At 74.2% G+C, this 55,187-nt stretch carries 53 protein-coding genes and 1 tRNA gene (1 of these 54 running past the window's edge); 17 read left to right on the plus strand and 37 right to left on the minus strand.

What is annotated here, in order from left to right; translation table 11 throughout:
* Positions 1–235 precede the first annotated feature (235 nt).
* The gene (locus tag FB454_RS00005; RefSeq protein ID WP_013286518.1) at positions 236–883 is read left to right on the plus strand and encodes a GNAT family N-acetyltransferase; all 648 of its coding nucleotides are present in this window, start codon (positions 236–238) and stop codon (positions 881–883) included.
* Positions 884–952: 69 nt separating this feature from the next.
* Here FB454_RS00005 and FB454_RS00010 read toward each other — a convergent pair whose 3' ends face one another.
* Positions 953–6,763, minus strand: coding sequence for a WD40 domain-containing protein (locus FB454_RS00010; RefSeq protein ID WP_145822293.1), 5,811 nt, complete (start codon positions 6,761–6,763; stop codon positions 953–955).
* Between the two features lie 107 nt (positions 6,764–6,870).
* On the opposite strand from FB454_RS00010, the gene FB454_RS00015 reads away from it, so the two are divergent.
* Both FB454_RS00015 and FB454_RS00020 read left to right on the plus strand, forming a co-directional pair.
* Positions 6,871–8,103 (plus strand): SLC13 family permease, encoded by a 1,233-nt coding sequence (locus FB454_RS00015; protein ID WP_013286520.1) that lies wholly within the window; start codon positions 6,871–6,873, stop codon positions 8,101–8,103.
* Between the two features lie 75 nt (positions 8,104–8,178).
* Positions 8,179–9,078 carry a GNAT family N-acetyltransferase gene (locus tag FB454_RS00020; RefSeq protein ID WP_145822294.1) on the plus strand — a complete coding sequence of 300 codons (900 nt, stop codon included), beginning with the start codon at positions 8,179–8,181 and terminating at the stop codon, positions 9,076–9,078.
* Positions 9,079–9,095: 17 nt separating this feature from the next.
* On the opposite strand, the gene sigJ is transcribed toward FB454_RS00020, so the two are convergent.
* Entirely contained in the window at positions 9,096–9,956 is an 861-nt protein-coding gene (sigJ, locus tag FB454_RS00025) for an RNA polymerase sigma factor SigJ (RefSeq protein WP_145822460.1), read from the minus strand.
* A 138-nt stretch (positions 9,957–10,094) separates the two neighbouring features.
* Between sigJ and FB454_RS00030 the strand changes: the two genes are divergently transcribed.
* Positions 10,095–10,871 (plus strand): SDR family oxidoreductase, encoded by a 777-nt coding sequence (locus FB454_RS00030; protein ID WP_013286523.1) that lies wholly within the window; start codon positions 10,095–10,097, stop codon positions 10,869–10,871.
* Positions 10,872–10,887: 16 nt separating this feature from the next.
* Here the strand turns inward: FB454_RS00030 and FB454_RS00035 are convergent, their stop codons facing one another.
* The 9 genes from FB454_RS00035 to FB454_RS00075 all read right to left on the minus strand — a co-directional run bounded on the left by FB454_RS00035 (position 10,888) and on the right by FB454_RS00075 (position 17,762).
* Positions 10,888–11,271, minus strand: a complete 384-nt coding sequence (locus FB454_RS00035; RefSeq protein ID WP_013286524.1) for a hypothetical protein — start codon at positions 11,269–11,271, stop codon at positions 10,888–10,890.
* Positions 11,271–11,714 (minus strand): hypothetical protein, encoded by a 444-nt coding sequence (locus FB454_RS00040; RefSeq protein ID WP_013286525.1) that lies wholly within the window; start codon positions 11,712–11,714, stop codon positions 11,271–11,273. The genes FB454_RS00035 and FB454_RS00040 overlap by 1 nt, the downstream gene beginning before the upstream one ends.
* A complete protein-coding gene (locus FB454_RS00045) occupies positions 11,698–12,741 on the minus strand; it encodes a hypothetical protein (protein ID WP_013286526.1) in 1,044 nt (347 codons plus the stop codon). Before FB454_RS00045 ends, FB454_RS00040 begins: the two co-directional genes overlap by 17 nt.
* 127 nt (positions 12,742–12,868) lie before the next feature.
* The gene (locus tag FB454_RS00050; RefSeq protein ID WP_013286527.1) at positions 12,869–13,270 is read right to left on the minus strand and encodes a VOC family protein; all 402 of its coding nucleotides are present in this window, start codon (positions 13,268–13,270) and stop codon (positions 12,869–12,871) included.
* Between the two features lie 24 nt (positions 13,271–13,294).
* Complete coding sequence (locus FB454_RS00055; RefSeq protein WP_013286528.1) at positions 13,295–14,197, minus strand: inositol monophosphatase family protein; 903 nt, start codon at positions 14,195–14,197, stop codon at positions 13,295–13,297.
* Between the two features lie 15 nt (positions 14,198–14,212).
* Positions 14,213–14,866 carry a sulfurtransferase TusA family protein gene (locus FB454_RS00060; protein WP_013286529.1) on the minus strand — a complete coding sequence of 218 codons (654 nt, stop codon included), beginning with the start codon at positions 14,864–14,866 and terminating at the stop codon, positions 14,213–14,215.
* Positions 14,863–15,864 carry a hypothetical protein gene (locus tag FB454_RS00065; RefSeq protein ID WP_013286530.1) on the minus strand — a complete coding sequence of 334 codons (1,002 nt, stop codon included), beginning with the start codon at positions 15,862–15,864 and terminating at the stop codon, positions 14,863–14,865. Before FB454_RS00065 ends, FB454_RS00060 begins: the two co-directional genes overlap by 4 nt.
* A gap of 55 nt (positions 15,865–15,919) precedes the next feature.
* Positions 15,920–16,696, minus strand: a complete 777-nt coding sequence (locus tag FB454_RS00070) for a methyltransferase domain-containing protein (protein ID WP_013286531.1) — start codon at positions 16,694–16,696, stop codon at positions 15,920–15,922.
* A 112-nt stretch (positions 16,697–16,808) separates the two neighbouring features.
* A complete protein-coding gene (locus FB454_RS00075) occupies positions 16,809–17,762 on the minus strand; it encodes a TolB family protein (RefSeq protein ID WP_230649811.1) in 954 nt (317 codons plus the stop codon).
* 148 nt (positions 17,763–17,910) lie between these two features.
* Between FB454_RS00075 and FB454_RS00080 the strand changes: the two genes are divergently transcribed.
* From FB454_RS00080 to FB454_RS34735, 5 genes are all read left to right on the plus strand, one after another.
* Positions 17,911–18,504 carry an HD domain-containing protein gene (locus tag FB454_RS00080; RefSeq protein ID WP_013286533.1) on the plus strand — a complete coding sequence of 198 codons (594 nt, stop codon included), beginning with the start codon at positions 17,911–17,913 and terminating at the stop codon, positions 18,502–18,504.
* Positions 18,505–18,586: 82 nt separating this feature from the next.
* On the plus strand, positions 18,587–19,228 hold the full coding sequence (locus FB454_RS00085; RefSeq protein WP_013286534.1) for a dihydrofolate reductase family protein: 642 nt from the start codon (positions 18,587–18,589) through the stop codon (positions 19,226–19,228).
* Between the two features lie 31 nt (positions 19,229–19,259).
* Entirely contained in the window at positions 19,260–19,739 is a 480-nt protein-coding gene (locus tag FB454_RS00090; RefSeq protein ID WP_013286535.1) for a DUF2975 domain-containing protein, read from the plus strand.
* Entirely contained in the window at positions 19,739–19,957 is a 219-nt protein-coding gene (locus FB454_RS00095; protein WP_013286536.1) for a helix-turn-helix domain-containing protein, read from the plus strand. Before FB454_RS00090 ends, FB454_RS00095 begins: the two co-directional genes overlap by 1 nt.
* Positions 19,954–20,118 (plus strand): hypothetical protein, encoded by a 165-nt coding sequence (locus tag FB454_RS34735; RefSeq protein ID WP_013286537.1) that lies wholly within the window; start codon positions 19,954–19,956, stop codon positions 20,116–20,118. The genes FB454_RS00095 and FB454_RS34735 overlap by 4 nt, the downstream gene beginning before the upstream one ends.
* Positions 20,119–20,150: 32 nt before the next feature.
* Here FB454_RS34735 and FB454_RS00100 read toward each other — a convergent pair whose 3' ends face one another.
* The 4 genes from FB454_RS00100 to FB454_RS00115 all read right to left on the minus strand — a co-directional run bounded on the left by FB454_RS00100 (position 20,151) and on the right by FB454_RS00115 (position 22,971).
* Positions 20,151–21,350 (minus strand): RtcB family protein, encoded by a 1,200-nt coding sequence (locus tag FB454_RS00100; RefSeq protein ID WP_013286538.1) that lies wholly within the window; start codon positions 21,348–21,350, stop codon positions 20,151–20,153.
* 30 nt (positions 21,351–21,380) lie between these two features.
* A tRNA-Glu gene (locus FB454_RS00105) sits at positions 21,381–21,453 on the minus strand.
* 479 nt (positions 21,454–21,932) lie between these two features.
* Positions 21,933–22,502, minus strand: a complete 570-nt coding sequence (locus FB454_RS00110; protein ID WP_013286539.1) for an HAD family hydrolase — start codon at positions 22,500–22,502, stop codon at positions 21,933–21,935.
* A gap of 76 nt (positions 22,503–22,578) precedes the next feature.
* Positions 22,579–22,971, minus strand: coding sequence for a hypothetical protein (locus FB454_RS00115; protein ID WP_013286540.1), 393 nt, complete (start codon positions 22,969–22,971; stop codon positions 22,579–22,581).
* A 147-nt stretch (positions 22,972–23,118) separates the two neighbouring features.
* On the opposite strand from FB454_RS00115, the gene FB454_RS00120 reads away from it, so the two are divergent.
* Entirely contained in the window at positions 23,119–23,892 is a 774-nt protein-coding gene (locus FB454_RS00120) for an alpha/beta hydrolase (RefSeq protein ID WP_013476636.1), read from the plus strand.
* A gap of 24 nt (positions 23,893–23,916) precedes the next feature.
* Here FB454_RS00120 and FB454_RS00125 read toward each other — a convergent pair whose 3' ends face one another.
* From FB454_RS00125 to FB454_RS00135, 3 genes are read right to left on the minus strand one after another with little or no spacing between them, the layout of a single operon-like run.
* A complete protein-coding gene (locus FB454_RS00125) occupies positions 23,917–24,423 on the minus strand; it encodes a DinB family protein (protein WP_145822295.1) in 507 nt (168 codons plus the stop codon).
* Between the two features lie 44 nt (positions 24,424–24,467).
* Positions 24,468–25,277, minus strand: a complete 810-nt coding sequence (locus tag FB454_RS00130; protein WP_145822461.1) for a M15 family metallopeptidase — start codon at positions 25,275–25,277, stop codon at positions 24,468–24,470.
* Between the two features lie 60 nt (positions 25,278–25,337).
* Positions 25,338–26,303, minus strand: coding sequence for an acetylxylan esterase (locus FB454_RS00135; RefSeq protein WP_145822296.1), 966 nt, complete (start codon positions 26,301–26,303; stop codon positions 25,338–25,340).
* 199 nt (positions 26,304–26,502) lie between these two features.
* Between FB454_RS00135 and FB454_RS00140 the strand changes: the two genes are divergently transcribed.
* Positions 26,503–27,528, plus strand: coding sequence for a LacI family DNA-binding transcriptional regulator (locus FB454_RS00140; RefSeq protein ID WP_013286545.1), 1,026 nt, complete (start codon positions 26,503–26,505; stop codon positions 27,526–27,528).
* 15 nt (positions 27,529–27,543) lie between these two features.
* Here FB454_RS00140 and FB454_RS00145 read toward each other — a convergent pair whose 3' ends face one another.
* From FB454_RS00145 to FB454_RS00180, 8 genes are all read right to left on the minus strand, one after another.
* A complete protein-coding gene (locus FB454_RS00145; protein WP_145822297.1) occupies positions 27,544–28,824 on the minus strand; it encodes a D-alanyl-D-alanine carboxypeptidase family protein in 1,281 nt (426 codons plus the stop codon).
* Positions 28,825–28,924: 100 nt separating this feature from the next.
* Positions 28,925–29,647: a polysaccharide deacetylase family protein gene (locus FB454_RS00150; protein ID WP_145822298.1), complete on the minus strand. Its 723-nt coding sequence runs from the start codon at positions 29,645–29,647 to the stop codon at positions 28,925–28,927.
* Positions 29,644–30,807: an MGDG synthase family glycosyltransferase gene (locus FB454_RS00155; RefSeq protein ID WP_145822299.1), complete on the minus strand. Its 1,164-nt coding sequence runs from the start codon at positions 30,805–30,807 to the stop codon at positions 29,644–29,646. The genes FB454_RS00150 and FB454_RS00155 overlap by 4 nt, the downstream gene beginning before the upstream one ends.
* 62 nt (positions 30,808–30,869) lie before the next feature.
* Positions 30,870–32,144, minus strand: a complete 1,275-nt coding sequence (locus tag FB454_RS00160) for a serine hydrolase (RefSeq protein ID WP_145822300.1) — start codon at positions 32,142–32,144, stop codon at positions 30,870–30,872.
* A 101-nt stretch (positions 32,145–32,245) separates the two neighbouring features.
* Positions 32,246–32,662, minus strand: a complete 417-nt coding sequence (locus FB454_RS00165; RefSeq protein ID WP_013286550.1) for a protein-tyrosine phosphatase family protein — start codon at positions 32,660–32,662, stop codon at positions 32,246–32,248.
* 98 nt (positions 32,663–32,760) lie between these two features.
* Positions 32,761–33,381, minus strand: a complete 621-nt coding sequence (locus tag FB454_RS00170; protein ID WP_013286551.1) for a hypothetical protein — start codon at positions 33,379–33,381, stop codon at positions 32,761–32,763.
* A gap of 13 nt (positions 33,382–33,394) precedes the next feature.
* Entirely contained in the window at positions 33,395–35,179 is a 1,785-nt protein-coding gene (locus FB454_RS00175; protein ID WP_013286552.1) for a DUF4012 domain-containing protein, read from the minus strand.
* Between the two features lie 103 nt (positions 35,180–35,282).
* Complete coding sequence (locus FB454_RS00180) at positions 35,283–36,524, minus strand: glycosyltransferase family 4 protein (RefSeq protein ID WP_030272517.1); 1,242 nt, start codon at positions 36,522–36,524, stop codon at positions 35,283–35,285.
* 123 nt (positions 36,525–36,647) lie between these two features.
* Here FB454_RS00180 and FB454_RS00185 point away from each other — a divergent pair, with 123 nt between their 5' ends.
* Positions 36,648–37,223, plus strand: a complete 576-nt coding sequence (locus tag FB454_RS00185; RefSeq protein ID WP_486485384.1) for an arsenate reductase/protein-tyrosine-phosphatase family protein — start codon at positions 36,648–36,650, stop codon at positions 37,221–37,223.
* On the opposite strand, the gene FB454_RS00190 is transcribed toward FB454_RS00185, so the two are convergent.
* A complete protein-coding gene (locus FB454_RS00190; protein ID WP_145822301.1) occupies positions 37,204–38,652 on the minus strand; it encodes a tyrosine-protein kinase domain-containing protein in 1,449 nt (482 codons plus the stop codon). The genes FB454_RS00185 and FB454_RS00190 overlap by 20 nt on opposite strands.
* Before the next feature lie 185 nt (positions 38,653–38,837).
* Here FB454_RS00190 and FB454_RS00195 point away from each other — a divergent pair, with 185 nt between their 5' ends.
* Positions 38,838–40,685: a nucleoside-diphosphate sugar epimerase/dehydratase gene (locus FB454_RS00195; RefSeq protein ID WP_013286556.1), complete on the plus strand. Its 1,848-nt coding sequence runs from the start codon at positions 38,838–38,840 to the stop codon at positions 40,683–40,685.
* A 161-nt stretch (positions 40,686–40,846) separates the two neighbouring features.
* Complete coding sequence (gene nhaA, locus FB454_RS00200; RefSeq protein WP_013286557.1) at positions 40,847–42,148, plus strand: Na+/H+ antiporter NhaA; 1,302 nt, start codon at positions 40,847–40,849, stop codon at positions 42,146–42,148.
* 60 nt (positions 42,149–42,208) lie between these two features.
* On the opposite strand, the gene FB454_RS00205 is transcribed toward nhaA, so the two are convergent.
* The 8 genes from FB454_RS00205 to FB454_RS00240 form a co-directional block, all read right to left on the minus strand.
* Positions 42,209–42,412 (minus strand): hypothetical protein, encoded by a 204-nt coding sequence (locus tag FB454_RS00205; RefSeq protein WP_013286558.1) that lies wholly within the window; start codon positions 42,410–42,412, stop codon positions 42,209–42,211.
* Between the two features lie 132 nt (positions 42,413–42,544).
* Complete coding sequence (locus FB454_RS00210) at positions 42,545–43,132, minus strand: TMEM165/GDT1 family protein (RefSeq protein WP_013286559.1); 588 nt, start codon at positions 43,130–43,132, stop codon at positions 42,545–42,547.
* A gap of 227 nt (positions 43,133–43,359) precedes the next feature.
* The gene (gene egtD, locus FB454_RS00215; protein WP_013286560.1) at positions 43,360–44,325 is read right to left on the minus strand and encodes an L-histidine N(alpha)-methyltransferase; all 966 of its coding nucleotides are present in this window, start codon (positions 44,323–44,325) and stop codon (positions 43,360–43,362) included.
* Positions 44,322–45,104: an ergothioneine biosynthesis protein EgtC gene (gene egtC / locus FB454_RS00220; RefSeq protein ID WP_013286561.1), complete on the minus strand. Its 783-nt coding sequence runs from the start codon at positions 45,102–45,104 to the stop codon at positions 44,322–44,324. The genes egtD and egtC overlap by 4 nt, the downstream gene beginning before the upstream one ends.
* 9 nt (positions 45,105–45,113) lie before the next feature.
* Positions 45,114–46,421, minus strand: a complete 1,308-nt coding sequence (gene egtB / locus FB454_RS00225) for an ergothioneine biosynthesis protein EgtB (protein ID WP_013286562.1) — start codon at positions 46,419–46,421, stop codon at positions 45,114–45,116.
* Entirely contained in the window at positions 46,418–47,653 is a 1,236-nt protein-coding gene (gene egtA / locus FB454_RS00230; protein ID WP_013286563.1) for an ergothioneine biosynthesis glutamate--cysteine ligase EgtA, read from the minus strand. Before egtA ends, egtB begins: the two co-directional genes overlap by 4 nt.
* 156 nt (positions 47,654–47,809) lie before the next feature.
* Positions 47,810–48,604 carry a hypothetical protein gene (locus FB454_RS00235; RefSeq protein ID WP_145755141.1) on the minus strand — a complete coding sequence of 265 codons (795 nt, stop codon included), beginning with the start codon at positions 48,602–48,604 and terminating at the stop codon, positions 47,810–47,812.
* A 19-nt stretch (positions 48,605–48,623) separates the two neighbouring features.
* On the minus strand, positions 48,624–49,259 hold the full coding sequence (locus FB454_RS00240) for an RNA polymerase sigma factor (protein WP_013286565.1): 636 nt from the start codon (positions 49,257–49,259) through the stop codon (positions 48,624–48,626).
* A gap of 501 nt (positions 49,260–49,760) precedes the next feature.
* Between FB454_RS00240 and FB454_RS00245 the strand changes: the two genes are divergently transcribed.
* A complete protein-coding gene (locus tag FB454_RS00245; protein WP_013286566.1) occupies positions 49,761–51,149 on the plus strand; it encodes a serine/threonine-protein kinase in 1,389 nt (462 codons plus the stop codon).
* A 243-nt stretch (positions 51,150–51,392) separates the two neighbouring features.
* On the opposite strand, the gene FB454_RS00250 is transcribed toward FB454_RS00245, so the two are convergent.
* Positions 51,393–52,088, minus strand: a complete 696-nt coding sequence (locus FB454_RS00250) for a DUF305 domain-containing protein (protein ID WP_013286567.1) — start codon at positions 52,086–52,088, stop codon at positions 51,393–51,395.
* A gap of 138 nt (positions 52,089–52,226) precedes the next feature.
* Between FB454_RS00250 and FB454_RS00255 the strand changes: the two genes are divergently transcribed.
* Together FB454_RS00255 and FB454_RS00260 are read left to right on the plus strand one after the other, a co-directional pair.
* Entirely contained in the window at positions 52,227–53,678 is a 1,452-nt protein-coding gene (locus FB454_RS00255) for an LVIVD repeat-containing protein (protein ID WP_013286568.1), read from the plus strand.
* Positions 53,679–53,757: 79 nt separating this feature from the next.
* On the plus strand, positions 53,758–54,378 hold the full coding sequence (locus FB454_RS00260) for an HD domain-containing protein (protein ID WP_013286569.1): 621 nt from the start codon (positions 53,758–53,760) through the stop codon (positions 54,376–54,378).
* A gap of 24 nt (positions 54,379–54,402) precedes the next feature.
* Here the strand turns inward: FB454_RS00260 and FB454_RS00265 are convergent, their stop codons facing one another.
* Positions 54,403–55,187 carry the 3' portion of a carcinine hydrolase/isopenicillin-N N-acyltransferase family protein gene (locus FB454_RS00265; protein ID WP_013286570.1) on the minus strand. It continues 211 nt past the right edge of the window, so only the last 785 of its 996 coding nucleotides appear in the window; its start codon lies off the right edge, out of view; its stop codon occupies positions 54,403–54,405.

Below are 55,187 nucleotides of genomic sequence, written 5' to 3' on the forward strand. Positions count from 1 at the left end.
AAATCACCCGCTGCCTCAAGCGCTACATCGCCCGACAGCTCTACCGCACCATCACCACCCACCACCAAACCCCTTGACAACCCCACTCACAGATCAGCGAGGGCTGCCGGCCCGGGGCTGCCCGCCCTGAGGGGGCGGGCGCGGACGGCGTTGCGTTTCTCTGGGCGGTCTGGGATACCGTGAGGTCCGTTTCGCTCCCGCGAGACCAGGTCATCGCTCTACTGGAAGCGCGATCATGGATGAGTCGACCGGCGCGCTGACGTCGATGAGCGGGTTCACGCCGGAACCGATCCCCACCGCCCGGCTGGTCCTGCTGCCGCTGGGCGTCGAGCATGCCGAGGAGATGGCAGCCGTCCTCGCCGACCCGGCGCTGCACACCTTCATCGGCGGCGAACCCGCCACCCCGGCGGCGTTGCGGGCCCGCTACGAACGGCTTGTCGCCGGCTCGCCCGACCCGGCCGAGTCGTGGTGCAACTGGGTCATCCGGCTCCGGGACGGCGGCCGGCTGACCGGCTTCGTCCAGGCCACAGTCACCGAGGCACACGGGACGGTGACGGACGCCGCCACGGCGGGCGCGCGGGCGGTAGGACACCGGCACCTCGACGAGGCGACACCGGCCACCGCGGGACCGGTCGCGGAGATCGCCTGGGTGGTGGGAACACGGTGGCAGGGGCGCGGGATCGCCACCGAGGCCGCCCGTGGCATGGTCGGCTGGATGGGGCGGCGCGGTGTGCGTACCCTCGTGGCCCACATCCATCCCGACCACCGCGCGTCGGCCGCGGTGGCCACGGCCTGCGGCCTGGCCCCGACCGACGTGTGGCAAGACGGCGAGGTCCGCTGGACCGGACCTGCCGCCCTGTCTCCCCCGCCTGCCCGGAGTTGACCAAGGAGTTCGTGTCGGAGACGACGTCCGAGCCGGACACGAACTCCTTGATCACCGGGGCCGGGGGGGTCAGAAGGGGGCGTCTACTGAGAGGCGGCGGACCTGGGTCAGGTAGGGGTCCAGCTCGCCCACCTCGAAGCGGCACGTGCCGATGACGTGCCAGAACTGGCCGCCCGGGTCGCCGTCCAGCTTGTACCGGCCGTCCGGGCTGACCGCCGCCCACCCGTCCGGCAGGCCGATGAGCGTGGTCCGCAACTGGGCGTGCTCGGGGTCGGCCACGTCCCACAGCCGTACCGTGCCGTCGTCACCGGCGCTGGCGAGCAGGCTGCTGTCCGGGCTGAAGTGCACCGACCAGACGCGCCGGGTGTGCGCCGCAAGGGTGCCGTGCAGCCGGCCGGTGACCGGATCCCACAGCCGGATCACCAGGTCGTCGCCGGCGGTGGCGAGCAGGTTGCCGTCCGGGCTGAACGCGCAGGACCAGAGCCGGCCGTCGTGCTCGGTGAGCACCAGGCGCCGCTCGCCGGTGACCGCGTCCCAGACCACCGCCGTGCCGTCGTTACCGGCGCTGGCGAGCAGCGTGCCCTCGCTGTTGAAGCCGACCGAGTAGACCCGGTCGGTGTGGTGTTCGAGCGTGAGCCGGCAGGTGGCGGTGGCGGCGTCCCAGAGCCGTACCGCCTGGTCGTCGCAGCCGGTGGCGATGGTCTCGCCGTCGGGGCTGAACGCGACGGTGCGCACGCGCCCCCGGTGCGGGGTGAGCGTGGCGAAGTGCCGGCCGGTACGGCGGTACCACAGGCGTACCGTGTCGTCGTCGTTGGCGGTGGCGAGTGCGTCGCCGTCGGGGCTGAACGCGACCGCCCAGACGTGGTCGGTGTCCACGTTGAGTTCACGCTCGTCGGCGCCCGTGTCGGTGTTCCACAGGTGCACGCCGCCGTCGCCGCTGGGCGTGGCCACCAGCGGTTCCTCCGGGCAGAACACCACGGACAGCAGCCGGTCGGCCGGGCTGGCGAGCTGCCGCACCAGGCGGCCGGTGCGCGGCTCCCAGAGCCGGATCACGCCGTCGTTGCCGCAGGCGGCGAGCACCTCGCCGTCGTCGCGGAAGGACAGCGCGGTGACCTTGCGGCCGTGCCCGCGCAGCGTGTGCTGGAGCTGCCCGCTGCGGACGTCCCACAGCCGGGTGGTGCCGTCGTTGCTGCTGGTCGCCACCTGGTTCTGGTCCGGCCGCCAGACCACCGGCCACACCGAGCCGCGGTGCCGGGTCAGCTCGTGCCGCACCTGCCCGTCGTCGGTGTCCCAGAGCTGGATCGCGCCGTCGCTGGCGGCGGTGGCGAGCAGGCTGCCGTCGCCGTTGAACCGGACGCTGTAGATCGCGCCGCGCTGCCGGCCGAGCACCCGGACCGGCCGGCCCGTCTCGGTCTCCCACAGCCGCAGCGCGCCGTGCGTGTCGCCGGTGGCCATCAGCGTGCCGTCGGGGTGGATGTCGAGGGCGTACACGTCGGCCTCGTGGCCGCGCGGCGCGCGCAGCAGCTCGCCGTCGGTGGCCCGGCGGATCCAGATGCGGCCGTGCTGCCCGACGGCGGCCAGCAGCCGGCCGTCCGGTGAGTGCACGACCCGGTAGACCACCTCGGGCTCCTGCACCTCGAACGCCAGCTTGCCGGTGGGGATGTCCCAGCCGCGGACCGTGCCGGCGCTGTCGGCCACCACCACGCGCCGCCCGTCCGGGCTGAACGAGGTGCCCCAGATCGGCGCGGAGTGGCCGGGCCACTCCGTGCCCCAGATCGGCGCGGAGTGGCCGGGCCACTCGTGACGCAGCCGGGCGCCACGGGTGTCGTAGAGCCGCACCACGCCGGCCGCGTCGCCGACCACCAGGCGGCCGCGGCGGCCGTCGGTGAGCATCGGCCACACCCAGCCGGTGAAGACGTCCTCGATGACGTGCCGCACGTCGCCGTGGTCGGCGTCCCACAGCCGTACGGTGAGGTCGGCCGAGCCGGTGACGAGCTGGTGGGACGCGGCGTCGTAGCGGACCGCGTACACCCGGGACCGGTGTCCCTGGAGCGTGCGCACCGGCAGCCCGGTGGCGGTGTCGCAGAGCAGCACACCGCCGTCGTCGCTGCCGACGGCGAGCACCGCGCCGTCCGGGCTGTACGCCACCGGCACCGGCAGCCGGCCCACCTCGAAGCCGTATCCGACGCCCACGGCGGGCGGGGCCAGGCCCGGCGCGACCGGACGGCCCGGCGCGACGACGGCGCCGCGCAGTTCCGGGGCGCGCAGCAGCGCCGGGTCGGCGCTGACGTCGATCAGCGCGGTGCGGTGCCAGCTGCTGCCGGCCACGCGCGCACCCCGCAGGTCGGTACGGAACAGGCGGGCGCCGGCCATCTCCGCGTCGCGCAGGTCGGCCCCGGCGAGGCGGGCCTGGTCCAGGCGGGCGCCGCGCAGCCGGGCGTGCTCCAGCCGCGCCTCGGTCAGGTTCGTGGCGACCAGCCGCGCGTCGGTCAGGTCGGCCCCGGTCAGGTCGGCCCCGGCGAGCTCGCGGTGCGACAGGTCCTCGCCGCGCAGCACCGCGCCGCGCAGATCGGCCCGGTCGGGCAGGCGCAGCCGGGCGGACAGCCGCAGCGCGTTGGCGCGCAGCGTCTCGCCCGCCGACTCGTCACCGAGCACCCGGGCGGTCCACGCGGTGCAGCGGGCCGGGTCGGCGAGGTCGCCGAGGAACTCCACCGCGAGCGCGGACAGCGACCGGACCGCCAGCGCGCCCGGCTCCTCGCCCCGGTTGATCTGCTCGGCCACCCCCTCGGCCACGAGCCACTCCATCACCGAGGTGTGGATGAACCCGAACAACCCGTCGTCGGTACGGACCAGCAGGCTGCCCGCGCCGACCGCGTGCGCAGCCTGCGGGCCGGACAGCCGCGAGTCGGCCCGCCCGGCGAGCTGACCGGTGGACTCGGCCAGCTCGGCCAGGCGCAGGTATGCCTCGCCGCTCTCCCAGAGCTGGAACGCCAGCCGGCTCACCGCCTGCCACAGCTCGGGCCGGCGCAGGCTGACCGGTGCGCCCGGGATGCCCTGGGTGCGGCGCTCCTCGAAGTCCAGCCAGGACTCCAGGATCTCCCGATACAGCGCGGCGGCGCTGAACGTGCCGCCCGCCCCGGCCACGGCGGCGAGCCGCCCCTCGTCCAGGTTGGCGATGAAGCCGAGCATGCGCGGGTTACGGGAGAGCCCCAGCAGGTCCTTGACGCCGGCGAGCAGGTCCATCCGCTCGCGGGCGGCCCGCTCGTCGCCGCCGTACCGGTTGCGCAGGAACGCCTCGATCTGCCCGGGGGTGAAGTCCTCCACGGCCAGCACGCGCCGGTGCGGCAGCAGGCCGACCCGCTCGCCGAGCGCGGTCAGCACCTGCGAGTTGGTCTTGAAGTGCTGGGTACGGCTGCTCACCACGATCTTCGCGTTGCCCTCGGCGGCCTGGAGCAGCGTCTCCAGGTGGTCGGCCGCCCGGTCGTACGTCACCCGGGCGACCAGCTCGTCGAACCCGTCGAACAGCAGCACGATGCGACCCTGGCGCAGCATGTAGCGGAACGCCTTGAGGTCGATCACCTGCTCGCCGTGGTTGGCCAGATGCGCGGCGACCAGGCCGTCCACGGAGTGCGCCTTGTCGAGCGCCCGCAGCTCCACCAGGATCGGGATCAGGTCGGGCGCGGCGGTGGGCAGCCGCCGGGCCACCTCCCGCAACGCGAACGTCTTGCCCCGGCCGAAGTCGCCGAGCACCAGCACGAACCGGCCGTCCGGCGCGGAGACGGTCTCCAGCAGCTCGTCCACCACGTCGTCGCGGACGCGCTGGTCGGCGCCGACGAGGTGGCGGTAGCGCTGCGGCACGTACTGCCCGGGTGGGTAGAGCCGGTCCGCCTGGAGCCGGGCGGTCTGCGCGGCGACGTACTCGCGCAGGTCGAGCAGGCCCTGGAACTCGGTCAGGTGCAGCACGCGTACGCCCCGCCGCTGTGCCTCCTCGGCGAGCCCGCGCGGCACCCGGTCGCCGTCGTAGACCAGCTCGGAGGCGATGTCCGGGTCGGTGGCGTGCACCCGCCGGGCGAAGACGTCCACATCGGCGGCGGTGGGGGTGCCCACGTGCGCGCCGACGCGTTGCTGACGGACCACCCCGTCGGAGCGGTAGCTGATGTAGAGGTGCGGCGGGTCGGTGCCGACGCGGCGCACCACCACCCGGTCGTAGCGGGCCTCGCAGACCTCGGCGAGCCGGTCCAGCAGCCGCTGCACCGGTGCGACCGGCGCGGCGGCCACCGCGGCGCCCTGGGTGGCCCCCTCGACGGCGACCGGACGGCGCGGGTCGGGTACCTGGGCCGGGCCGGACGCGCCGAAGGTGGCCTCGGCGTGCGGCCAGGACACGGCGGTCACCGCGCCGCCGTCCAGCCGGTCGTCGCGGCCGAGCACCCAGCGGGTCATCCCGTCCGCGCCCAGCCGCAGCACCTGCGCCCGGCCGTCGCGGGGCGCGGCGGCCAGCGGCACCACCGGGTCCACCCGGGCCGACGGCGCGGCGTCGGAGAGCAGCAGGTCGAGCATCGGGCCGACCAGCCGGTTGACCGAGCCCCGGTCGCGCAGCGACACCGGGTCCGGCGGCACCTCGTCGGCGTACGGGCTGCGCGCCCCCGGCGCGTGCGCCATCGCGCCCAGCCGCAGCCAGCCGGACTGCTGGTAGTGGCGCAGCCGCTGGGCGAACCAGCTGGACTGCGCCTCGCCGAGGAAGCCGTACCGGTCCTCCTCGCGGTGGGTGATGGCGATGGTGGAGTTCAGCCCGGCCACCACCACCCGCAGGTCGGGCACCGGGAACAGCGTCCAGGGCTGCTCGCTGTCGAAGATCCGGTCGTCGAGGCCCTGGTAGAGGTCGTCGAACAGGCGCGCGTAGTGCCGCCACTTCGGCCAGTACGGCGGCTGCGGGTCGACGTCGTCGGCCTCACAGGTGGCGAAGTACGCGCGGCAGGCGGCCATCGTCACGTCGCGCGGGCCGGGCACCACGACGAGCCGGTGCGGCTCCAGCCCGAGCAGCACCCGCAGGCCGGTGAGGAAGCTCAGCGCGTCGGAGAACTCGCGCGGGCTGCCCGACTCGGTGAGGTTGCCGGCGACGACGAGCAGGTCCGGCCGGGGCACGCCGTCGTTCATCAGCAGCGTGAGGTCGCCCATCAGGTGTTCCTGCACCTCGCCCGGGGTGACCGGCGCGCCGGGGGTGATCACGCCCCGGCCGAAGCGCGGCCCGGCGACCTGGAGCACGGTGACGGTGTCCCGGGCGGTCGGTGGCGCCGCCGCGGCGGGCGGGAACGGCGGCGGGTTGATCGGGGTACGCCGGGCGCGGCGGGGCGCGGGCGCGCCGGCGGCCGGCGCGGCGAGCACCCCGTGCGGGTCGGCCGGGTGGTGCGGGAACGCCGGCTGCCGCATCGGCTTGGCCCGGCCGTCGAGCGCCTCCCGGATGCGGTCGAGCACCCGGTTGCGGGCCTGCGCCGGGTCGTCCACGCCGACCAGGTCCACATAGGTGATGGTGGCGAGCAGGCCGTCGATCGGGCAGTCCTCGACGCGTACCGTGACGAGCTTGTTGCCGGTGCCGTCCGGGTCGGCGCGCAGCGCGGCCTGCCACTCCAGCTTGCCGTACGTGGAGTGCAGGTAGCGTTCGGACAGCACCGCCACCACCACCTCGGCCTCGCGGACGCCACGGTCCATGAAGTCGATGAAGTTGGTGCCTGCCACGAAGTCCCACGCCTGCAACAACGTGCGATAGCCGGCCGCCTCGAACTCCCACGCCAGCCACGTGGCCCAGCGTTCGTCGGCCGGCGAGTAGCTGATGAAGAAATCGATGGGGCGGTCGGACCGGGTGGGGTGCGCGCCTACAACCACATGGTCATTATGGCCACCGACGGTCAACAGATCGACACCCTCGGCAGCTCGGATCGTCCCGCGTCGGGCTCCTGCGCCCGCGCCGGCATGTGCGAGGATCATCCCTCGTGGAGACCCCCGGCGATCCGCCGAACGCCGTGCCCGACCGCTCCCGCTGGGGCCGCCTGCACGTGCTGGACTGGATCGCGATCGGGCTGGCCGTGCTCGGCGTGGTGTTCGTGCTCACCGGGCTGCTCCCCCGCGCGGACGCCGAGGCGACGATGCGGCGGATCATCCCCATCCTGATCTTCCTCGGCACGGTGGTGGTGCTGGCCGAGCTGACCGCCGTGGCCGGGGTGTTCGACGCGCTCGCGACCCGGGTGGCGGTGACCGCGCGGGGCAGTTTCCGGGCCCTGTTCTGGCTGTGCGTCGGCTTCGCCTCGGTGACCACGATCGCGCTCAACCTGGACACCACGGCGGTGCTGCTCACGCCGGTGATGATCGCGCTGGCCCGGGCGCTGAACGTGCCGCCGACGCCGCTGGCCATGACCACCGTGTGGCTGGCGAACACGGCGAGCCTGCTGCTGCCGGTGTCCAACCTGACGAACATCCTGGCCAGCGACCGGGTCGACCTGGACCCGGTGCCGTGGGCGGCCCGGATGTGGTGGCCGCAACTGGTCGCCGTCGCGGTGACCGCGCTGCTGCTGTGGTGGTGGTACTGGCGGCCGGCGCGCGCCGGGGCCGACCCGTTCGTCCCGCCGCCGCCGTACGTGCCGCCGGACCGGGTGCTCTACCGCACCGCGCTGGCGGCCTGCCTGCTGTTCGTCGCCGGGATCCTGGCCGGGGTGGAGATCGGCATCGCCTCCGGGGCGGCCGCCGCGATCCTGGTCGCCGGCTTCGCGGTCCGGGCCCGGCACCGGCTGCGTCCGGCACTGGTGCCGTGGCGGCTGCTGGTGTTCGTGACCGGGCTGTTCCTGGTGGTGCAGACCATCGGCCGGCACGGCCTGGACACGGTGATGGGCACGCTCATCGGCACCGACCCGGGCGCGGAGGGGGCGCTGCGGGCGGGCGCGGTCGGCGCGCTGTTCAGCAACGTGGTGAACAACCTGCCCGCGTACCTGGCCGGCGAGGCGGTGATCGCGGCCGACCGGCACACCCAGTTGCTGGCGCTGCTGATCGGCACGAACGTGGGTCCGCTGGCCACGCCGTGGGCGTCGCTGGCGACACTGATCTGGTACGAGCGCTGCCGGGCCGCCGGGGTCGCCGTACCGCTGGGCCGGTTCGTGGCCACCAGCGCCGCGCTCGCCGTGCTCGCCACCGCCGCCACCGTGACGGCGCTTCTTGTCGGTCCCGGCGCCTAGCATCGCGGCATCGCCCCTGAGCCGGGGCGGGAAAACCGGTACGGCCCGATCCCGGGCGGTGGCTACCGTGCCCGCATGACCGCCGCACCCACGCTGCACTTCTGCACCGACCCGGGCGAGTTCCTCGCCGCCGCCGAGGCGTACCTGGCCGCCGATCCGGTGGTCGGCACGGTCGTCGCCACCGTCGCGCAGCGGATGGCGGCCCGCCGCGCCGAGGGCGCCGCGCTGCCCGAGGACGACTGGTGGCTCGTGGTGCGCGACGCCTCCGGGGCGGTGGTAGGCGCCGCGATGCGCACCGCGCCGTTCCCGCCGCGACCGCCGTTCCTGCTGCCGATGCCCGAGGCAGCCGCTGTGGCGCTGGCCGGGGCGTGGCACCGGCGCGGCGAGCGGGTCCGCGCGGTGAACGGCGCGCTGCCCGCCGCGCGCGCCTGCGCCGACGAGGTCGCACGCCTCGACGGCGGGCGGGTCGCTGTGGCCCAGCACACCCGGCTGCACGTGCTCGACCAACTGGCACCACCGGCTCCGGTCCCCGGCGCGCTGCGGGCCGCCGGGCCGGACGAGGTCGACCTGGTCGCCGCGTGGTTCGGCGCGTTCACGGCCGACGCCGACGAGCAGGCGGGCCGCCCGCCCGGCACCAGCGCACACGAGACGCCCGACCGCGCCGAGTTGCTGCGCCGCATCCGGGACGGGCGGGTCTGGTTCTGGACCGACGAGTCGGGGGCTCCGGTGCACCTGACCGCCGCGAATCCGCCGTCGTTCGGCGTGGCCCGCGTCGGACCGGTCTACACGCCACCCGGGCAGCGCGGACGCGGCTGGGCTGGCAACGCCGTCGCCGAGGTGTGCCGGCTGCTCACCGCCGAGGGCGCGCGGGTGTGCCTGTTCACCGACCAGGCCAACCCGGTGTCGAACCGGCTCTACGCCCGGCTCGGATTCCGGCCGGTGGTCGACATGGCCAATCTGGTTCTGGTCGACTGACGGTCCGCGACTCCGGGTCAGCCGGCGAGGCCGAGCGCGGCCAGCCGGCGCGGGTCGGCGATCACGTCCACGGCGGCGATCCGTCCGCCGGCAACGGTGAACGCCATCACCGACAGCGGCCGGTCGCCGGCGGTCACCAGCACCCCGGCAGCGCCGTTGACGAGCACCGGCCGGGCGTGCGGGAACAGCCGGCCGAACGTGGTGGCCTGCGCCGCCACAGTCGTCGCGCCGGTGAGCACGACCGTGTGGCGGGCGCGGGCGGTCCCGGCGTCGGAGCGCAGCACCACGTCCGGGTGCAGCACCGCGATCAGCGCGTCGAGGTCACCGTCGCGGGCGGCGGCGAGGAAGGCGTCCACCACCGCCCGCTGCCGGGTCAGGTCGGGATCGGGCGTGGGCGCCTGCCCGCGTACCCGGCGGCGGGCCCGGCTGGCGAGCTGCCGGGCCGCCGCCGGCGAGCGGTCGACGAGCGGGCCGATCTCGTCGAACGGCACGCCGAACATGTCGTGCAGCACGAACGCGAGCCGCTCGGCCGGGGTCAGCGTGTCCAGCACCACCAGCAGCGCCAGGCCCACCGAGTCGGCGAGCACCGCGGCGTGCGCCGGATCGTCGGCGTCGGTGTCCACCACCGGATCGGGTAGGCGTACGTCCAGCGGGTCCTCCCGGCGGGCGGCGCGGGACCGCAGCGTGTTGAGGCTGACCCGGGCGACCACAGTGGTGAGCCAGGCGTCGAGGTTCTCCACGGTGTCCGCGTCGGTGCGGGACAGCCGCAGCCAGGTCTCCTGCACCGCGTCCTCGGCGTCGGTGAGCGACCCGAGCAGCCGGTACGCCACCGCGCGCAGCCGTTGCCGCTCCCGCTCGAACCGCTCCGCCAGGTCCATCACCTGAGCCTCCCCTCCCGCGCATCGACTCGACCCGCGCCGGGTCACCGATGTGACCACAGGTGACAGCCGTCACACCTGTCACGTCGGCAGGCGGGCGCGGGTCGAGGTGGCAGCACCGACAACGGGAGGACGACGATGAACGCACCCATTCTGGTCACCGGCGGCACCGGCACGATCGGCCGGCACGTCGTGCCGCTGCTGCGCGCCGCCGGGCACCCGGTGCGCGTGCTCAGCCGGCGCGGCGGGCGGCCCGGCGACGGTGTCACCCACGTGGCCGCCGACCTGCTCAGCGGCGCGGACCTCGGCCCCGCCCTGAGCGGAGTGTCCACTGTGCTGCACCTGGCCGGCGGCGCGAAGGGCGACGACCGTGCCACCGCCCACCTGGCCCGCGCCGCGCACCGGGCCGCTGTGGCCCACCTGGTGCACATCTCGGTGACCGGCGCCGACCGGGTGCCGCTGGCCTGGATCCGGTCCAAGCTCGACGCCGAGCGCGCGGTGACGGACTCCGGCGTGCCCTGGACCGTGCTGCGCGCCGCGCAGGTGCACGACCTGGTGTTCACCATGCTGACGGCGATGACGCGGCTGCCGGTGGTGCCGGTGCCGGGCGGCCTGCGGTTGCAGCCGGTCGACGCGGCCGAGGTGGCGGCCCGGCTGGCCGAACTCACGCTCGGCGCACCGGCCGGGCTGGTCCCCGACCTGGCCGGGCCGGACACGTACGGCATCGGTGACCTGCTGACCGGCTACTTGACCGCCGCCGGGAAGCGCCGGGCACGCCTGCCGGTGCGCATTCCCGGCCGGGCCGGCCGGGCGTACCGGGAAGGCGCGAACCTCGCCCGGCCGGGCGCCGCGAGAGGCGTGCGGACCTGGACCGATTTCCTGGCTGACCGAGTGCCGTCGCGGCCGGTCGCCTGAGCCGCCGGAGCGCCGCTCAGCGAAGGGTCAACCAGGCCGCCCCGGTGGCGGCGAGGATCACCGCGCCGAGCCCGGCCAGGCTCCAGCCGCCACGGTCGATGCGCCGGCGCACGGCCTGCCGGTCCGGGCGGAAGTCGTCGAACGGGCTCGACCGGAACCAGAAGCGGGCGTACAGCACCATCACCGCTCCGAACACCAGAGCGAAGCCTCCGGTCAGCGCCGCGCTGCCGAGCACCCACCCGTCGGTGAGCACGCCACGGATTCCCACCCGCCCGGCGACGACGGTTCGGACGACCTGCACGATCCCGTTGACCACGCCGAGCGCGACACCGACACGTCCGGCGACGAGCCAGATGCCGGCCTCGCGCCGACCGCCTGCCGCGTTCTCCGTCCGCGCCATCACAGGCCCCGTGGCTCGATGGGGAAGCGGCCGAGACGCAGGCGGCTTCGATCCTGCCTCACCTCGCTCCACCGCTCGTCGTGGCTCAGCAGCGGCAGCAGCTCGCGCAGCATGTTCACGGTGGCGACCATCAGCTTCTCGTCGCGGTAGATCTGGCTCAGCAGCGGCTTGACGACGCTTCGGCGGAAGGTCCCGGCGAACCACGCGACGACCACCGTCGCACCTGCCGCGACGCCCGCCCCGGTCCACCAGTCGGACGCCGACACGGCCGCGACCAGGCCCACGAGGACCAGTACGGCCAGGACGACCGCCCGCAGTGCCTCGTACCAGCGCAGCCGCTCCCGCGCCGCGTCCACCCGGGTCAGCAGGTGCTCCGCGCCACCGAGGAGCCGCTCGAACTCCGGGCCGGACAGGTCACCGCCCCGCTCAGGATCCCAGCCCACAGAACTCTCCCACGGTCGTCCGGAGGCTCCGCTGCACCGCGGCGAACTTCATGTCGTCGAACATCGCCTGTTTCTCACCGACTCCAGGGATGAAGCGGTAGTCCTGCCGGCGGCCGGCGACCGGCAGCACAGCCAGCCGGGGGCGATTGCGGTGGCCGAAGGCACGGATGAGAGTGACCAGCTGTCGCTGGAAGTCCGATGTGGGCTCACCGTCGGCGCCCGGCAGGTAGTACTCCTCGACCTGGCCCAGCTGGTCGGTCCAGTAGAGGTCGGCCTTGGTGACCGCCAGGACGAACCAGAGGTCCTTGGCGGCCGGATTGTCGACCCAGCAGGGCAGCAGGTTCTGGCAGAACCGGGAGAAGTGTTCGAGTTCGACGTTCCGGTTCTGCGCCCAGAGCTGCTCGGACGGCGACGGGATCGCCGCCTCGACCTCGCGGGCGATCTGCTCGGCCCGGTCCCGCCGCTCCTCCTCGGTGGGCGTCGCGTCGAGGGATGCCTGCCACTGCTCCCAGAGCCGGGCCTCGACCTGCCGGCGGAGTTCGTCCTCACGCCGTTGCCGCCGCTCCTCGAGGACGTTGACCTCGCGGGGATCCCACGGCTCGTCGTACCCGGCGGCGGCGACGTAGATGACGCCCGTCGGGTGGTTCGGCGGCTTGAGCATGGCGTCCCACTTGTCCACCTCGCCGGAGGAGTAGTCGCCGCCCGCGGTCTGGCCGGGGCTCACCACCAGCGTCACATGGGCCTGGCGCCGGCCGGCCGCGAGCACGAGGCGGTGCGGCACATGGTCCTCGTCCCGCCGCCGGATGTAGCCGTTGTCGCCGAGCAACGCCTGGTACAGCGCGCTTTTCCCGACCCCGCGCTGGCCCGCCACCAACACCGGGATGATGTCACTCGTGGGTCGTCGCGTGGTCTCGGCGATCGACACCCGCCCGCCACCCGAGTGGCCGGCGCCGGAGTTGTCGACAGCGGACACGACCCGCGACCAACGGTCCCGCACGTCCGTCCAGTACTCGTCCGGCTCACCCATGGCGCGGCCCGATCGGCCGGCCGGTTTCCATCTGATGTGGACTGCTCAGCGAGAACACGCGAGGAGCCTAGCCACGGCGGCGTGGCATCGAATCGTATGAACAGGCGGCAACATCCGGCACGTACGGTCAGGCGCCCGTGACGGGGTGGAACTGCTCGCACATGACCTCGTAGCCGTCCGGGTCGAGCCCGTAGAAGATCCGCGCCCATCCCACGTCCTCCGGCTCCAGCGTCACCGGCAGCCCTTCGTCGCGCCACAGCGCGTACGTGGCGTCCAGGTCGGCGGTGGGCACGGTGAGGACGACACCGAGCCCCGGCGGCCCGGCCTTGACCTCGCGTTCCCGCTCCGCGTTGTGGTGCCCGTGGCGGTGCAGGTCGGACAGGATCAGCCAGGTGTGGCCGAACGTGAGGTAACGCAGGTTCGTCTGGTCGGTCTGCGGGATCTCCTTGAAGCCGAGTCGCAGGTAGAGCCGGTGGGAGCGGTCCAGGTCGCGGACCCGGAGCCCGATCTTGAGCTGTCTGGCGGCCATCCCGCCGAGGCTAGCCGACCCGGCTCACCAGCCGACCGAGCCGAGACCGACCGGGGTGAGGCGGCGGACCTGCGGCTCGATCCACTGTGCCGCGGTGACCAGTTTGACCAGCCGGTCGATGGTCTCCGGCGGCCCGGCCACGAAGCTGCGCCGGTCGGCGGGGCAGCCGTACCGGTCGTCGAAAGTGCCGCCGTCGAGCGCGCGGACCGCCATGCCGGCCTCGACGGCGAGCAGCATCCCGGCCGGCAGGTCGACCGCCTCGGGACGGTAGCCGACGATGCCGTCGATGTCGCCGCGGGCCAGCATCACCCAGGACAGCAACGGCGCCCACAGTTGCAGCACCCGGCGCGCGCTGGTGTCCAGCACCACCTTCAACGCCCGGGCGGTGCTGTCGTCGCGGCGTACCTCGTGCCCCTGGGTCCAGGCCAGCACCGGCGCGGACGGCACCGGGCGCTGCGCGGCCCGCAGCGGCCGCGCGGCCGGGCCGGACGCGTGCACGAACGCGCCCCGGCCGCGCACCGCCGACCAGGTCCGGCCCGCGACCGGGTCGTGCACCACGCCGAGCACCGGCGAGCCGTTGTCGCACAGGGCGATGCCGACCACGTACGCGGGCAGCCCGATCGCCACGTTGTTGGTGCCGTCCAGCGGGTCGACGAGCCACGCCCACGCGGTGTCCGGGGCGTACTCGCCGCCCTCCTCGGCGATCACGCCGTGCTCCGGCCAGCGGGCCCGGATCCGGTCGACGATCAGCCGCTCGGCGGCCAGGTCGAGGTCGGTCACCAGGTCACCGGTGTCGTTCTTGGCCCGGGCGTGCACCTCCCCCCGGGTGCCCCGGCGCAGCAGGCGGCCCGCCGCCTGCGCTGCCTCCACCGCGAACCGGTGCGCGTCGCGCAGGTCGGGCCCGCCTCTGCTCGGCTCCACGTCCATGGCTCCTCCAGCCAGTCAGCCCCGTGCCACCAGTCGCGCGATCTCCCGCGCCATCCGCGCGGTCTCCGCCGCGTCGCAGCGGTCCCGGCGTACCCGGTGGCTGCGCCCGTCCACCGCGCCGAGGCTCAGGTCGCACGCGCCGGGAGTGGTCCGGCCGAGCGCCACTGTCACCGCCGGCTCACCGGCGTCGACCTCCGAGGTGTGGAAGCCGCCGGCGCGCAGCGCGTACGAGTCGCCTGCGGAGTGCGTCTCCACCGTCGCGGTCATCGCGGTGACCAGCCGGTCGGTGGCGGCCATCTCGTCCACCTCGCCGAGGCTGTGCACCTCGTAGATCCGCCAGGCCGGATCGGCCGGCGCGTCGTCGACCTCGATCAGCTCGTTGCGGACGGTCCCGTGCAGCACGTGGCTGAGCAGATCCCAGCTGTGCGAGTGCATGGTGGAGGTGGTCGGGCGCACCGGCGGCGGGTCGGCCGGCCAGGCGTGCACGCAGATGCCGTCCGGGCCGTCGCGTTCCACGGGCAGGCAGGTGAAGCCGAGCGGGTGCCGGACCGCGCGCAGCGGCCGCCGCCCGTCCGCGACGTCGCCGAGCACGTCCAGCACCCAGCCGCGCAGCATCTCCGGCCGGGTGCCCCGGTCGATCTCCCGTTCGAGGTCGGCGTAACTGGTCATGAGTAGGGGTTCCTCGCCTGGACGGCCTTGCCGATGATGCCGGCGACCTCACGGTCGCCGAAGGACCGGGGCAGCGTCAGGCCGAGGGCGGTGAACAACCGCCGTACCTGCTCGACCGACGGCTCGTCGTCGAGCTTGACCTGGGCCGCCGCCTCGATCGGCACGCGCCGGCTCTGCCGGCGGCTGTAGTCCAGCTCGATGTTGAAACGGTTGTAGTAGACCTCGCCGCGGTCGATGCGCAGCGCGGGCGTCTGCGGGTTCTCCTGCGTGATGACGACGCAGGAGGAGGAGAGGTCGTAGCGGAACGTGGTCATCTGCGCGGAGAGCCGGACGTCGATGGTGAGCAGGCCGGAGCGTTGCAGGTGCCAGCAGGCGGCCAGCACGGTCGCGTACGACTCCTTGCGGGTGCGGTCGACGGTCCACGGCTCGCCGGGCGCGTCCGGGTCGAGGCTGCGCCGGAACCGCGCGTACCGCTCGCAGACCTCCTCGTCGGTCGGGTCGATGATCTCGATCGCGACGGTGAGCGTGGCGTTGCGCCGCCGGGCGTGTTCCAGACAGTCCGGCAGCGTGACCGCGCGCAGGTAGGTGCCGGTGCCGCCCTTGAAGCTCCACTGGTCGGTGTGCCGCCGCGCCTCGGCGAGCGCCTGCCCGACCTCGCTGCCGTGCAGCACGCGCACCATGGAGACGCTGTCGATGGCCTCGCGGGCCCGGTTCAGCGCGCCCTCCGGCCCGGTGATCTCCTGCATCTGCGGCACCAGGTCGGTCAGCCGGTCGCGGGTGTCCGAGATGACCTGGCGGACCTCCCGCTCGGTGGTGCGCCGGCGCAGCCGGTCCCGCAGCATCGCCTGCGCGAGCAGGCCCAGGACCAGCAGGATCGCGCTGTTGACGACCTCCTGGTCGACCGCGTTGGTGAGGCCGAGCACGGACACCGTGAGGGCCAGGACGAGGCCGATGAACGCGTCGAGATTGGTCACGACCCAGGCGAGCAGGCGCGTCATGACATCCCCCGGTCGACGACGGAACCTCCATGATAGCCCGCTGTCAATGTCGCCATCACGCCCTGTTCTGCTGTGGTGGCGGTGCGCCGTGCCGGCGGGCGGCGCAGATCAGCGAACCGCCGAGCCCCGGTGCGGCGCGGGCCAGCCGCCGCGAGGCCACCCACCGGCCGCCCGGCAACCGCCAGCCGACCTCGTTGGACCGCAGCGCCACCGGCGTGAACCCGGCCCGGCGCAGCGTCCGGCGCAGCAGCGAGGCGGTGAACGGGCGGATGTGCAGCCACAGGTACGGGTGCAGCGGATCGACCTGACGTGGCGCCCGCCCGGCGAGGAACGCCAGCCGGTCCTGCACCGGCGCCAGGTTCGGCGTGGTGAGCACCAGCAGGCCGTCGGGCGCCAGCACCCGGTGGCACTCCCGCAGCAGCGCCAGCGGGTCGTACACGTGCTCGATCAGCTCGCCGGCGAGCAGCCCGGCGAAGCTGCCCGCCCGGAACGGCAGCCCGCGGGTGGCGTCCAGGCAGACCGGCAGCGCCCGCCCGCGGGCCGCGGCGCGGGCCGTGCGCAGCGCCGTCTCGGCCGTGTCGGCGAGCACCACCGGGCCGGGCAGCGCGGCCGGGTCGAGCATGCCGCGCGGTCCGCAGCCCAGTTCCAGCACCGGCCCGCGTCGGGTCACCCCCTCGGCCATCAGCCGGGCCGCGACCGCGCGGCGCACCCGGTGGTACGGGTCGTCGACGTACCCGTCGACCTCGGCGCCGTCGTGGTAGCGGCGGTGGTTGGCGTGCCTGCCGTGCGCCTGCGCGCGGTGCGACGACGTCCCGGTCGGCGGCTCGGCCATCACCCCTCCACAGCGGACGCCGGCCCCTTCGGCGGCGTCCGCACCAAGCCTCGCACCGGTTACGCCCGGCGGCGCGCACATCCGGCCCACCGGATGTGCGCGCGGCGCTACGTCAGATCGCCCGCGCCCAGTCCAGCCGGGTGCTGTCGTCGTACTCGTCGCCGGGGATCCACCACTGCTCGCCGAAGCCACTGGTGGACACGATGATGTTGCCGCCGTCCGGGTACTCGTTCTCCGGCGGGATCGACAGCGCGGCGCAGTAGCGGCCGTCCGGGGAGAACACCGGCGACAGGTAGAACCGGGGCTCGTCGGTGAGCTTCTTCAGCCCGGTGCCGCCGATGCGCACCGACGCCAGCGACTGGTTGTAGACCTCCCGGTCCAGGTGCCAGCGGTTGGTGCAGAAGACGACGCGCCCGGAGTCGGGCATGAAGACCGGCGAGATGAACATCTCGCCCGCCACCGGCGTGTAGATCGGCCGCACCGTGCCGGTCGCGAGTTCCAGCACCCGCAGTTGCCAGCCCTGCGAACGGCTGCGCCACCGTACGACGATCATCGAGCCGTCCCGGGACCAGTCCGGGTCCCTCATGGAGTGCCCCTCGACCAGCACGCGGGTGGCGCCGGTGACCACGTCCACAGCGATCAGCCGGTCGTTGCCCTGCCCGGTGACCAGCGCGATCTCGGTGCCGTCCGGCGACCACGTCGGCGCGCCGTAGCGGACACCGAACGGGTCGGCGAGCAGTGTGCGCTTCTGGCCGGTGACCCGGTCGTACACGGCCACGTACGGCTCCAGCGTGCCGTCGCCCGAGCGGGCCGTGTTGACCCAGGCCACGTACCGGCCGTCCGGCGAGGCCTTCGCGTGGTCCCCGTTCGGCAGCAGCTCCCGCGGCGTGGTGCGGCCCGGGTCGACCTGGAGCACACCCCAGCCGACGCTGACCAGCCACGACCCGTTCACCACGTCGGCGGCGGACGCGGGTGCGGCGGACGCGGCGTGGGGCCCGACGGCCAGCCCGGTCGCGGCGGCGACTCCGGTCAGCGCGGCGGTACGCAGCAGGGCACGACGATTCATTGCGGTCATTCGACAACCCCCGTGTGAGACGTGGCCCCCACACTCGCGAGTGGATCGACGCACCGGAATCGGACGAGTGGCCGCTTCACGCTCGGCTGCTCGTCCATCACCAGAGGTGAGCCCGAGGCGGCCCGGTACGCTCGCCCCGATGACCTCCGACGCGCTGCGCCGCGCCCTCACCGAACCGGGCGACCCGCCGCTGCTCCCGCTTCCCGGCGTGGCGGTCGAGCTGCTGGACGCCCTCGCTGCCCCGCCGCGCCTCGGCGCGCACCTGCGGCTGGTGCACGACGTCGCCTGGCACCTGACCGCCGCGTTCGCCGACCGGTTCGGCGCGGTGCCGTTCGACAGGCAGGCGGTGCTGTTCGGCGCCGCAGTGCACGACCTCGGCAAGGTCGAGCATCCCGGCGAGCTGACCGGCCCCGGGTCGGCGCACGAGGAGGCGGGCTACCAGCTGCTGTTGCGCTTCGGCGTACCGGAGGAGCGGGCCCGTTTCGCCGTCACCCACGCCGCCTGGCACTCCCCCGGCGTACAGCTGGAGGACCTGCTGGTCAGCCTCGCCGACAAGGTGTGGAAGGGCCGCCGGGTCACCGACCTGGAGCAGCTCGTGGTCGACCGGCTCGCCGCCATAACCGGCCAGGAGCGCTGGCAGACGTTCCTGGACCTCGACGACGTCCTCGCCGAGCTGGCCGCCGGCGCGGACCGGCGGCTGGCGTTCCAGGCCGAGCATCCGGTGTACGGCTGACGTCGGACCGGCGGCGCCGATGAGTCCGCCGCGCGAGGGCGGTCTGCCCCGGGTCGGTGTTCTCCGATCTCCGGGAGGAAGCATGAGCACCAGCGAAGCGCGGGGCCGGGTGCGGGCGTTCGTCACCGTGTCCCTGGACGGCTACGTCACCGGTCCGGACGACCACGCGGGCCAGGGGCTGGGCGTCGGCGGCGAGCGGCTGCACCACTGGGTGATGGGCGGGCCGTGGACGTACGACACGCCACGCGAACCCGGCACCGGCATGACCGGCGAGGACCGCGCGTACTTCGACGAGTTGCTGACGGGCGTCGGCGCCGCGCTGTGCGGCCGGGGGATGTACGACAGCGCCGGCGCCTGGGGCGGCCGCAACCCGTTCGAGGCGCCACTGGTCGTGCTCACCCACCGCACCGCCGACCAGCCCGACCCGGACGCCGGCTTCCTCATGGTCGACGGGTTCGAGGCGGCGCTGGCCGCGGCCCGGCGTACGGCCGGTGACGGCGCGGTGGTCATCGGCGGGGGCGCCGACGTGATCCGGCAGGCGCTCGCGGCCGGCGTGGTCGACGAGCTGGGCCTGTCCACCGCGCCGGTGATCCTCGGTCGCGGGAAGAGGCTCTTCGAGGGCTTCGACCGGGACGTCGACCTGGAGATCCGCGCCGTGCACCACTCGCGCCACGCGGTGCACGTCAGGTACGCCGTTGGCCGTCGCGCGAGTGATACCGATTGACTTTCGATAGTTTTCGCGCGATAGTCGATGCATGTTGACGGCGCAACGCGCGGTGACACCACTCCGCGCCTTCCTGGTCCTGCTGTTCGCGATCCTGGTGCTGTTCCAGACCATGTCGCTGCCCGGGCAGTTCGCGCACATGGCGCGCGAGAACCCGGACATGGCGTACCTGCGGTGGCCCGCCACCACGGTGACGATCTTCTGGGTGTTGTGCGTGCAGGTGGTGATCGTCTGCACCTGGCACCTGCTCACCCTGGTCAAGAACGACCGCATCTTCACCGAGGCGTCCCTGGGCTGGGTCGACGGGATCGTCTGGGCGGTGGCCGCCGCCTGGGTGGTGCTCGTCGGCGTGTTCCTCTACGTCGGCTTCAACGCCGACGACCCGGGGTTGCCGCTGCTGCTGTTCCTGCTGGTCACCGGCGTCAGCGTGCTGGGGCTGCTGATGGTCGTCCTGCGCGCGCTGCTGCGCCAGGCCACCACCCTGCGCACCGACATGGAAGCGGTGATCTGATGCCGATCGTCGTGCGCATCGACGTCGAACTGGCCAAGCGCAAGATGAGCGTCGGCGAGTTCGCCGAGCGCGTCGGGCTCACCCCGGCCAACGTCGCCGTACTCAAGAACGGCCGCGCCAAGGCCGTCCGTTTCAGCACCCTGGAGGCCATGTGCCGGGTGCTCGACTGCCAGCCCGGCGACCTGCTCGAATGGGTCGCCGACGAGGAGGACCGATGAGATACCTGGCCGTCGTCGTCGCCCTGCTCGCCGTCGTGCTCGGCGTCACCGGCTTCGTGTACGGCGAGGCCGACGACTCCCCCGGCCTCCAGTTCCTGTCCGCACTGCTCGTCATCGGCGCGGTCGCCATCGGCGTACGCGTCGCCCGGCGTACCCGGTAGGGCCGGCGCCCCCTCGACGCCGGCCCCACCGGTCAACCCTTCACGCAGACGACCTGCTTGAGGTGGGCGACCACCTCGACCAGGTCCTCCTGCTGGGCCATCACCTCGGTGATGTCCTTGTACGCGCCGGGGATCTCGTCGACCACACCGGCGTCCTTGCGGCACTCCACCCCGGCGGTCTGCGCGGCCAGGTCCGCGGTGCTGTACGTCCGCTTCGCCTGCCCCCGCGACATCCGCCGCCCGGCGCCGTGCGACGCCGAGCAGTACGCGTCGAGGTTCCCCTTCCCGCGCACGATGTACGAGCCGGTGCCCATCGAGCCCGGGATGATGCCCAGGTCACCCCGGCCGGCCCGGATCGCGCCCTTGCGGGTCACCAGCACGTCCACCCCGTCGTAGCTCTCCTCCGCCACGTAGTTGTGGTGGCAGGAGATCGGCTCGTCGTAGCCGGCGTGCGGGAACGCCTCCCGGACCACCTGGCAGAGCAGGGCGAGCATGACCGCCCGGTTACGCCGGGCGTACTCCTGCGCCCACCACAGGTCCCGCCGGTACGCCTCCATCTCGGGCGTGCCGGCGAGGAACACCGCGAGGTCCCGGTCCGGCAGGTCGGTGTTGTGCGGCAGGCCGCGCGCCACCGCCATGTGCCGCTCGGCCAGCTCCTTGCCGATGTTGCGGGAACCGGAGTGCAGCATCAGCCAGACCCGGCCGTCGTCCGCGCCACCCTGCTCCAGGCAGACCTCGATGAAGTGGTTGCCGCCGCCGAGCGTCCCGAGCTGCCGCTGCGCCCGCGTCTGGAGCTGCGCCACCTTCCGGTCCAGCGTCCCGAACCGCCGCCAGAACTCGTCCCAGCCCGCCTGCTCCAGCCCCCGGACCCGGCGCGGATCGACGGCGTCGTCACGCATCGCGAAGCCGACCGGGATCGCCGCCTCGATCGCCGACCGCAGCGGCGCGAGGTCGTCGGGCAGGTCGGCGGCGGTCAGCGAGGTCCGCACCGCCGACATGCCGCAGCCGATGTCCACGCCGACCGCGGCCGGCGACACGGCCTGCCGCATCGCGATCACCGAGCCGACAGTGGCGCCCTTGCCGAAGTGCACGTCCGGCATCACCGCGACGCCCTGCACCCACGGCAGCGCGCCGATGTTGCGCAGCTGCCGGGCCGCCTGCGCCTCGATCGCGTACGGGTCGGTCCAGACCCGGACCGGTGCCCGGGTACCGGCCAGCGGGGTGAAACCCATCGTCGTCTCCTTGCTCATGTCCGTCTGACGTAGGCCGTACGGGACTCGAACCCGTAGCCTCCCGGGTGAGAACCGGGTGAGCTGCCAATTGCTCCAACGGCCCTCCGGCGGCGTGACGCCGTCGGCGGATTCACCCCGGACACGGAGAACCGCCCGGCTCCGGTCTGGGGCGGGCGGTTCGCGCGGATCGTCGCGCCGGCGCTAGACGCGCCACCACCCTGGTTGCCACTGCCGTCGCCGGCCCGTGCCCGATTCGGGCAGCAGGACACCGGCGCGCGGCGCTTGCCGCTCGGCGCGGGTGCGGTTCTGCTGCGACACGGTGGACTCCCCTGGTGGACCAGAACGTTGCCGCTCACGGTACGGCCGCCGCGCACCGGCGGCAACGTGAATTTGCGAGTGAAGCCCTCGTATGAAGGAGGTCTCTGCCGAGAGATCAACTTCACGAGGGGCTTCACGTGAGTGCCAGCGGCAGACCCGTCAGGACGGAACTTGGGCAAGCCTGAGCACGTATTCGAATCCGCGTTTCTGCGCGGGCGAATCCACCATTGGCAGGATCAGCGCTGGTATGCCGGCGGAAACCGATCAGCCGTCGCCAGCGGGATGATCACCGACCATCAGGGTCTGGCCCGGTGCCGTATGGAGGGCTGCGAGGGCGGCGCCCCAGATCCGAGGGTCCGGTTTGACGAAGCCGACCTCGTAGGACAGTACGAACGCATCGACATAGCCGTCGAGTCCGTGCCGCACAAAGCACTTGCGGATGTCCCAGCCGACGTTGCTGACGACGCCGATGCGAACACCGCTGTCACGCAATGCGGACAGCGTGGCGACGGTGTCGGCGTACGGCTCGATTGCTTCGGCGTGTGTTTCGTGCATGACCGATGTCAGCGCCTGGTCAACCCCAGGAATCTGTTCCAGCACGGTGAGGATCGCCCGATCCCAGACTCGCGGATCCAGATCTCGGGCGATGTGGGCCGGATCCGTGGCCGTCTCCCGCAACAGTGCCGCGAAGTCGCCAGCAATACGGTGCGCCTCGCCAGCAGCCAATGCCCGGTCGATCGATGCCGCCGCGTTGCCCACCCAACGCTCCGAGTCTCTGGCGAACAGAGTCCAGGCGAAGTCGAACAGTACTGTCGTCACGCGCCTGGCGGTCATCGCATCACCCTAGATCGACACGACGCGTCCGGGAGCGGCGGTCGACCTGGATCGGGCAGGGCTGGGGTGCCCGGTCTCACCCGGCGTGCGCCACCGGGTGGCGCCGCATCTCCTCCATGAACGGGTAGCGCGCGGTCAGCTCGGCGAGCGTGATGCCGGCCCGCCACGCGGCCGCCACCTGCGCGACCTGGAGCAGGTCGGTGGCGTCGCCCCGGGCCTGGACGTCGCCGTCCACCCGCAGGTCGATCATGAAGTAGCGGGCCTGGGAGCCGAGGCTGACGCAGACCACGCCCCGGGCGGAGGTCATCTCGGCGCAGGTGAACCGGCTGCGCCCCTGCTCGGGCGCGGTCACCTCGCCCACGTCGAGCTGGTGCGCGGCGGCGGTCGCCACGAGCGCGGGGGCGAGACCGCCGGGCTCGACCAGGTCCGGGTAGAGGCGCACACCCAGTGCGGCCGACACGTCGCTCATGACTGACTCCCACTTCCTCGTGACAGAGACCAGCAGCGCGCAGGTTACGAGTGTGTTTCCGGCACGCACGGCCATCTTTTCCCGTGCGACGGTCCCGGGGCAATAGGAACGCCCTCATCGAACCCCTCCGAGGTACGCTGCCGCCTCATGGCGCTGATCCGGTGTGACTTCTTCTCCGAGGCGTTGGGCATGGGCACGTCGATGACGGTGCTGCTGCCCGATCGCGGCGCGGCCGGGATCGGCGTGCCGGGCGCCGCCTCCGACGGCGACCCGCCGGTGCTCTACCTGTTGCACGGCCTGACCGACGACGACACGGTGTGGACCCGGCGCACCTCGATCGAGCGGTACGTGGCGCCGCTCGGGCTGGCCGTGGTGATGCCGCAGGTGCAGCGGAGCTTCTACTGCGACGAGGCGCACGGCAACCGGTACTGGACGTTCCTCAGCGAGGAGCTGCCCGAGGTGTGCCGGTCGTTCTTCCGGCTGTCCACGCGGCGGGAGGACACGTTCGTCGCGGGCCTGTCGATGGGCGGCTACGGGGCGATGAAGTGGGCGCTGCGCCACCCGGAGCGGTTCGCGGCGGCGGCCAGCCTGTCCGGCGCGCTGGACGTGACGCGCCGCCGCCACCATGCGACCCGTCCGGTCGACCCGGCGGTGTGGCGCACCGTCTGGGGTGACGGCCCGGTGCCCGCCGACGACGACACGGTGGGGCTGCTGGAGCGCTCCGGCGACGACCGGCCCGCGCTCTACGTCGCCTGCGGCACCGAGGACTTCCTGTACGAGGACAGCATGCGGTTCCTCGACGTGGCCCGGAAGCGCGACGTGCCGGTCACCGTCGACTTCGGCCCGGGTGACCACGACTGGGCGTACTGGGACGCGCGGATCTCCGACGTGCTGGCCTGGCTGCCGCTGCGCACGCGCTGACCGGTGCGCGGGCGCTGAGCGGGCTCAGACGCCCACGGTGCCGTCGACCGCCTCGCGGATCAGGTCGGCGTGCCCGTTGTGGCGGGCGTACTCGTGCAGCATGTGCAGCATGACCAGGCGCAGCGAGACGTCCTCGCCCCAGCGTGCCTGGTGACCTGTCACGTCGAGCGACTCGGCCTCGCGCTCGATGCGCCGGGCGTGCTCGATCTCGCGCCGCCACGCCTCGAACGCCTCCGCCGCGTCGGCGTCGCGGGCGTCGTACGCCTGCTGGAAGTCGCCGCTGTCCGACCACACCAGCGGCACGTCCTCGGCGGCGATGACCCGGCGGAACCAGGTGCGCTCCACCTCCGCCATGTGCCGGACCAGACCGAGCAGCGACAGCGTGGACGGCGGCGACGTCGGCCGGCGCAGCTGCTCGTCGGTCAGCCCCTCGCACTTGAGGCCCAGCGTCGCCCGGTGGAAGTCGAGGAAGGCGCGCAGCGACTCCCGCTCGCCGGCGAGCAGCGGCGGGCCGATCCGTTCGGTCTCCATGAGCGCCGAGCCTAGCCGCAATCGATCATGGTGGAACGACCGCGTCACCGCAGCGACGAACCGGCCACCGGGAAGTCGAACCAGGTGTCCGGGTACGGCTCGTCGACGTACCGGTAGTGCCACCACTCCAGCGGATAGTTCTCGAATCCCTGCGCGGACATCAGCCGGCGCAGCAGGTCCCTGTTGTTCCGGGCGGTGTCGCTGATCCGCGCGTCGGCGGTGTGGGCGCGCGGGTCGAAGCAGTCGAACCCGGTGCCCATGTCGATCGAGTCGTCGGCGAAGCGGCGCCCGGCCGGGTCGGTGCAGGGCACGAGCGGCTGGCCGGGCGTGTACGCGGCCTGCGGCGGCCCGGAGACCGGGACCAGTGTCAGGTCGACCGTGCTGCCCCGGCTGTGCGCGGTGGGCGCGCCGATGTAGCCGTCGGCGAACAGCCGGTCCTTGGCTACGCCGGGATAGAACTCCCCCTTCATCCGCTGCTCGCCGGGGAGTTTCGCCCAGGCGACGAAGTCGTCAGCGGCGCGTTGTGGGCGGTAGCAGTCGTACACCTTGAGGCTGTGCCCGCCGGCGAGCGCGGCGGTCTGCACCCGGTGCAGCGCCTGCGCCGCCGGGCGGGTGAGCAGGCAGCGCGGTTCGGCGTACCCGTCGACGGGACGGCCGACGAAGTTGTGCGGGCCCGCGTACCGGATGTCGGTGCGGACGGTGGGGTCGACGGTGGTGAGGTCCACGATGTCCGCCGGGGCCCGGGGGCCGGCCGGGGTGGGTGAGGGCGGCGCGGTCGGCGACGGGGACGGCGCGGGCCGCTGGCAGGCGGCGAGCAGCGCGGCCGCGACGGCCAGGACCGCCGTCGCGCGCATGCCGGTGCCCATCCGCCGTGTCTACCAGCCCGGGCGGGCCGGCATCGGCGGAACCGGTGGTCAGCCGCCCAGCACGGTACGGAGGAAGTCGACAGCGGCGGCGTCGTCGTCGATGCCGCCCGCCTCGTGGCCGTTGAACCGCCACACCGTCAGGTCCTTGTCGCCCCGGTACTCGTGGTAGGCGGCGTAGACGGTGGACGGCGGCGTGATCTCGTCCATCAGCGCGACGGAGAACCGGGCCGGCACCGTGGCGCGGCGGGCGAACGCGACGCCGTCGACGTAGCCGAGCGTGCGCAGCGCCTGCTCCTCGCGGTCGCGGTGCACGGCGAGGTAGTCGCGGATCTCCCGGTACGGCGTGGCGTCGGTGATCGTGATCGCGCGCGGGATGTCGCAGAGGAACGGCACGTGCGCGACGGCCGCGCGTACCTGCGGGGCCAGCGCGGCGGCGGCGAGCGCGGCGGCGCCGCCCTGACTGTGACCGAGTACGGCGAGCCGGTCCGGGTCGACAGCGGGCAGCTCGCACGCGGCGTCCACGGCGCGGACCGCGTCGGTGAGGAAGCGCCGGTAGTAGTACTTGTTCGGGTCCTCGATGCCCCGGGTGGCCATGCCCGGCGCCTGCGGTCCGGCGGCGGCGACGTCGGGTGTGTCGCCCCGGCTCCACCCCGAGCCCTGGCCGCGCGTGTCCATCTGGAGGTGGGCGAAGCCGGCCGCGGACCAGAGCAGGTTCTCCAGCGCGTGGCCGCGGCCGCCGCCGTACCCGACGTACTGCACGATCGTGGGCAGCGGCTCCGTCGCGCCGCGCGGCACCCGCAGCCAGGCGCGGATCGGCTGTCCGGCGAAGCCGGGGAAGGTCACGTCGAAGACGTCGACAGCGGTCAGCGGCGTGGGCAGCGGCGTCGCCGTCACGGGGTCGCCGCAGGAGCGCGCCTGTGCCAGAGTGTCAGCCCAGAAGGCGTCGAAGTCCGGAGGCTCGTGCAGGTCGCTGCGGTAGATGCGGAGTTCGGCCTCGGTCAGGTCGGTGAACACGCCTCGGTTTTCCTCGTCGTTCGTCGGGGGTGGACGGCGAGCCGTCGGAAGATGACGGGCGCATTTCCGGAACGTTTCCGCAACTCGTGCGAACGCTAGAGCCGGTCCGGCCTGTCGTCAAGCCCTCGGCGTACGGCAAGATGTGCGTGGGGCGGGACGGTCTACCGGTCGGTTCCGGCAGCCGGCGAAGGGAACACGGGTGAGCGCGGACGACGAGCGCAGGGTGACCATCACCGCGATCGCACGGGAGGCCGGCGTCTCGGTCCCGACCGTGTCGCGCGTGCTCAACGGGCGGTCCGACGTCGCGCCGGACACCCGGGAACGGGTCGAGGAGCTGCTGCGCCACCACGGCTACCGGCGCCGCGGCAGCCGTACCGTGCGCCGGGCGGACCTGGTCGACCTGGTCTTCAACGACCTGGACAGCCCGTGGGCGGTGGAGATCATCCGCGGCGTGGAGGACGTCAGCCACGCCGCCGGGGTGGGCACCGTCGTCTCGGCGATCCACCGCGAGTCCAGCTCCACCCGGCAGTGGCTGCACAACCTGCGCGCCCGCGCGTCCGACGGCGTGATCGTGGTGACCTCGCACCTGAGCCCGGCCGTGCAGGCCCAGTTGCGGCGCCTCAACGTGCCGGTGGTGGTGGTCGACCCGGCGGCCGGCGTGGCCGCCACGGACGTGCCGGCGATCGGCGCCACCAACTGGACCGGCGGCCTGGCCGCCACCGAGCACCTGCTCAAGCTCGGCCACCGCCGGATCGGTTTCGTGGCCGGCCCGCCGCACCTGCTGTGCAGCCGGGCCCGGCTGGACGGCTACCGGGCCGCGCTGGCCGCCGCCGGAGTCGCCGCCGACGACCGGCTGGTGCAGCCCGGCGACTTCTACCACGCCTCCGGGTTCACCGCCGGTGGCGCGCTGCTCGACCTGGACGACCCGCCGACGGCCATCTTCGCCGCCAGCGACCAGATGGCCTTCGGCGTGTACGAGGCGGTGCGCCGCCGCGGGCTGCGGGTCTGCGACGACGTGAGCGTGGTGGGCTTCGACGACCTGCCCGAGGCGCGGTGGGCCTCACCGCCGCTGACCACGGTGCGCCAGCCGCTGGTGGAGATGGGCCGGCTCGCCGCGCGTACGGTGCTGCGGCTGGCCCAGGGCGAGGAGATCGACTCGCCCCGGGTCGAGCTGGCCACCGAACTCGTGGTGCGGGACAGCACAGCGGGGCCCGCCTACCGCTGATCCGGGCCGCTCCCTTCAGTCCTGTTCCGGAATTTCCGGCTCCCGTAGAGCCGACCCGGCCGACAGGGCGACGGCGGCGGCGTTACGGCGACGCCGGGCCAGCAGCAGCGCTCCCCCGGCCGTCAGCACCGCGCCCACCGCCACAGTCACGCCCGTGCCGGGACGCGGCCCGGGTGCCGCCCCGCCGCCCCGCAGACCGGCCTGCCCGGCCAGCGCCGAGGCCGCCCCGCCCGCCGGTGGCGCCGACCGGTCCAGCTCCCCCGGCTCGACCAGCCGTCCCACCGCGGCGTCGCGGGGCTGCGCGAACCCCCAGTCCAGCAGCGCCGCGCCCTGCTGCCAGCCCCGCTGCGTGGTCACCTCGGCGCCGAGCAGCGTGACCACGAGACGCCGCCCGCCGCGCTCGGCCGCGCCGACGTACGTGTGCCGGGCCAGGTCGGTGAAGCCGGTCTTGCCGCCGAGCGCGCCCGGATAGTGGTCCAGCAGCATGTTGTCGTTGGAGATCGCGAACCCCTTCGCCCGCTGCGCCGGCTGGGCCGGGATCTGCGCGATCCGGGTGGCGGCGTACCTGCGGAACGCCGGGTCGGCGAAGCACGCCCGCGCGATCAGCGCCAGGTCGTACGCGCTGGTGAACTGCCCCGGTCCGTCCAGCCCGGACGGGGTGACCGCGTGCGTCTGCCGGGCGCCCAGGCGGTGCGCCTCCTCGTTCATCGCCCGCACCCCGCCGGCCAGCCCGTCCGGGCCGCCGCCGAGGCGGGCGAGCGCGTTGGCCGCCTCGTTGCCGGAACGCAGCAGCAGGCCGAGCCAGATCGTCTCGACCCGGTAGCGCCCGCCCTCCACCAGCCCGACCGCCGAGCTGCCCGGTTCGACAGCCAGGTCCCCGGCGGTCACCGTCGCCTCCCGGTGCGGGTCCAGCCGGGGCAGCATGGTGGCGGCGAGCAGCAGCTTCTGCACGCTCGCCGGTACGCCGTACTCGTGCGGGCCGCAGCCGCCGAGCACCGCGCCGCTGTCCAGGTCGGCGACCACCCAGGAGGTGGCTGTCACCGCAGGCGGCGCGCTCGACGCGGGCGGGACGACCAGGCCGGCGGTGTCGAGCGCGGCGCCGCCGACGGCCCGCGCGGCCGGGTCGGGCGCCGGTGGCGGCTGCGGCGGCCGGGTCGACGGGGCCGGCACGTTCGGGCAGGGCGGCGCGGCGGGCAGCCGGCGTACCGGCGAGCGGACGGCGGCCACGGCCGGTGTCGCCGGCACCGGCAGCAGCAGGGCGGCGGCCAGCGCCACGAAGGGTCCCCAGGTCCTCATGACCCGGACGCTAGCCACGCCGACCCGAACGGGTCACCGGCTCCGGGATTCGCGTTCCGGCGCCGCGGGCACGCGGTAGGCTCCGCCGCCCGCTCGCGGATCAGCGTGCGCGGAGCCCGTGGCCGCCGAGCGGGCCGACGTGCCATCCGCGCCGGCGACACTCGGCCAGCAGGCGCGGAAGCGCGGCGAGACCGGCCCGCCAGGCGCCCGGTGCGGCGGTACGGGAGGAGTCGTGCAGCAGGATCGTGCCGCCCCCGTCCAGCCCGGCCAGGACGGTGCGTGCGACGGTGCCGGCGGTGGCCGTGGCGGTCCAGTCCCGGCCCCAGCAGCTCCACAGCACCGGCCGCAGGCGCAGCCGCCGGGCGGCCACGAACGCGGCGGTGGTGAGCACGCCGTACGGCGGTCGCAGGAACCGGGGCGGACGGCCGGTCACGTCGGTGACCAGGTCGTACGCGCGGGTCAGATCGCGAACCGTGCGAGCCGGACCGCGCAGCAGCAGGTTGTCGTGCGTCCAGCCGTGCACGGCCATCTCGTGGCCGTCGCCGACCACCCGGCGACCCAGCGCCGGGTGGCGCCGCAGCATCGCGCCGAGCACGAAGAACGTGGCGCGGACCCGGTGCGCCGCCAGCACGTCCAGGACGTGGCCGGTGGACTCCGGGTCCGGGCCGTCGTCGAAGGTCAGCGCGACCCGGTCGGGCGCCCCGAGCCCGTGCAGGCCGGGCAGCAGCAGCCGCCGTACGGCGGGCAGCGCCGTCACCACCGGCGCCGCCTGCACCGCCGGCAGCGCGAGTGCGGCGGCCCGGGCGAGGGTGGCGGCTCTCATCGCAGGCCGCCGGTGGACTGGAGCAGCGCGGCGAGGACGGCGACCGCGTCGCCGACCGGGTCCAGCAGGGGGCGACGTGTACCGGCCGGGCCCGCGGGCGGTGCCCGGCGTGCCGGCTCGGCGACCAGGCCGGCCGGGTCCTGGGACACGTCGTCGCGGGACGGGGCCACCGGTCCGGTCCCGATCACCGCCGCGAGCACCGGCCCGAGTTGCTGCGGTGTGGCAGCCCACCGGCTCAGGCCGGCGCGGGCCAGGATCGCGGCGTTCGCGCGTCCGTGCCCGGCGATGGGCCGGTACGTGACCACCGGCAGCCCGGCCGCCAGCGCCTCCTGGCAGGTCAGCCCACCGGCGTTCTCCACCATGACGTCGACGGCGCGCATCAGCGCCGGCATGTCGTCGACCCAGCCCAGCACGTGCCGGCCGGCGCCGCGCAGCCGGTGGCGCAGCGCCGCGTTGTGCCCGCACACCACGACCGGCCGGACGCCCGCGGCGGCGACCTCGGCCACCGTGGCCGCCACCTCGCCGGCGCCCCAGGAGCCCGCGACGACGAGCGCGAGCACACCCTCGGCCGGGAGACCGAACCGCTGCCGGGCCCGCCGCCGGTCCTCCGGGCCGGTGCGGGTGAAGGCGCGGGACACCAGCGGCTGCACCGCGGTGACGTCGGCGGCGGAGGCCTGGTGCGTCTCGGCGTGGCGGACCGCGCAGTACACGTCGACGCCCGGCGCGAGCCAGGTCGGGTGCACCACGAAATCCGTCACATAGGTGATCACCGGGACACGGAGCCGCCCGCGGCGCCGCAGCGGGCCGAGGAGCTGGTTGGCGAACGGATACGTGGTGACCACGGCCCGCGTGTCGGGCGGGATGCGGCGGCGCAGGTGACGCCGGAACGGCCGCAGCAGTGCGCGGATCGCGCGTACGGCGGTCTGCGAGCTGCCGGTCAGCCGGAACAGCGCGTGGTAGCCCCAGGGAAGCCGGTGCAGCACGCCCCGGTACGTCTCGCGTACCACCCGGTGGACCGGGTGGGGCAGCAGGTGCAGGAGGTTCAGCCGGTCCACCGCGAAGCCCCGCGCACGCAGCCGGTGCGCCAGCTCGTCGGCAGCCCGGTCGTGTCCGGCGCCGATGTCCGCCGAGACCACCACGATCCGGCCCGGGTGCTCCATGCCGGGCGCATACCCACGGAACCGGTGTCCACGCGACCCCGCCCGGGGCGCCGGTGACCGGGTCAGGCGCGGCGGCGTCCGCGGCGGCGGGATCGGCCGCGGCGGGCGGCGAGCACCGCCGCCAACCCGCCGACGGTGAGGGCCAGCAGACCGGCGACCGGCACGATCACCCGCCAGTCCCCGTCGCCGATGCGGTGCAGCGCCGTCCCGGCCGGTCCCCGCCACGGCGGGGAGGCGGTACGTCTCGGTTCGGCGGCCGCCGCCTGCCGGGGCTCCGCCGCCTCGGCGTCCCGCTCACCCGGCTCGACCAGCCGGCCGACCGAGGCGTCCCGGGGCAGCCGGAAGGCCCAGTCGAGCAGCTGGGCGCCCTGCTGCCAGCCGCGTACCGGGCGGGCCTCGGCGCCGAGCAGCGTCACCACGAGGCGGCGTCCGTCCCGCTGCGCGGCGCCGACGTAGCTGTGCCGGGCCAGCTCGGTGAAGCCGGTCTTGCCGCCGAGCGCGCCGGGATAGCGGTAGATGAGCTGGTTCTCGTTCTGGATCTGGAACCCGCCCTTCTTCAGCGCGGGCTGGGCCGGGATCTGCGTGCGCTCGGTGAGCGCGTACCGGCGGAACGCGGCGTCGGCGAAGCAGGCCCGCGCGATGAGCGCCAGGTCGTACGCGCTGGTGAACTGGCCGGGACCGTCCAGGCCGGACGGCGTGACCGCGTGCGTCTGCCCGGCGCCGAGCCGGCGGGCCTGCTCGTTCATCTCGGCGACGCCTGCCTGCGCGCTGCCTGCGCCGAGGCGGGCCAGCATGTTCGCGGCGTCGTTGCCGGACTGGAGCAGCAGGCCCAGCCACAGCGTCTCCACGCTGTAGCGGCCGCCGACGAGCAGGCCGACGGCCGAGCTGCCCGGCTCGATGTCCAGGTCGGCGCGGGTGGCGACGGCGACGTGCTTCGGGTCCAGCCGGCTCAGCATGGTGGCGGCCAGCAGCAGTTTCTGGGTGCTGGCCGGGGTGCCGGGGACGTGTGCGCCGCACGCGCCGAGGACCTCGCCGGTGTCCAGGTCCGCCACGAGCCAGGTGGTGGCGGTGACCGCCGGGGGCGCGGGGCTGCCCGGTGGCACGACCAGCCCGGCACCGGCCAGCGCCTCGCCGCCCACCGCCGCCTGTTCGGGCGTCGTGGCCGGCGGTGCCGGGCGGGGCGGCCGGCTGACCTTCGGGGCGGGCAGGCGCGGGCAGGGTACGGGAGCGGCGCCCGGGGCGGCGGGTGTGGTGGCCGGGGCGGCGGCGGCCGGGGCGGGCGTCCCGGTGGCGAGCAGGGTGACGGCGGTGGCGACGGCCAGGGCCCGGGCTCTCATGAGAAGGCACCCTACCGAGCCCGATGATCAGGTCGGGACGGCTCACCGGTGTCGTGACACCGCGCCGACCGGACGCTCCCGGTGGGTGACCGGCCGGGGTGTCAGCGCACGCCGCGCAGCCACCACCGCTGCCACGGCGTCTCCACCGCGCGCCGGTGGTAGTGGGACCGGACCCAGGCCACTGCCCGCGCGGGCGGCAGCCCGTCCAGCACGGCGAGCGCGGCGAGTGCGGTGCCGGTGCGCCCGACGCCGCCGTGACAGGCCACCTCGACCCGCTCCCCCGCGTACGCGCGCCGCCACGCCTCCCGCAGCGCGTCGAGGGCGTCGGCGCGGTCGGCCGGGATCCAGAAGTCGGGCCAGCGGACCCGCCGGACCGGCCATTCCGGCTCGGGACCGGGCGCCAGCAGCAGGGCGAAGTCGGCGGGCGAACCGGGCTCGGCGACCCGGCGTCCGCGCACGGTGGCACCCCCGGGCAGCGTGAGCAGGCCGGCCTGGTCGGTCCACGGTGTCGCGTCCATGGCTCATTGTGTCGTGTCGGCCGGACACGTGAGTGCCCGCCGGACCGGGTCCGGCGGGCACTCACGATCGAGCCGGGTCGTCCCCGGCGCGCCTCGGATCAGCCGAGGCGACGGCGGCGCCAGGCCATGGAGGCCAGGAGCAGCACCGCACCGGCGGCGGCGAGGCCACCACCGAGCTTCAGCGGCGTGCCGATGCTGTCACCGGTGACCGGCAGTCCACCCTTGTGCGGCGGCCGGGTCGGCCGCGGCGGCAGGACGGTGCCGGTGGCGCTGGCGATCCGTCCGGACGTCAGACCGGTGGCGGTGAACGTGTACCGGCCCGGCCGGGTCGGCCGGTAGGTGACGGTGAAGTTGCCGCTGGCGTCGGCCGTCACGGTGAACGTGGTCGGCGCCGGCTGCGGCTGGGCACGGTTGGGCGTGTAGGCGACAGGCGCCATCGCCACCGTGCTGCCGTCGCTGCGCCGCGCGGTCCCCTCGGCCGGGGCGGCCGCGGGCAGGCCCGAGATCGCCACGTCGATCCGCACCGACTCGTTCGGCGCGAAGTTCGAACCCCGCAGGGTGAACGTCTCGCCGAGCCGGATGGTGGTCGGTGAGACGGTCAGCGACGCGACCTCGGGCGGGTAGACCGGGGGCTGCGGCTGCGCCGCCCCGGCCGCGGTCGGCACGGCCGCTACGGCCAGGCCCACCGTGAGCGCCATGATGATGCGGGATAGCCGCATGATGGTTTCCCTCCTACTGTTCACAGCTTGGTGCGTTGACTACTTGGGTGGTCCATGGGGTGACGGTGGGCGTGTGCACCAGCTCGGCCGTCCCGGCGCCGGTCTTGCCGGTGAGCACCGTGACGTCGAGCGTCCGGGTCTGCCCCGGGCGCGTCTCCACGTTCGCCACCGCAACCTGGCGGCGGCCGTGGGTGCCACTGCCCATCGCGGTGTCCCGCCCGTCCAGCCGGCCGGTGAGCACGGCGCCGCCGGTGGGCGTGTGGACGGAGACGAAGGTGCGTGCGGTGTACTTGTCGCCGGCCAGAGCAAGCCCGGTGACCGACTTGCTCAGGCCCGACTTCGGGGCGGTGGAGTGCACCGTGACCCGCAGCCGCAGCTCACGGCGCCCGTCCGGGTGGCATTCGCCGACCGTCACGGTGGCCGAGAACCTGAGGTAGTAGCCGAGCTTCGCGCCGCTGCCGTCGTTGAGGAACACGCCGACAGTCGGCACGGAGTCCTTCTCCGGGAGCTGACCGGCCAGTCGGCTGCCGGCCAGTGCGCGTTGCTCCTCAGATCGGACACTCCAGAACAATATCCGACGTTCATTGATTGAACGGGTAAAAACGGTCAAAAGTGCGCGCGGGTCGACCGTCTTGGTGAACAGGGTGTCGAAGACGCCCGAGGCGGCCTTGGTGAAGTACTCGTCCTGGTCCTTCGTGTCCAGGTCCCGGTACGAGTCACTGAGGAGCGTCCGTACGGCGGTGGCGGCGCCCAGCGACGGCCCGTCCGGCACGTTCACCGGACCCACGACGCCGAGCAGGTACGACAGGACCACCGGGTCGACCGCCAGGACCCCGTCCACAGTGGTGCCGGTCCGGCGGCGCACCATGTCCCGGTAGAGCGCGGCGGCGGCCGGGAAGTCCGGGTTGAGGTTCACGTCCGCCGGATAGATGCCCGGCAGCTCGCCCCAGAGCCGCTTCGCCTCCGCGTCGACCTTGAGTGGCGGGTCGAAGAAGCGCAGGTCCGACGAGCTGCCCTGCTTCACGAGGCGGATCCGCCCACCCTCGGCGCGCAGGACGGCGTACGCGCCGAACATGCCACCGGTGGCGCGCAGCTCGGCCGGGTTCTGCGAGACCAGCAGATAACTGCGCGGCCCGTCCGCGCCGAGCAGCGGCGGCAGCAGCCGGGCGCCGCGGTCAGCCGCCGAGGTCAGCTCGCCGAGCTGGTCCAGCTCGGCGCGCAGCGCGGTGACCGCGTCGCGTACCTGCGTCACGAGGTCACCGGTGGGCACCTGCCGCAGCCGGTCGGCGGTCCGGCGTACCGCCTGGTCGGCGGCGGAGACCTCGGCCGAGACGGCGCGCAGGCGGGCCAGATCCAGCTTGCCCTGCTTCGGCACCAGCGAGGCGAGGTCGACGCGCAGCAGCGTGGGGAACGCCAGCCGGGCCAGATCGTCCACCGCCACCGAGATCTGCCGCACCGCGGCGAGGTTGTCCCCCGCGTACGGCGTCTGCTGGCCGACCCACCACACCGGATCCCCGGTCTCGCCGCGCGCGGCGGCGGCCTGCTCCTGCAATGCGGCGAGCGTGCGCTGGGCCCGGGCCACGTCGCCGTCGAGCACCTGGGCGCTGAGTTCCCGGGCCAGCCCGGCGGCGTTCACCAGGTGAGCGCGGGCCTGCCAGCCCCGGAACGCGACCCAGCCGCCGGCGCTGAGCAGCACCGACACGACGACCAGCCCGGTCAGCAGGATCCGGCGGACCCGGGTGCGCCGGCGCCGTCGCGAGCGGCGCCGCCGGACGGGCGTGGCACCAGGTCCGCTCACGGATTCCCCCTATGCGTCGGTCGAATCAGACACAATTCGCGATCGAGTGCTTTTTAGCATGAAAAAGTGCCCGTTCGAGGCATTATTCGACACTCTGAACGATTTAACTGCTGTGTGCGAACTTTGTTCGGTTCGACGGTCGCTCGGCCGCCTCGTGCAGCAGCGCCTCGATCCGGTCCACACCGGCCCGCATCGACATGTCCCGCAGGTACGCGTCACGTCCCCGCCTGCCCATGTCGAGCCGGGCGGCCGGCGGGATGGCGGCGGCCAGCCAGAAGCGGTCGGCCAGCGCCGCCCAGTCCTCCGGCGGGCAGGACAGACCGGCGCGGGCCCGCTCCACCACCTCCGCCGTCTCCCCCGCCGCGGAGGCGACCACCGGCGCGGCGCAGGAGAGCGCGGCCTGGAGCTTGCCGGGCACCCGGCCACGCAGCTCCGGCAGGTCGCGCTGGGCCACGAGCTGGTAGTCGGCGGCGGCGTAGAGCTGCGGCATGTCCACCGCGGACCGTCGCTCCAGGAACCGGACGTTGTCCGCGCCGAGGTCGGCGGCGAGCCCTCGCACCCGCCGCTCCTGCGGACCCGAACCCACGAGCACCAGATCCATCCGGTCGCCGAGCGCCGCCGCCGCGCGGACCGCCGTCTCCAGATCCTGGCGCGCGCCGATCGTCCCGGCGTGCATCACCAGGCAGCGGTCGTCCCGGCGGACCAGCCGCCGCACGGCCGGACCGGCCTGGGTGGGCCGGAAGATCCGCTCGTCGGTCCAGTTCGGCGCGGCGCGCACCCGGCCCGGGTCGGCCCCGCCGGCGCGGACCAGATCCGCCATGAACGGCGAACCGACAGCCACCACCGCCGACTCCCGGTAGAGGCGGCGGGTGGCGGCCTCCAGCCGCGCCGGCCACCCGCTGTCCTGCGCCGAGCGCCCGTCCCGCTCCGTCCACACGTCCTGCACGTGCAGCACGGTCGGCGTACGGCCGAGCAGCCGCAGCAGCCCGGTGGCCGCGAACGTGACCGCCGGATGGCCGTAGACGTAGAGCACGTCGACGTCGCGCAGCAGGCCCCGGCCGGCGAGCGCGGCGCTGCCGGCGAAGGAGAGCCAGGTCGCGGCGCGGGCACGGGCGGAACCGTCGCCCGCGGCGTACCGGGGCACCCGGCGCACGGTCAGCCGCTCGCTGTGCGTCTGGTGCCGCCAGCGCTGCCGCCAGCCGGGATAGACGTGGCCGCCCGGGTAGTCCGGGAAGCCGGTGAGCACCCGTACCTCGTGGCCCCGGGCCACCAGCTCCTCGGCCAGGCTGCCCGGGACGAACGCCGGCTCCGGCGGGAAGTGGTAGGTGAGGATGCCGACCCTCATGACCGCGCTCCCGGCGCGGCTTTCCGGACGGCCGGGCACCGCAGCGCGTACCATTCCCGCATCCCCTCTGCGTCCGGCCGCGACCGCCGGAAGAACGCCGTCGCGGCACCCTCCGTCGCGACCGTGCCGACGAGAGGGGTGCAGATGGTCGACGAGGTGCTCTTCGTCTGCCACGCGAACATGTGCCGGTCACCGATGGCGGAGTTCATCGCCCGCCGGATGCTGGCCGGGCTGCCGCTGGCGGTGGCCAGCGCGGGGACCGACGCGATCGACGGTGCTGCCATGCACCCGTACGCGGTCGAGGTGACCGCGGCCACCGGCGCGGACCCGGCGGCCTTCCGCACCCGCCGGCTGCGCCCGGAGCACCTGACCGGGGCGGCGCTGGTGCTGACCGCGACCCGCCGGCAACGCTCGGCCTGCACCTCGCTGGCGCCGGCCGCGCTGACCCGGACGTTCACGCTGCGGCAGTTCGCCCGGCTGGCCGCCGAGGCCCGCCCCGCCGAGGCGGAGGCGGGCACGCCGTTGCGGGCAGCGGTGTCGGCCGCGGTCCGCGCCCGGGGGCGGCTGCAACCCGCCGCCCCCGACGCGGAGGACCTGCGCGACCCGATCGGCGGTTCGCCCGCCGACTTCCGGCGCTGTGCCGAGGAGATCGAGCGGTCGATCCGGCCCGTGCTCGCACTCATCGCGACAGCCGGGTGAGTTCCTGCGTCCGGTCGCCCACGGCCTTCGCGCCCCGCCGGGTGCCGGCCCGGTCGGCCGGTACGGAGGGCGCCGCTGGCGGCACGACCACCTTGTACGCCTCGTACTGGTAGGCGTCCGACTTGGCCACCTTGGCCATGTTCAGCACGCAGCCGAGCAGGCGCACCGAGACCGAGCTGAGCGCGTGCGCCGCCGCCGCGACCTGGCTGCGGGAGGTACGCCCCTGCTGGGTGACCAGGAGCGCGCCGTCGGCCTGCACGGCCACCACCACGCCGTCGGTGACCGCCAGCAGCGGCGCGGTGTCGATGACCACGATGTCCGCCGAGTCCCGCAGCGCGACCAGCAGGTCCGCCATGGACTTGGAGCCGAGCAGCTCGCTCGGGTTGGGCGGGGTGGCGCCGCTGGGCAGCACCAGCAGGGACTTCTCCCCCCAGCGCTGCACCACGTCACCGACCTGGACGTCGCCGACCAGCACGTCGGTGAGGCCGACGCCGCCGTCGAGCCCGAGGTAGTCGGCGACCTTGGGGCGGCGCAGGTCGGCGTCGATCAGCAGCACCCGCCAGCCCGCCTCGGCCAGCGCGATGGCGGTGTTGCAGGCCATCGTGGTCTTGCCCTCGCCCTGCAACGCGCTGGTGACCGCGATGACCCGGGCCGGCTCGTGCACGTCCACGAAGCGCAGGTTGGTACGCAGCTTGCGGACCGCCTCGGCCCGGGCGGAGGTGGCCGCGTCGCCGACGATCAGCGGCGCCGACCGCGCGCCGGTCTCGTACGGGATCTCGCCGAGGAGCGGACTGCCGGTCACCCGTTGCAGCCCGGCGCCGTCGCGCATCCGGACGTCGGCCACCCCGCGCAGCACTGCGAGGCCGACGCCGAGCAGCAGGCCGAGCAGACCGCCCAGGACCAGGTTGCGGGTGGGCTGCGGCGAGACCGGGTTGGAGGTGACGCGGGGACCGCTGACCACCTCGATCTTGATCGGCGGGGCCTTGCCGTCCGGCGGCGTCTCGACCTTGCGGACCAGATCGGTGAACTTCGTCGCGAGCGTCTCGGTGGTCTTCAACGCCCGGGTCTGGTCGGTGTCGGTGATCGTCGCCTTGAGCAGGACCGTGCCGGCCGTGGCGGTGGTGTGGATCCGGCTGCGCACCTGGTCGGCGGTGAGGCCGAGCGGCGCGTCGGCGACCACGCTCTGCGCCAGCCGGTCGCTGGTGAGCAGGTCACCGTAGGACTTCACCCGCTGCTGGAGGAAGAGGCTGCCCTGGTAGGCGTCGGTGACCCCCTGGCTGGGCGTGGTGACGAAGAACGTCACCGAGGCCTCGTACCGAGGCGCCGTCCGGACCGTCACCAGCGCGGCGGTGCCCAGACCGAGCATCACCGTCACCAGCACGATCCACCAGTGGCGTCGGACCAGGCGCAGGTAGCCGAGAACGTCCATCACGCTCCCCCTCGCGACACGCCGGTCTGCCGATGAAACTGCACGAAAGCCCCCTAAAAACACCAGTCGCCGTGGCAGGATCGAATCGCCTATTCACGACGTTACGTGACTGGACGACAGTAAACGACCGAACAGGCACAGACGGTCTAATCCTTTCAATACGGATAGGACGTAGAGGGCAGCCCATGGATCGTGACGCGATCACAGCCGTTCGACCCGCCGGCCGGATCACCCACCGCGCCGCCACCCTTTCCCTGTTAACGCTGGACACGGCCGCGTGGTGCGGAGGTTTTCTCGGCGCCGCCTGGACGCGGTACGAATTCGACCTCACCGCCGCCGCCAGCGCCCGTACGCTCGGCATGGCGCTGGCCTGCGCCGCGCTGTACGCCGTGCTCACGCTGCTGCGGTCCCGGCTCTACGGCCGGTATCCGATCGGCAGCGCCGGCGACGCGCAGGGCCTGGCCACCACCGTCGCGCTCGTCGCGGCCGTCGGTTTCGTCGCCCTGCTGCCGTGGACGCAGCACCCGGTGCCGGCCAGCACGCCGCTGATCGGCGGCTCGGTCGCACTCGTGGTGATGGCGACCGCCCGGGGAGTCTGGCGGGCCCACGCCGACCGCCGGCCGCCCGCCGCACGACACGCCGAGCGCTGCCTGATCTACGGGGTGGACGCGGCGAGCGAGCGGCTCGTCCGGGTGCTGCTGCACGACCCGGACAGCAGCTACCGGCCGGTGGGCCTGCTCGACGACGCGCCCGACAGCCGCGGACTGCGGCTGGAGCGGCTGCGCGTGCTCGGCGGCCGGGAACAGATCGCCGCCGCCGTCCGTGCCACCCGGGCGAGCACAGTCATCTTCTCGATGAGCGGCTCGGATCCGCAGCTGCTGCGCGACGTCCGGACCCGCACGCTGGAGGCCGGCGCGGCGTTCAAGGTCCTGCCGCCGGTACGCGAGGTCCTCGACCGCCCGGTGGCCGCCACCGACGTACGCGACCTCCAGCTCACCGACCTGCTGGGCCGCGCGCACCGGGTGGCCGAGCTGAGCGTGGAGCGCGGCGGGCTGGCCGGGCGCCGGGTGCTCGTCACCGGCGCCGGCGGCTCGATCGGCTCGGAACTGTGCCGGCAGATCGCCCGCTGCGAGCCGGACGAGCTGATGATGCTCGACCGGGACGAGTCCGCGCTGCACGCCTTGCAGATGTCCCTGCACGGGCGCGCGCTGCTGGACGGGCCGGAGCTGATCCTCGCCGACATCCGCGACGCCGAGGGCATCGCCCGGGTGATCGCCGACCGGCAGCCCGACGTGGTGTTCCACGCCGCGGCGCTCAAGCACCTCACGCTGCTCCAGCGCCATCCCGGCGAGGCGATCAAGACCAACATCCTGGGTACGCTGAACGTGCTGGAGGCGTGCCGGGACGTCGCCGAGTTCGTGAACATCTCCACCGACAAGGCGGCCAACCCGGCGAGCGTCCTCGGCTACTCCAAGCGGATCACCGAACGGCTCACCGCCTACCACGCGCAGCGGCTCAACGGTCGATACCTGAGCGTCCGGTTCGGCAACGTGCTCAGCAGCCGCGGCTCGGTGCTCACCGCGTTCCAGGCGCAGATCCGGGCCGGGGTGCCGATCACCGTCACCCACCCCGATGTGACCCGCTACTTCATGACCGTGCAGGAGGCGGTGCACCTGGTGCTCCAGGCCGCGACGATCGGCCGGGGCGGCGAGGCGCTGGTGCTCGACATGGGCGAGCCGGTCCGGATCGCCGACGTGGCGCGCCGGCTGGCCGCCGAGGCGGACCGCCCGACGGAGATCGTCTTCACCGGCCTGCGACCGGGCGAGAAGCTGCACGAGCACCTGTTCGGCGCCGACGAGGTGGACAGCCGGCCGCTGCACCCACTCATCTCCCACGTCCCCGTGCCCGAACTGGACCCGGACGAGGTGCGCGGGCTCGACCCGTACGCCGACCCGGACGAGCTGATCAAGCGGATGGCCGCGTTCTGCGACCCGGTCGGGGCGTCCCTGCCGGCCCTGCCCGGACAGCGCTGACCCGCCGGCCGACGGGACGCCCCACCCAGGTGGTGAGACGGGCGTCCCATCGGCCGGCTCGGCTCGCCGCCGGTGGCGGCGCCCGTTAGGGTTGGTCCAGGTGTGCCGGGAAGCCTGGTCGGCGATGGTTCCGCCGACCCCAGCTTCCGAACGGACGCCGCATGCCCCAGCACACCCCGCACCGCTCCCGCCTGCTGTCCCGCCGCTCCTGGCCGGAGGCCCGCTTCCTGGCCGACGTGCTGCGCACCGAGACCGTCGGCGGCGGCCTGCTGCTACTCGGCGCGGTGCTCGCCCTGATCTGGGCCAACTCGCCGTGGCGCGCCACGTACGCCGGACTGAGCCACTGGGTGCCCTGGCCCGGCGGCGCCGGCCTGCACCTCGACCTCGACCTGCGCACCTGGGCCGCCGACGGGCTGCTGGCGATCTTCTTCTTCGTGGTCGGCCTGGAACTCAAGCGCGAGTTCGTCGCCGGTGACCTGCGCGACCCCCGCCGGGCCGCGTTGCCGGTGGTCGCCGCGCTCGGCGGCATGATCGCGCCCGCGCTGGTCTACCTGGCGGTGACGCTCAGCGCCGGCGGCGACGGCCTGCGCGGATGGGCCATCCCCACCGCCACCGACATCGCCTTCGCGCTCGCCGTGCTCGCCGTCATCAGCTCCCACCTGCCGCAGGGGCTGCGCGCCTTCCTGCTGACCCTCGCCGTGGTCGACGACCTCTTCGCGATCACCATCATCGCGGTCTTCTACACCGACGGGTTCCACCCGCTGCCGCTGCTCGCCGCGCTGCTGCCGATCGCCGCGTTCGGGCTGCTCGTGCAGCGGCGGCGGACCTGGTGGTGGGCGCTGATCCCGCTCGCGGTGACCGCCTGGGCGCTGGTGCACGCCTCCGGTGTGCACGCCACGGTGGCGGGCGTGCTGCTCGGCTTCACCGTGCCGGTGCTGCGCGGACGCGACGGCGCACCCGGTCTCGCCGAGCGGCTGGAGCACCGCTGGCGGCCGGTCTCCGCGGGCCTGGCCGTACCGGTCTTCGCCTTCTTCGCCGCCGGGGTGACGCTGGTCGGGGTGGACCTGGGCGGCGTGCTCACCAGCCCCGTGGTGCTCGCGGTGGCCGCCGGGCTGGTGCTCGGCAAGGTGATCGGCGTGTTCGGCTCGACGTACCTGCTCGCCCGGTTCACCAGGGCCGAACTGGACGAGGAGATCACCTGGGCCGACCTGGCCGGGCTGGCGCTGCTGGCCGGAATCGGGTTCACCGTGTCGCTGCTCATCGGCGAGCTGGCGTTCGGCGCCGGCAGCCCGGAGGAGGACGGCGTCAAGGTGGCGGTACTGCTCGGCTCGCTCACCTCCGCGCTGCTGGCCTCGGTGGTGCTGGTCCGCCGCAACCGGGTCTACCGGCGGATCAGCGAACGGGAGAGCCGGGACGCCGACGGCGACGGCGTCCCGGACGTCTACCAGGAGGGCCCGGCCTGAACCGGCGCGGCGGGCGTGACCAGCCGGTCACGCCCGCCGCACGGGTCGGCGCGGTACGCCTCAGCGCCGGCGCTCGGCCGGGCGCGGCTCGCGCTTGCGCTCCGGTTCCTCGAGCGCCTCGGCGGCCGGGGCGGTGAGGTCGTCACCGGGCACGGCCACCTGCTCGGCGCGGTCCTGCTCGTCCTCGCGCCCGCCCGGCGGCGGCTCCGGCGCGGTGGCGCCCCCGGCGAAGCCGTACTCGTTGGGCTCGTCGTGCCTGCTCATGGGCGGAACCTCCCGGTCGTGCCGATTCGTCCTCCGCCGGGCGGTCACCGCCACGGCGCTCACCCGGGCTACTTACCCACCGAGGCGCTCTCCGATCATCGGGCGCCGCCGCACCACTCACGTCGGTTCCGCTCAGGTCAGCTCGGAGACCGCCTCGAAGATCAGCCAGAGGCCGCAGATGGCGAACAGCACCGCCGCGCCGTAGCGGATGGTCCGCTCCGGCAGGTGCCGGCCGAGCATCCGGCCCACCAGGATCGCCAGCGCGTCCGCTGCGACCATGCCGAGCGTCGACCCGAGCCAGGTGCCGAACCAGCCGTACTTGGTGGCCAGCGTGATGGTGGCGAGCATGGTCTTGTCGCCCAGCTCGGCCAGGAAGAACGCCACACCGACGGCGATGACGGCGGACCGGCCGCCGCGCTCGGCCTTGCGCTTCTCCTCCTCGGTCAGCCTGTCGCCGCGCAGCGTCCAGGCGCCGAAGCCGAGGAACGCCAGACCGGCGATGAGCGAGATCCAGTCGGTGGGCAGTGCGGCGTTCAGGCCGTACCCGATGGCCACCGAGGCCAGGTGGACGACGGCGGTGGCGATCGTGATGCCGATGAGCACCGGCACCGGCTTGAACCGCGTGGCGAACGTCAGTGCCATGAGCTGGGACTTGTCGCCCAGCTCGGCGACGAAGATGACGCCGAAGCTGACCACCAGCGCGACGAGGAAACCCTCCATGTGAACCTTCCCGATCAAGCCGGGAGGAGGAACGGGGGCGCCCTCGACCCGGCTGCGACAGCCTGAGTCGAAGGTCTCGCCCGCCCCGGAGACCGGGGCCGCGTGGCCGGATGCGGAACGCACCAGTGTGTCGACCACGACATTGGGGGCTACTCCCCTTCGCGCCGCCAGCCTAGCCGATCACCGGCCGCCCCGGTCACCGGGTGTGGGCGGGGCCACGGCGGCCCTCAGTCGGCCCGGGCCAGGCTCACCCCGAACAGCCCGTCCGGGTCGGTCCAGAACGCCCGCCGGTCGAACCCGGCGGCGGTCAGCTCGGCTGCGATCCCCTCCGGCCGGAACTTGGCCGACACCTCGGTCCGCAGCTCCTCGCCGGCGGCGAACACCACGTCGGTGTCCAGGACCCGCACCCGGGCCGGGTGCTCGGCGCGCAACCGCATCTCGATCCACTCCCGGTCGGGATCCCAGACCGCCACGTGCCGGAACGCGTCGACGTCGAAGTCCGCGCCCAGCTCACGGTTGATCACCCGGAGCACGTTGCGGTTGAACTCGGCGGTCACGCCCGCCGCGTCGTCGTACGCGGGCACGATCACGCCCGGGTCCTTGACCAGGTCGGTGCCGACCAGCAGCCAGTCGCCGGTCTCCAGCGCCGCGCGCATCGCGGTGAGGAACTCGGCCCGCTCCACCGGCAGCAGGTTGCCGATCGTGCCGCCGAGGAACGCCACCAGACGACGGCCGCCGGTGGGCAGCCGGTCCAGGTGACGGGTGAAGTCACCGACGATCCCCCGCACCCGCAGCCCCGGGTACGCGGCGGCGATCTGCTCGGTGGACGACCGCAACGCGCTCACCGAGACGTCCAGCGGCACGAACGTGCCCAGGTCGCCGTGGCGGGTGAACGCGTCGAGCAGCAGCCGGGTCTTCTCCGACGAGCCCGAACCCAGCTCGATCAGCGTCTTCGCCCCGGTCATGGTGGCGACGTCGTCGGCGTGCGCGGCCAGCACCGCCCGCTCGGCCCGCGTCGGGTAGTACTCCGGCAGGCGGGTGATCTCCTCGAACAGCTCGCTGCCCCGGGCGTCGTAGAACCACTTCGGCGGCAGCCACTTCGGCGTCGCGGCCAGCCCGACCCGCACGTCCTCCCGCAACCCACGGTCGAGGTCCTGCTGCTCCAGGTGGATCTCCAGCGGCTCCGCGCTCATCGAGTGTCCTCTCTTGCGGTGGGTACGGATCGTCGGACGGCGGTCGTCTCCCGCACGTCGAGCCCGCCCGTGGTCGCCACCACGAGCCGGCCGTCCGGCACGGCCCGCCAGGCCGGGTCGTCGTCGAACGGTTCGGACGCCAGCAGCACCGAGTCCGGGCCGCGGCGCACCGACAGCGCGTGCCCGGCCGTGCTCGCCACCACAGTCGTACCGTCGGTGAGCAGCAGGTTCAGCCGCGAGCCGGGAGCGGCGGCGGCGACCGCCGCGACGGTGTCCGCCACCGCCTCGTCGGGTGGCGCGCCGGCCCGCAGCCGGTGCCGGACCAGCGCCCACAGCAGCGCCGAGTCGGTCGGCACGTCGAGTGTGATCAGGTCGCGCACGGGCAGGCCGGCGGCGAGCGGGACCAGGCTGTCCGGCCAGCCCTTCACCACGCCGTTGTGGCTGAACAGCCACCGCCCCTCGGCGAAGGGCGCCGCGGCGGTCTCGTGCAGCGGCATGCCGACGGTGGCGGATCGGACCGCGGCCAGCACCGCCCGCACCCGCGTCACGGCGGCCAGCTCCGGCAGCGTGGTGTCGCTCCACATCGGCTGGGCCCGCCGGTAGCGGACCGGGTCGCCGTCGTCGGGATACCAGGCGACGCCGAAACCGTCGGCGTTTATCGTGCCGCCGCCACGCATGTCACGCGGTGCCCACGACTGGCGCAGCAGCCCGTACGGCGGGTCGGACAGCAGGCTGCGCAGGAGCACGGGTGGACCGAGGTACGCGAGGTGACGGCACATCGGGCCGGCTCACTCCTCGGGTCCGGCGTCACGGGCGCAGCGGAAACCGCTGAAGATCTGCCGCCGGATCGGGTAGTCCCAGTTGCGGAACGTGCCCCGGCAGGCGGACCGGTCGGTGCCGAACGAGCCGCCGCGCAGCACCCGGTGGTCGTCGCCGAAGAAGACCTCCGAGTACTCCCGGTACGGGAACGCGGTGAAGCCCGGGTGGCCCCGGAACGGCGAGGAGGTCCACTCCCACACGTCGCCGACGAGCTGGTGCACGCCCAGCGGCGAGGCGCCCGCCGGGTACGCGCCCACCGGCGCCGGCCACAGGTGCCGCTGGCCCAGGTTGGCGTGCTCGGTGGTCGGGTCCTCGTCGCCCCACGGGTAGCGGCGGGACCGGCCGGTCGCCGGATCCCAGCGGGCCGCCTTCTCCCACTCCGCCTCCGTGGGCAGCCGCTTGCCGGCCCACGCCGCGTACGCCTGCGCCTCGTACCAGCAGACGTGCACCACCGGCTCGTCGTCGCGTACCGGCGACCAGCGGCCGAACCGGCGGTACGCCCAGCCGTCCCCGTCGCGCCGCCAGTGCATCGGCGCGCTCAGGTCCGCCTCGATCCGGTGCCGCCAGCCGGCCTCGCTCCACCAGCGCGGCTCGTCGTACCCGCCGTCGGCGATGAACGCCCGGTACTGCCCGTTTGTCACCGGCGCGGCGTCGATGACGTACGCGGGCAGGTCGACGGTGTGCGCCGGGCGCTCGTTGTCCAGCGCCCACGGGTCGGTGGAGGTGCCCATGGTGAACGGCCCGGCCGGCACCCGCACCTCCCCGCCGACCCGGGCCCGGGGCTCCGGCGGGGGCGGCGCGTCCAGCACCGGGGCGCCGGCGCGCAGCTGGTGGGTGGCGAGCATGGTCTCGTCGTGCTGCTGCTCGTGCTGCACGATCATGCCGAACGCGAACCCGTCGGCGACGAGGGGACGCTCGGTGAAGCGGATGCCGTCGAGCAGGTCGAACACCTTGTCCCGTACCGTACGAACGTACGCGCGGGCCTCGGCCGGGGGCAGCAGCGGCAGCGCCGGCCGGTCCTTGCGGGGCTGCTTGAACGCGTCGTAGAGGTCGTCGATGTCGTGGCGCACCGGGTCGCGGCCGCCGACGTCGCGGACCAGCCACAGCTCCTCCTGGTTGCCGACGTGCGCCAGGTCCCAGACCAGCGGCGACATCAGCGTGGAGTGCTGCCGGACCAGGTCGTCGTCGTCCACCGCGTCGGTCAGCAGCGCGGTACGGGCCCGGGTCCGCTCCAGTTCCGCGGCGATCCGGTCGCGTAGTCGCTCGGTGGTGGTCACCGGTGTCCCCTCTCCGCGGCGGCGCGGTGCCGCCGGATCGCTCGCTGGGTCTCGTCGTGGATGCCGGCCGGCAGGTCGAGCCGGGGCAGGGCCGTCAGGGCCAGGTCGAACAGCGCCGCCGCGGCGGTGGCCAGCGGACGCTCGGCCAGCCCGCACCGGGCCGCCGCGCGCCACCGGTCGGCGACCGGGCCGGCCGCCGCCAGCGCGTCCCGGGTGGTGGCCGGGTCGGCGAAGAGCGCCGCCAGCACCGCCAGCGGCACGGTCCACTCCGGGCCGGGCTGGGTGTCCAGGTAGCGCAGCTCCAGGTAGCCGCGCGGGCGTACCGGCGGGAACAGCGTGCTGAGGTGGTATTCCAGGTCGTCGGTGGTCGGTGGGCGGGGCAGCGCCCCGGCCAGCCAGTCGGCGAACGTGACACCGGGCGGCGCGGTCCAGTCCGGGCCGTCGCCGCGTACGCACAGCAGCGGCGCGGCCAGCGCGTACCCGGTCCAGGCCGCCACCGGGTCCTCGTCGGCACGCTCGGGCGACCAGACCGGACGGGTCCGGGCCGGATCGATGGCCAGCCAGGTGGCCATCCGGGCGGAGGCCCAGCCGGTGCGGCGGCCGGCGTGCCGGTCGGCGGTGGCGAAGGCGGCGAGCAGCGGCGGGCCGACGGCGTGCGCGGCGGCCCACCGCTGCGCCACGTGCTCCGGTTCGCCCGCGTCCAGGCAGACCTGGAGGCCGGCGGTGCTGTACATCATCGCCCGTCCCGCCGGGCCGCGCCGGTCGAAGGCGCACCGCATGGCCTGGTAGCGCGGGGTCTCCACGACAGGCCGGGGAAGGCGCCAGGGGTCGATGCCGCTGCGGCCGAGCACCAGGCCGGCGGCGTCCAGCCGGGCCCGCAGCTCGGCGACGTCGGCCTCGGTGGCCAGGATGAGCGCGGCGACCGACGATCGCGGTGTCGCGGAGATCTCCACCTGCCCGCCGGGCTCCACGGTCACGGCGCCGCCGCGCCGGAGCTCGTCGGCCGGGCTGGTGGGGTCGAGGGTCACGGGGCTGTGCCGCCCCAGCGCCTCGCGTAGTCGCTCGCGGTCGACCGGCCGGGCCGGGTCCGCGGCGTCGTGCACGGTCCATTCCAGTTCGACGCCGACGAGTGCGGGTGGCCCGGTCTTGAAGCAGATCCGGGCGAGGTGGCCCCGGGCCGCCTCCTCGTCCCCCAGGACGACTGCCCGGTCCAGATCCGGCGACATCACCATGGGACGGCTCCTCCTCGGCGATGGGCGACGACGTCGTGGCGACGCGCCCGGCCGGGACGGCACGGGACGCCGCCCCACCATCCTCTGTCTAGCAGACGAGATCCGCTTGCCCGGGGAGATGAAATTTTGTCCGGAATCTGATTGCGCCGCGGCGGCTCAGCCGTCCGCTGCCGGGCCCGGGGGCGCCGGCTCCGGCGCGTCGGCCGGGTCGTCCGCCGGCACGCCCAGCAGGTTCCGGCAGTAGCTCTCCACCTGCTCGGGGCCGCCGGCGGCAGCCACCAGTTCGGCGTAGCCCGGCTTGGTGAGCGCCTTCTCCCGCTGCCGCTCCGACTTGGCCAGGTAGGCACGGCAGTGGCCGGCCGTCTGCGGCCCGCCGGGCGGGGGTGCGGATTTCCCGGCCGCGGCGCTCGGCGTTCCGGACGGCGCCGGCGTCGGCGACGGAGCCGGTGGCGACGCCGCACCGGACGCGTCACCGGCTGGGGTGCTCGGCGCCGGCCGCGACGGCCCGGTGACGGCCGGGCCGGTGCCGGTCGGGCCGGTGCCGCTCGGTCCGGCGCTGCTGGGCCCGGCCGTCGTCGCGGGCGGGGCCACCGGCTCCGGCTCGCGGTCCAGGCGCACCGCGGCGAACGCCACCCCGGCGACAGCGGTGGCGGCGAGCCCGGACAACGCGGCGGCGATGCGCAGGCGCCGCCGCGCGCGCGGTGCGGCCACCGGTGCGGGCACCGATCCGGCCGCCGGCTGCGTTCCCCGCGCCGCGCGGGCCGCCCGGAAGGCGGCGAGCGCCCGCTCCTCCCCGGCTACCTCGCCGGGGGCCGCCGGTCCGGCGGCGGCGGACAGCAGCCGGGTCAGCGGGTCGGCGTCGGCCTCCGGCGACGTGCCGGCGCGCGCGGCGTCGAGCACGCGGTCGGACTCCGCCCGGTCGGCGGGCCCGCCGGACCGGCGAGCGTGCATGCCGTCGTCTCCCCTCACGTCAGCCCTCCGCCGGCTCGGCCTCGGGCGCGTGCGGCACCTGGCGGTCGGTACGGGGACGCGACGCGACGGCGTCCCGGGTGTCGTCCGGCGCGGCCTGCGCCGCCGAGCGCTCCAGCATCGCGGCCAGCCGGCGCAGGCCCCGGTGCGCGGCGGTACGGACCGCGCCGGCCCGCCGGCCCAGCACCCGCCCGGCGGTCTCCGCGTCCAGGCCGATGACGGCCCGCAGCATCACCGCCTCGGCCTCGGCCGGTGGCAGCGTACGGATCAGCGCCAGCGCGCTCTCGGTGGCGATGGCCTCACCGGCCCGGTCGGCGGTGTCGACGTCGGCGGCCAGGTCGTTGAGCGCCTGCACGGGCACCGGCACGGAGGGACGCCGCCGCTGCCGGCGCAGGTGGTCCATGGCCCGGTTGCGGGCGATCGTGACCACCCAGGCGCGGAACTCGCCACCGGTGAACGACGGCAGGTCGCGCGAGATCTGGAGCCACGCCTCCGAGGCCACGTCCTCGGCGTCCGCGCCGACGAGCGCGGTCAGGTAACGCAGCAGCGCGGGCTGCAGGCTGCGGTAGAGGAACCGGAACGCCTCCTCGTCGCCCGCCTGCGCCCCGGCGACCGCCTCGTTCAGTTCGGCCGTCACGCGCGCCGCCCCACCCGGATGACGGCCCGGAGCCGGGCGTCAACGGGTGCCAGTGACCACACCGCCATCCGCACTCGGCCCCCCGGTGAGCTGATCGGGCACCCGCACGAGGGTGCGGTGCGCCGTGGAAACTGCCGCGCGCAGCACGGGCGTCGGCGGGACATACCGTACCGGCGTCCGGGGGCGGCCGGGAGTCGGGCCGACGCCGGGGCGGGCGGGATGCGTCGGCAAGCCTCCGCACGGCGGAGAAACAGAGAGAAATGTCTACCTGCGCCACCGGCGTGTCGGGGTAACACCGACGGCGGGCGTGACGCTCCCCGGATCGGACCCCCGCCGGTACGGCGGGCCGGGAGCGCGGGGGCGCGTCGCTTTCTGGCCGATCGTACCGGGTCGATCACGATCAGCCGATCGGCGTCCCGGGTGCCGGACACCCGGCCGAACGGCCGGCCGGACCGGCCGCCGATATCGCGGGAAATACTTCAGGCCTGCTGTGGGTACGGTATGGGGGTGCTGTCCTCAGACGTCGTACTCAGCGGTCGGTACCGCCTTGATGACCGTGTCGCCACCGGCGGCATGGGCGACGTCTGGCGTGCCACAGACCTTGTCCTCGGTCGCCCGGTCGCGGTGAAGGTCCTGCTTCCCGCCCTGGTGTCCGACCCCGACTTCATCGCCCGGTTCCGTTCCGAGGCCCGGATCATGGCCTCCCTGCGCCACCCCGGCGTGGTGCAGGTCTTCGACTGCGGTGAGGACGACCTGCCCAGCGGCGGCCGGGCCGACTACCTGGTGATGGAGTTCGTCGCCGGTGAGCCGCTGTCGCGGCGGATCGAGACCGCCGGGTGCCTCGAGGTCGCCGAGACCATGTCGATCGTGGCCCAAGTGGCGCAGGCCCTGCACGCGGCGCACGGCCGGGGCATCGTCCACCGGGACGTGAAGCCGAGCAACCTGCTCGTGCAGGACGACGGCACCGTGGTCCTGGTCGACTTCGGGGTGGCCCGCTCGACCAACGTCACGAGCATCACCAGCACGAACGCGGTGCCCGGCACCGCCCTCTACATGGCGCCGGAGCAGGCCGCCGGGCGGCCCGTCTCGGGCGCCACCGACGTGTACGCGCTCGGCGCCGTCGCGTACTGCTGCCTCACCGGCAGCCCGCCGTTCACCGGCGACAACCCGCTCCAGGTGGCCGTACGCCATCTCGACGACGAGCCGCCGGAGCTGCCGGCGGAGATCCCGGCGTCGGTGCGGGAGCTGGTGTCGCGGGCGCTGGCCAAGGATCCGGCCGACCGCTACCCGAGCGCGGCGGCGATGGCCGACGCGGCGCGGGCCGCGCGTACCGACTCGCCGACCGCGACGGTGGCGCTGCGCGGTGCGGCGGGCCAGGCGCGGTCGCGGGACGACCAGCCGGCGGTCCGCCCGGGTGCCGCGGTGGCGACGTCGCGGCGGCGGGGCCGGCGCGGCACGCTCGTCGGTGCGCTGGGCGCGGTGCTGGTGGCGATGGGCGCGCTGGGCGCGCTCGTGGCCGCCGCGAACGACACGGCCGAACCGGCCACGAAGATCGACAAGACGGCGCCCGCGGTGGCGCCGAGCGATCCGGCCGCGGAGCCGGTCGCCGACGAGCCGTCGGCGGACGACGAGTACACCTACCGCCCGGTCGGTCCGGGCGGCCGGCCGTCGGCCACACCCTCGGTGACGCCGAGTTCCTCCCCGACCCCGTCGGCGCAGCCGAGCGTGACGGACGAGCCGGCCCCGTCGGCCGAGCCGAGCAGCACGCCGTCCAGCGCGCCCACGACGACGGCACCCACCACGCCGCCCGCGCCGGACCCGACCACCGCCGACCCGGGCACCGGCACCGGCGGCGGTGACACCGGCGGACAGCCGGCCACGCAGCCCTGACCCACGCACCCACGAGCCGGCCCCGCCCACGGCGGAGCCGGCTCGTCCGTGTCCGGGCGGCGGTGCTCAGTCCGCGCCGAGCGCCCGGTCTGCCCGGCGAGGTACCCGGACAGCGCGAAGAACACGACGAGCCCGCAGACGGCCGCGTCGAACGCGACACCCCGCAGCGGAGGACCGAGGATCAGGCGGTTCACGATCCCCCAGCCTAGGCCCGCCCTTGTGCCCTCCCCCGTTCGCTCCAGGTCAGGGGGTCAGGAGGGCCTGCATACGGGTGATCTCGGCGGACTGCTCGACCGCCACCGAGGTGGCGAACTCCTGCATCGGCTGGTCGACGCCGACCTTCAGCAGGTCGGTGGACATGACGATCGCGCCCCGGTGGTGGTCGGACATCATCTGCACGAACAGCCTGTCGAACGCCGCGCCGCGGGCGTCGGCGAGCCGCCGCATCGCCTCGGCGGACTGCATCCCGCGCATGCTGCCGTGGTCGTGCCCGGGCACGTCGGCGGGCAGGTCGCGGGTGCTGAGCCAGGCGCGCAGCAGGCCGACCTCCGGGCCCTGTGCGGCGCGGATCCGCTCGGCCACGGCACGGATCCGCGCGTCGGCGGCGCGCTCGGGCGCGAGCGATGCCATCTCCAGGGCCTGCTCGTGGTGCGGGATCATCATCCGGACGTACCAGACGTCGAGGCTGTTCCACCGCGGCGTGGTGGCGCCCCGGACCTGCTCGGCGGGGCGGGTCGCGGCGGGCTCCCCCGGGCGTCCCGGGACCACCACCGGCGGCGCCGACGCGGCGGCGCTCGCGCTCGGCGCGGCCGCCGCGGCGGTTCCGGCAGCCTCCGGGGTACGGGCGTCCTCGCGCCCGGTCAGCGCGAGCGCCCCGACCACGACGAGGGTCACCAGTGCTGTGACGCCCACCCACACGCGCGCCTGCCGGCTGGTCATACGACGCCTCCTCCGGTCAAGGTGACAGCGATCCTATCCATAGACGAAAGTTCCCCAGTGTGACCCAGGTCACATTGATGGCCGTCTCCAATAGGTAAGGTGTGGCGAATCATGACCCCCTTTCGAAGGGTGTTGCCGATGATCAACATCCGCACGTCTCGTATCCGGATCGTCAGCCTGGCCGCCGCCGGCCTGCTGCTCGCCGGCGTCGTCACCGCGCCGCCGAGCAGCGCCCAGGAGATCCCCCGCGCCCAGGCCGCGCCGGCCACCGTGGACAACGCCGTCCCCGGTGTCGACGAGATCTCCAGCAGCCCCAACCTGCGCCAGGTGGCGAACCTGCCGAAGCAGGCGCCGTTCGACACCACGGCCGCCCTCGGCACCGACATCGCCTTCCAGGGGCGGTACGCGTTCGTCGGCAACTACGACGGGTTCGTCGTCTACGACGTCTCCCGCCCGAGCCGCCCGGCGATCGTGTCCCAGGTGCTCTGCCCCGGCTCACAGAACGACATCTCGGTCCACGGCAACCTGCTGTTCCTGTCGACCGACTCCTCCCGCAGCGACGACTCCTGCGCCAGCACCAGCCAGCCGGCGTCGGTGAAGGAGTCCTGGGAGGGCATCAAGATCTTCGACATCCGGGACAAGCGCAACCCGCGCTACATCAAGTCGGTGGAGACGGCGTGCGGCTCGCACACCCACACGCTGGTGCCCGGCAAGGACAAGCGGAACGTCTACCTGTACGTCTCCTCGTACAGCCCGCGGGCCGAGTTCCCGGACTGCCAGCCGCCGCACGACTCCATCTCCATCGTCAAGGTGCCGGTGAAGAACCCCACCACGGCCTCCGTGGTCGCCACGCCGAACCTCTTCCCGGACGGCGGCTACCCGGGCATCCCGGGCCAGTCGTCGGCCACCACCGGCTGCCACGACATCACCGCGTACCCGTCGAAGGACCTGGCCGCGGGCGCCTGCATGGGTGACGGCGTCCTGCTGGACATCAAGAACCGCGAGGCGCCCCGGGTGATCGAGCGGGTCACCGACGCGGAGAACTTCGCGTTCTGGCACTCGGCCACGTTCAACAACGCCGGCACCAAGGTCGTCTTCACCGACGAGCTGGGCGGCGGTGGCGCGGCCACCTGCAACGAGGTGGTCGGCCCGAACCGCGGCGCGGACGCCATCTACGACATCACCGGCCGCGGTGACGCCCGCAAGCTGGAGTTCCGCAGCTACTACAAGATCCCCCGCGTCAACGCGGACACGGAGAACTGCGTGGCCCACAACGGCTCGCTGATCCCGGTGCCCGGCCGCGACATCATGGTCCAGGCGTGGTACCAGGGCGGCATCTCGGTGTGGGACTTCACCGACTCGCGCAAGCCCAAGGAGATCGCCTACTGGGAGCGCGGGCCGCTGGACGCCTCGCAGCTGCGTACCGGCGGGTCCTGGTCGGCCTACTGGTACAACGGCCACATCTACTCCAGCGACATCCAGAAGGGACTGGACGTGCTGGAGCTGCGTGACCCGCGCACCTGGCTGGCGCAGTTCCTGCTGGTGCCCGAGCTGAACGTGCAGACGCAGGCCGGTTACCTGAGCTGGTGACCCGCTGACCGTGGCCGGGCCCGGCGTTCCCCTCACGGGGGCGCCGGGCCCGGTGCTGTCCCGGGAGGGAAACGGACACATGCCGGTGACGATCGACGACCGGACGGCGGTGCCGAGCGACGCCCGGATCCGGGCTCTGCACGAACGGCTCGCGCCGTCCCGGGAGGCGTTGCACCTCGTCTGGACGCACTGCCGGATCGTGTGCGACATCGCCGGACAACTGCTCGACAGCAGCGGTGCGGACGCGGACGCCGCCCTCGTGCGGGCCGGCAGCCTGCTCCACGACATCGGGGTCTACCGCCTCTACGACGAGGCCGGGCGGCTCGACGAGCGGAACTACGTACGGCACGGCGTGCTGGGCCACGCGCTGGCACGGGAGGCAGGGCTGCCCGAGGTGATCGCCCGGTTCTGCTCCCGTCACACCGGCGTCGGCATCACCCGGGCGGACGTGCGCCGGCAGGGCCTGCCGATCCCGGCCGCCGACTACACGGCCGTCACCGCCGAGGAACACCTCGTGATGTACGCCGACAAGTTCCACAGCAAGACCACGCCACCGGCGTTCGTCTCCGCCGCCTCCTACGCGGTCGCCGTGCGGCGCTTCGGCCCGGACAAGGTCGACCGGTTCGCGGCACTCGTCGAGCGGTTCGGCGAGCCGGACCTGCCCACGCTCGCCGCCAGGTATCGACAGCCGATCGTCTGAGGGGGCGCGGCGCCGCAGCCGTGGTCAGTCGCTCATCGGCAGCCGGTAGTCGCGGGTGCCGCCGCCCGCCGTGACCACCCGCACCTCGCCGCTGCGCAGCCCGTACGTCACCGACCAGCGGGTGTGCGACTGGCGTACCGCGTTCAGCAGCCGCAGCGCACCGGCCGCGTCCACCACCCCGCCGGTACGGTCGAGTTCCTTCGCCAGCACCCCGTACCTGTGGTCCTGGCGCAGTTCCCGGTCCGGCACGCCGACGGCGGGCACGTTCGTCAGCGCCTGCCACGGGCCCTGCCGCCGGTCCACGGTGAGCTTCCCGTCGACGAACTCCACCACAGCGGACGCGCCCGTCGCGTCGGCCAGCAGGTAGTGCAGCGGCGGCCCGCCGTCGAAGTCGAGGTTGTAACGCCGGAACACGGCGACCGCATCGTCCACAGTGGCGGCCGAGTCGAGCACCAGGCGCAGGATGCGCACCGAGCCGACCTTCGGCAGGCCGGGCACCGGCTCGGCGCGGGCCCCGTCGTCGGCGGCCAGCCCGACCGCGAGACCCCGCTCGTTCATGCCGTCGAACGGCAGCAGCGGCGCGTCCAGCAGCCGCCGGTCCCCGGTCGGGTCGGCGGACACGCCCAGGTAGGAGATGTCGACGAGGGAGATCGAGGCGTACCCGTCCGGCGGGTCGGTGCGCAGCACCAGCGCGGGATTGGGCTCCCAGTCGAAGTTGCGGGCGAACAGCGGCCGGTCCCGGTCGGCCAGCGCGGCGAACAGCGAGCAGCCGAACGGGCTCGGCGGCGTGGACCCGGCCAGCCCGGCGG

The sequence above is a fragment of the Micromonospora sp. CNZ297 genome (assembly GCF_007827625.1).

What these genes read in the sequence shown, in the direction of transcription:
- FB454_RS00005 (WP_013286518.1), top strand. Translation starts at nt 236, where the DNA reads ATGGATGAGTCGACCGGCGCGCTGACGTCGATGAGCGGGTTCACGCCG.
- FB454_RS00020 (WP_145822294.1), top strand. Translation starts at nt 8,179, where the DNA reads ATGACCGCCGCACCCACGCTGCACTTCTGCACCGACCCGGGCGAGTTC.
- sigJ (WP_145822460.1), bottom strand. Translation starts at nt 9,956, where the DNA reads ATGGACCTGGCGGAGCGGTTCGAGCGGGAGCGGCAACGGCTGCGCGCG.
- FB454_RS00030 (WP_013286523.1), top strand. Translation starts at nt 10,095, where the DNA reads ATGAACGCACCCATTCTGGTCACCGGCGGCACCGGCACGATCGGCCGG.
- FB454_RS00035 (WP_013286524.1), bottom strand. Translation starts at nt 11,271, where the DNA reads ATGGCGCGGACGGAGAACGCGGCAGGCGGTCGGCGCGAGGCCGGCATC.
- FB454_RS00045 (WP_013286526.1), bottom strand. Translation starts at nt 12,741, where the DNA reads ATGGGTGAGCCGGACGAGTACTGGACGGACGTGCGGGACCGTTGGTCG.
- FB454_RS00050 (WP_013286527.1), bottom strand. Translation starts at nt 13,270, where the DNA reads ATGGCCGCCAGACAGCTCAAGATCGGGCTCCGGGTCCGCGACCTGGAC.
- FB454_RS00055 (WP_013286528.1), bottom strand. Translation starts at nt 14,197, where the DNA reads ATGGACGTGGAGCCGAGCAGAGGCGGGCCCGACCTGCGCGACGCGCAC.
- FB454_RS00060 (WP_013286529.1), bottom strand. Translation starts at nt 14,866, where the DNA reads ATGACCAGTTACGCCGACCTCGAACGGGAGATCGACCGGGGCACCCGG.
- FB454_RS00065 (WP_013286530.1), bottom strand. Translation starts at nt 15,864, where the DNA reads ATGACGCGCCTGCTCGCCTGGGTCGTGACCAATCTCGACGCGTTCATC.
- FB454_RS00070 (WP_013286531.1), bottom strand. Translation starts at nt 16,696, where the DNA reads ATGGCCGAGCCGCCGACCGGGACGTCGTCGCACCGCGCGCAGGCGCAC.
- FB454_RS00075 (WP_230649811.1), bottom strand. Translation starts at nt 17,762, where the DNA reads ATGAATCGTCGTGCCCTGCTGCGTACCGCCGCGCTGACCGGAGTCGCC.
- FB454_RS00080 (WP_013286533.1), top strand. Translation starts at nt 17,911, where the DNA reads ATGACCTCCGACGCGCTGCGCCGCGCCCTCACCGAACCGGGCGACCCG.
- FB454_RS00085 (WP_013286534.1), top strand. Translation starts at nt 18,587, where the DNA reads ATGAGCACCAGCGAAGCGCGGGGCCGGGTGCGGGCGTTCGTCACCGTG.
- FB454_RS00090 (WP_013286535.1), top strand. Translation starts at nt 19,260, where the DNA reads ATGTTGACGGCGCAACGCGCGGTGACACCACTCCGCGCCTTCCTGGTC.
- FB454_RS00095 (WP_013286536.1), top strand. Translation starts at nt 19,739, where the DNA reads ATGCCGATCGTCGTGCGCATCGACGTCGAACTGGCCAAGCGCAAGATG.
- FB454_RS34735 (WP_013286537.1), top strand. Translation starts at nt 19,954, where the DNA reads ATGAGATACCTGGCCGTCGTCGTCGCCCTGCTCGCCGTCGTGCTCGGC.
- FB454_RS00100 (WP_013286538.1), bottom strand. Translation starts at nt 21,350, where the DNA reads ATGGGTTTCACCCCGCTGGCCGGTACCCGGGCACCGGTCCGGGTCTGG.
- FB454_RS00110 (WP_013286539.1), bottom strand. Translation starts at nt 22,502, where the DNA reads ATGACCGCCAGGCGCGTGACGACAGTACTGTTCGACTTCGCCTGGACT.
- FB454_RS00115 (WP_013286540.1), bottom strand. Translation starts at nt 22,971, where the DNA reads ATGAGCGACGTGTCGGCCGCACTGGGTGTGCGCCTCTACCCGGACCTG.
- FB454_RS00120 (WP_013476636.1), top strand. Translation starts at nt 23,119, where the DNA reads ATGGCGCTGATCCGGTGTGACTTCTTCTCCGAGGCGTTGGGCATGGGC.
- FB454_RS00125 (WP_145822295.1), bottom strand. Translation starts at nt 24,423, where the DNA reads ATGGAGACCGAACGGATCGGCCCGCCGCTGCTCGCCGGCGAGCGGGAG.
- FB454_RS00130 (WP_145822461.1), bottom strand. Translation starts at nt 25,277, where the DNA reads ATGCGCGCGACGGCGGTCCTGGCCGTCGCGGCCGCGCTGCTCGCCGCC.
- FB454_RS00145 (WP_145822297.1), bottom strand. Translation starts at nt 28,824, where the DNA reads ATGAGGACCTGGGGACCCTTCGTGGCGCTGGCCGCCGCCCTGCTGCTG.
- FB454_RS00150 (WP_145822298.1), bottom strand. Translation starts at nt 29,647, where the DNA reads ATGAGAGCCGCCACCCTCGCCCGGGCCGCCGCACTCGCGCTGCCGGCG.
- FB454_RS00155 (WP_145822299.1), bottom strand. Translation starts at nt 30,807, where the DNA reads ATGGAGCACCCGGGCCGGATCGTGGTGGTCTCGGCGGACATCGGCGCC.
- FB454_RS00160 (WP_145822300.1), bottom strand. Translation starts at nt 32,144, where the DNA reads ATGAGAGCCCGGGCCCTGGCCGTCGCCACCGCCGTCACCCTGCTCGCC.
- FB454_RS00165 (WP_013286550.1), bottom strand. Translation starts at nt 32,662, where the DNA reads ATGGACGCGACACCGTGGACCGACCAGGCCGGCCTGCTCACGCTGCCC.
- FB454_RS00170 (WP_013286551.1), bottom strand. Translation starts at nt 33,381, where the DNA reads ATGCGGCTATCCCGCATCATCATGGCGCTCACGGTGGGCCTGGCCGTA.
- FB454_RS00180 (WP_030272517.1), bottom strand. Translation starts at nt 36,524, where the DNA reads ATGAGGGTCGGCATCCTCACCTACCACTTCCCGCCGGAGCCGGCGTTC.
- FB454_RS00190 (WP_145822301.1), bottom strand. Translation starts at nt 38,652, where the DNA reads ATGGACGTTCTCGGCTACCTGCGCCTGGTCCGACGCCACTGGTGGATC.
- FB454_RS00195 (WP_013286556.1), top strand. Translation starts at nt 38,838, where the DNA reads ATGGATCGTGACGCGATCACAGCCGTTCGACCCGCCGGCCGGATCACC.
- nhaA (WP_013286557.1), top strand. Translation starts at nt 40,847, where the DNA reads ATGCCCCAGCACACCCCGCACCGCTCCCGCCTGCTGTCCCGCCGCTCC.
- FB454_RS00205 (WP_013286558.1), bottom strand. Translation starts at nt 42,412, where the DNA reads ATGAGCAGGCACGACGAGCCCAACGAGTACGGCTTCGCCGGGGGCGCC.
- FB454_RS00210 (WP_013286559.1), bottom strand. Translation starts at nt 43,132, where the DNA reads ATGGAGGGTTTCCTCGTCGCGCTGGTGGTCAGCTTCGGCGTCATCTTC.
- egtD (WP_013286560.1), bottom strand. Translation starts at nt 44,325, where the DNA reads ATGAGCGCGGAGCCGCTGGAGATCCACCTGGAGCAGCAGGACCTCGAC.
- egtC (WP_013286561.1), bottom strand. Translation starts at nt 45,104, where the DNA reads ATGTGCCGTCACCTCGCGTACCTCGGTCCACCCGTGCTCCTGCGCAGC.
- egtA (WP_013286563.1), bottom strand. Translation starts at nt 47,653, where the DNA reads ATGGTGATGTCGCCGGATCTGGACCGGGCAGTCGTCCTGGGGGACGAG.
- FB454_RS00235 (WP_145755141.1), bottom strand. Translation starts at nt 48,604, where the DNA reads ATGCACGCTCGCCGGTCCGGCGGGCCCGCCGACCGGGCGGAGTCCGAC.
- FB454_RS00245 (WP_013286566.1), top strand. Translation starts at nt 49,761, where the DNA reads ATGGGGGTGCTGTCCTCAGACGTCGTACTCAGCGGTCGGTACCGCCTT.
- FB454_RS00250 (WP_013286567.1), bottom strand. Translation starts at nt 52,088, where the DNA reads ATGACCAGCCGGCAGGCGCGCGTGTGGGTGGGCGTCACAGCACTGGTG.
- FB454_RS00255 (WP_013286568.1), top strand. Translation starts at nt 52,227, where the DNA reads ATGATCAACATCCGCACGTCTCGTATCCGGATCGTCAGCCTGGCCGCC.
- FB454_RS00260 (WP_013286569.1), top strand. Translation starts at nt 53,758, where the DNA reads ATGCCGGTGACGATCGACGACCGGACGGCGGTGCCGAGCGACGCCCGG.